A 57671-nucleotide genomic window follows, 5' to 3' on the forward strand; every position below is an offset into this window, starting at 1 on the left:
TTCAGGCTTGATTCTTCTAGTGACAGCACCATTTATCCCTGTTTTTATGGCGATTATTGGCGGAATGACGCAGCGGAAATCAGAAGAAAAGTTAGAAAGCATGAAAGCTTTTTCGGGGCGTTTTCTTGATACATTGCAGGGAATTGAAAGCTTAAAGGTATACGGGAAATCAAAGAAATATAAAGAACTCATTCGTCAAAGTAGCTTACGTTTTCGTGATACGACAATGGAAATATTAAAGGTGGCTTTCACCTCTTCGTTAATGTTGGAATTTATTTCGATGCTTAGTATTGGACTCGTTGCACTAGAATTAGGGTTACGTTTAATTGTGTTTCAGCAAATTGATTTTTTTACAGCCTTTTTTATTTTACTACTCGTTCCAGAATTTTTTAATTTATTGAAGGAGCTAGGAAGTGCGTTTCATGCTGGGAGAAGTAGTAGTGGTGCAGCAGAAAAAATCGAAGAAGAGCTTCAAAAAAAGGAGCAACGAATGGAATGGGGACATGAGCGATTCAATGAGAGGATTTCCTCCTTTCAGTTACAGAATGTCCATTTTCATTATCGTTCAGAGGGCTTTAAATTAAATGGCATAAACACTCGGTTGCCTCGACATGGACAAGTGGCGTTAGTTGGAAAAAGTGGAGCTGGTAAAACGACATTATTACATATCATGTCTGGTTTGTTACAGCCTACTGAAGGTGGATTGTATGTCAACGGTCTTCCGTTAACGTCGTATAAAGAGAGTGAATGGTTTAACCAAATTAGTTATGTCACACAGCATCCTTATTTATTTGCAGGTACGATTGCTGAAAATATAACGATGGGATTAGATGTAACGGAAGAGGAATTAAGAGACGCTGCTGAAAAGGCGGGTATTCTTGATTTAATTACCTCTTTTCCTGACGAGTTTCAAACGATGATTGGTGAAGGTGGAAGAGGGTTATCAGGCGGTGAAAAGCAACGTATTGCGATAAGTCGTGCCTTTTTAAAAAGGCCAGCCATCGTTTTATTTGATGAGCCGACTTCTGGTCTAGATTTAGTGACTGAGCAGGTGCTTCATGCTTCGATTGAACAGCTTGCTGAGCAAGCGCTTGTCATAACTGTTGCTCATCGCTTGCAAACGATTAAGAGAGCGAATTATATTCTTTTTCTAGAAAATGGAGCACTGTTAGCTGAGGGAAAGCATGAGCAATTATTAAAGCAATCTGAACGTTACGCGCAAATGCTCTCAGAGAATCGGGAGGTGGAATAGAGCATGAATGATCTTCTACCTATTGTGCGGTTAATGATGCGGGAAAAGAAAGACGTTATTTTATCAGTCGTTTTTGGCTTTTTGGCCGGTGTGACGGCTGTCGGCTTATTTGCTGCAAATGGCTACTTAATTTCCCAAGCTGCCTTAGAGCCTCCTATGTATGTATTAATAGCTATGGTAGCGGTCGTGAAAATCGGTAGTTTCACTCGGGCTTTAAGTCGTTATGCCGAACGGTATTACTCTCATCGAGCAACCTTTACAATGCTTAGTGATATGCGTGTTTATTTCTATGAAAAAATAGAAAAGATAGGTGCTTCTTTATTTCGAACGTACCGCAGTGGTGATTTGTTAGCGCGAATTGTTGGTGATGTGGAAAGCTTGCAAAACTTTTTTTTACGCGTTCTCTATCCACCAATTATTATGGTGTTAGTCTTTTTTAGTACGATATTCTTTGTTTCATTTTCTTCAATAGTCATTGCTGCGTGCATATTAATTGGATTGTTCTTGACAGGTTTTGTCATCCCAGCTTGGTTTGCTAAAAGGCAGAAGAAGATCAGTAGCGATATTCGTCAAGAAAGGGCACAACTTTCTACTGATGTAGCAGAATGGTTCTATGGATTTCGAGAATTGAAAATTCATCAGCAACTAGAAGGCAAAGAACAGCAATTGGGAGATCAGTCAAAAGTGTATGTTCTAAAGCAAAAACAAGAAGGAGTGCAATCCGCTTCTAATCAAGCTTTTAATGTGGCAGCCGCACATCTTATTTCATGGTCTGTCCTTGCTATTGGAGCTTACTTCGTTACAACTGGACAGCTAGATGGTGTTTTATTAGCGATGCTTGTGATGATTAGCTTTATTGTCTTTGAGCATTCGGTACCTATGGCTATTTTCCCGATTCATTATGATGAAAGCGAACAAGCTGCCAAACGGTTGGAGGCGGTGACAGCAGAAGGTGACAGAAAAGAGAGAGTTACTACTCAACTGAATATGAGTGAATGCGCACCATCGCTATCATTCCGTCGTGCATCATTCGGATTTGCCAATGAATTTCGAAAGACACTGGAGGATATTACAATTGACTTCCCATCAGAATCGAAAACAGCGATTGTTGGACCAAGTGGATCTGGAAAGTCTACGCTCATGCATATATTATTAAAATGGTATGAGACAGAAGGTGAAATCCATGTTAACGGTGTGCCAATTGAGCAAATTGATCAAGAGTCTATTTGGGCACAGGCAAATGTTGTTTATCAAAGAAGTCAGTTCTTTTATGGTACGGTAAGAGACAACCTTCTTTTATTTGAGGAAGAGTGGACGGAGGAACAGTTAGAGCAACTGTTAAAGGATGTTCAGTTATCACACTTCAAATTGGATGATGCAGTGATGGAAGGTGGAGAAAATTTATCAGGAGGGGAAAAGCAGCGATTAGCTTTGGCAAGGGCTGGTGCTAAAGGTGGGCGATTATGGCTCCTTGATGAACCGACTTCATCCGTTGATATGGAAACAGAGAAGAAGCTCTATCATTGGCTTCATCAGCAAGCTAAGGAGGATACGCTCATTCTCATAAGTCATCGGCTTTCAGGGCTTGAACAAATGGATCAAATTGTTGTGATGGATGAAGGCAAGGTTGTTGAAGTCGGGACGTATGCAGAGCTAATGGAGAGAAAGGGTTTCTTCTACAAACTTAAAGAAATTGAAAGTAGTTTGATTTGAATATGTAGAAGGGATGATGAAGTAATATATAGAATAGATTATAGTGAAAGTAGAGTTTAGTTGAGATGAGAAAGGTGAGATGAGTATGGGACAAGTGAAAGTATTTGGGTTAAAAGATGTATTAAATTCGCGGAAGAAGCTAGTATCGAGTATCATTCATTCTTGTATGGTTGATGCTTTAGAGTTTCCAGAAGAGAAAAAATTTCAACGATTTTTCTTAATGGATGAGGAAGATTTCTTCTTTTCAAATGATCGAAGTGAGAACTATATGGTAATTGAAATTAGTATGTTTGAAGGACGCTCGATCGCAACGAAAAAGAAGTTGATTCAGTTGTTGTATGAGAGACTTACGAGTAAATGTAAGATGAGGAAAGAAGATATTGAATTAACGATCTTTGAAACACCGAAGCATCATTGGGGGATTCGCGGCTTACCTGGTGACGAGCTAGCCCTAAATTATAACGTTGACCTTTAGGTTTGTTTGTGAATAGGTATCTTAAAAGGATTCGCGCGGGCAATAGGGAAGTTGAGCGCCTTAAATGGCTACGGGTAATAATTTACGATACACACAAACGCTGTCGATCGCCATATATGATTCCGTGCAAGCAGATCGAATGGTGGATGCTCATTTCATGCTTGGTTGGAGGGAGGGAAGGATCATGGCTAAAACAGCTTTAATTGTTGGGGCGACTGGATTGGTGGGGCGAGAGCTATTAAAGATGCTATTGAAGCAAGGAAATTATGATAAAGTTGTTGCGATCGTACGTAGACCTTTAAAAATAGCAGATCAGAAGCTGACAGAAATCGTGACCGATTTTGATAAGCTTGATGAATCAGTGATTGATTTTCACGTAGACGATGTGTTTAGCTGCTTAGGAACAACGATTAAGAAGGCACAATCAAAAGACGTCATGTATCGAATTGATGTGACGTATCCCTTACGAGTAGCAAAGCTATCTCGAAAAGCAGGTGCGAAGAAACTTCTTTTTGTAAGTGCAATGGGTGCGAATGCGAAATCCTCAATCTTTTACACCAGAATAAAAGGAGAGCTTGAGGGTGAGGTGCAAAAGCTAGGTTATGACTCCATTGCGATCTTTCGCCCTTCCTTACTGCTTGGAGAGCGTGCAGAATTTCGCTTTGGTGAAAAAACAGCCGAAGTGATGTTTAGAGCTTTATCCTTTCTTTTTGTCGGACCTTTACGAAAGGTCAAAGGGATTGAAGCCAAAACCATTGCTTTGGCAATGTATGATGTAGCACAAGCTGAAGAGAAAGGTATAGCCATTTATCAGAATGATGAAATTGAAAAAATAGGTTCTCTATCAATAAATAATGCCTAAAAAGCCAAATAACGTTGAGGTTGATACAAATGAGAGAAATTCCATTTGTATCAACCTTTTATTCGTCATGTGAGATACAAAGCAAAATAAATCATAATGCGTACCCTTCAATAAAATTTAGTGCACATTGAGAATGATGAGCAGCAAGTCTTTTTGCAAATTTCTGATCCGGGTATCCCCTATGAAGCAGCTTTAAACCACCAGAAGTTAATGAAATGTGGTGATGGAATCGATAGAATAGCATCCTGTTCGGATCGAGAGTATCATTCTTTAGAAAACGGTAAAAATTCCTGAAACGGAAATCTAAAAAACTGTGTTCGTGCTCAATGTCAAAAAAGCCAGCACCTTCGATATCGATCAAATATGGTTCTAGTTTGTCATTAACCAATACGTGGTCAGGGCCTAGTTCACCATGTATAAATCCATAACGGCTTCTAGGTTCAATTCTTGATTCAAGCTCATATAAAGTATCGAGAAGTTTGCTATGGTTAGCCTGAATGCTGTCCATATGTTGGGAAGCATAGAATAGCTGTCTTTTTGCATTCTCCGTCTTCAATTGATGGCAAGGTTTCGAATTGATACCTCTATGATTAGCTTTACCATACGTGCTACTTTCGTTAGCATGCATGTTAGTTAACATATTCCCCAACCTCTGAAACAGTTTATCTTGAACCGTTGAGTCAGAATGATGGAAGTAGTCTTCTGCTGTATGTCCGTTTACGTATTCAACAAGAGCATAATCAAACGAATAACGACTCCTTTCCTTATTGAGATTATAGAGAGAGGGGGTTCGTATTCCTCGTTGCGTTAAATACATATTATTTAGCTCAAATAAATCACTGCCGAAGGATTGTTCAGTTATATTTTCAATTTCTTTTTCTTCTTTGAAATAATTCTTAGTAAGATCCCACACATATAGAACACAAGAAAATCCATTGCTGCATTGAATCCTGTAGACGACCTTTTGTGCACCACCATGTATTTGTGTAACATTAGAAACCAAATGACTGGTGCCAAAGACATTTTTAATATAGTCCTGTAAATCAATTAGATTGAGGGGACAAATGACTTTCAAGAAATAACACTCCTTTTTTTAAGTTTTGCCGGCAACCATACTATATAAAAAATCTGGCAAAAAAAATAGACTGTTTCTTGGAAATTTGTTATGATGTTGTAAGAGTTCTATATAAAAATAGCGATTAAAAAACCCCCCGTTGGATTCCAATGGGGGGTTCTTTGGTGCGGTCATTTCATTATAGGGTGTGGGTGTCGTATATACTAAGCGAGCCTTTATTATAATTTAAACGAGCTTTTCAATGAGACGATTAGGTTGAAAACAGGTTTCTCTTTTGTTGAATCTTTAGGATCAACGTTAAAGTAGCCATGTCTGAAAAATTGGAACTTCTCTTGTACTTGAATGGCTTTCATTGTTGGTTCAACATATCCGTTAAGCACTTGCATAGAATGAGGATTAATTTGATCAAGGAAGGTCTTTTCCTCGCCCTCTTCCTCATTTGAGTCTTCCTTTAATAGAAGTGGCTCATATAAGCGGAATTCGGCTGGAATGGCTTGGGATGCTTCTACCCAATGAATCGTGCCCTTCACCTTTCTACCTGTGAAGCCCGTTCCGCTTTTGGTTTCAGGGTCATACGTACAGTGAATTTCGATTACATTTCCTTCTGGGTCCTTAATCACTTCTTCACATTTAATGAAATAAGCATGCTTCAGCCTAACCTCGTTGCCTGGGTACAAGCGAAAATACTTCTTCGGTGGATTTTCCATAAAGTCTTCCTGCTCAATATAAATCTCGCGTGAAAAAGGAATTTGTCGCTTACCCATATCCGGATTTTCTGGGTTGATTTCTGCATCAAGCCATTCGGTTTGCCCTTCAGGGTAATTCGTAATAACGACTTTTAATGGGCGAATGATTCCCATTGTTCGTGGTGCTTTCATCTTTAAATCTTCACGAACAAAGTAGTCTAGCATTTGCGAATCGACTTCACCTGCTCCTTTGGATACGCCTGTTTCCTTAACGAATTCACGAATCGCTTCAGGTGTATAACCACGACGTCTTAAGCCTGATATCGTAGGCATACGAGGATCATCCCAGCCGTCAACGATCTTTTCATCTACAAGCTGCTTCAATTTACGTTTACTCATCACAGTATTTGTAATGTTCAAACGACCAAATTCAGTTTGCTCGGGTACATGTTCCATTTCACACTCAGCGACGACCCAATTGTAAAGAGGACGTTGATCCTCAAATTCCGTTGTACATAACGAATGAGTAACACCTTCGATGGCATCCTCAAGAGGGTGAGCGAAGGCATACATCGGATAAATACACCATGTATCACCAGTGTTATGATGTGTCGCATGAGCAATACGATAAATAACAGGGTCACGCATGTTGATGTTTGGTGAACTCATGTCAATTTTGGCACGTAATACTTTTTCACCATTGGCAAATTCACCGTTACGCATGCGCTCGAAGAGGTCAAGGTTTTCCGCAATGGCACGATTTCGATACGGACTATCTTTTCCTGTTTCTGTTAATGTCCCACGATATTGGCGAATCTCTTCTTGAGATAAGTCATCAACATATGCTTTTCCTTTATTAATAAGTAAGACAGCTCGATCATACATTTCTTGAAAGTAATCAGATGCAAAAAAGAGACCATCCCAATCATAGCCAAGCCATTCAACATCTTCCTTGATCGCATTGACATATTCTGTGTCCTCTTTCAATGGATTGGTGTCATCAAAGCGGAGATTCGTCTTACCGTTAAAATCATCCGCTAGACCGAAATTGATGACGATTGACTTTGCATGCCCAATATGTAAATAGCCATTTGGCTCTGGAGGGAAGCGAGTGACGACATGGTCTCTCTTCTTTGTCTCTAAGTCATTCTTTATGATGTTTCGTATGAAATTGGAATTCGTATGGTCCATTTGTATCATCCTATCTTATAAATTCTCTGTGTATCATTTTTCCAGATTGTCGGTTACTAGACAATATTGTATCACAAGTCATTCTGTGAGCAAATGTACGATTGATTTGCAGTGCTAATGATACATCTGGCGATACTCAGTCGGAGTCATTCCTTCGTGTTCGAGAAAGCGTTTGTTGAAATAACTAATACTTGTATAGCCTGATTGTTCGGCAATTTCTTTAACGGTCACTTGTTTATCCTTAAGTAATAATTGTTTACTGCGTTGTAATCGACATAACGTAATGAATGCCATCGGAGTCATTTGTGTAGCTCGCTTAAATAAGCGGCAAAAATAATAATGACTTACTTTTGCTTTATTGGCCCAATAGTCCAATTCAAAAGGCTCACAGGCTTTGTCTTGCATCTGTGGTAAAAGACTGTGAATACGATCATCTAGCTCCGTATTTTCAGTTACATGTCTTGGCTGCACGTTTGTGATGAACTCGATGAGGAAGGCATAGGTTGCTATTGAAATGGGTGATAGCTGTCGCAAGCAATATTGATCAGCTTTATTTAGAAGCTGTTCATGAGCAGCTTCTAAATGGGTGATTTGTTGAGCTTTCCATAAGATAAACCGTTGAAAGCCTTTTTCGGATAGAAATGGTTGTAGATGATCTCCATAAAAATGTACCCATCTCACATCCCAAGGGTCATCTTCACTACTATAGTAGCATTGCTGCTGCATGGGGAAATATAAAAAGGCATCTCCCCTTTTAACTAAAAAGCGTTCCTGATCAATTTCTACGTAACCAGTACCTGAAAGAATAAAATGAATACTAAAGTTATTTAATGTACCTACATCTCTTTTGACATAATGATCGGGTTCACCTGAGTAATGTCCAATTGATTCAGGTAAAATGAGATATTCGTGTTTTGTCAATGTCGGGAAGAGTGCTTGTCTTTGCATAAGATACCCTCCTTGTTGCTATGATTTAGTGAATGTAAAAATACCGAAGCTTGTTAAGCTACTTAACGTGTTGAAAGTTGATTTAGAGAATAGTAGGAGACAATATTGTTTCATTTGATGTCAATAAGCTTATATTTTTATTTTATTCTTTATTTATTATACTAGCAATATAGTGTTAATTTGAAGGAGGATGACGATGGAAAAGGTTCGTTGGGGAGTTATTGGAAGTGCAAATATTGCGAAGAAGTCTGTTATTCCAGGTATTCAGCAATCTGAAACAGGAGAAGTTGTGGCGATTGCTAGTCGAAATAAGGAAAAGGCTGAGGAAGCTGCAAAGGAATTATCTATACCAATTGCATATGGCAGCTATGAGGAATTACTTAATGATTCTACGATAGAAGCGGTCTATATTCCATTGCCGAATCATCTACACAAAGAATGGACAATTCGCGCTGCTGAAGCAGGTAAGCATGTTTTATGTGAAAAGCCTGCAGCATTAAATACAGAAGAAGTGAAAGAAATGGAAGCGGCGTGTGAAAAAGCAGGAGTTGTATTTGCCGAAGCGTTTATGTATCGATACCACCCTCGTTATGCAATGATTCGCGAAGTAATGGAATCAGGAAGAATTGGAGAAATCCGAGGAATACATGGAACATTTACATTTAATAATGCCGAGGATTCGAGCAATGTGCGCTATAAGAAAGCATGGGGTGGAGGATCTTTATATGATGTAGGTGTTTATCCAATTAGTGCAGCTCGTATGCTGCTAAGACAGGAACCACAAGCAGCAACGGTTCATGCTTTTTACTCTGATGAGCATGATGGTGTTGATATGATGGTTTCAGGTTTGTTGGAATTTAAGCACGGTGTCGCCATGACGTTTGATTGTGGGATGTGGGCAGCATTTCGAAATACACTTGAAATTGTGGGGACTGAAGGGCGAATCGAAGTTCCTTCGGCGTTTGTTGGCCATCAATCGGAGGAAGATCATTTTTATGTGATTACGAATGATGGTAAATCAGAAGTCGAAGTACCGAAGCTGAATCAATATGCATTGCAAGCAGATGCTTTAGGGAGAACGATTCGTAGTATTGAGCCTCTTCCTTATCCAGTTACAGATGCTGTCTTAAATATGAAAGTGCTTGATGCATGCTTAACGTCAGCCCAACAACGCCAGCGAGTTGAAATCAAGTAGGAGGGCTTTAATATGAAAACAATCAAGATTGAAGGGATAGAGAAACGATTATCTGTATTGGTTCAAGGGTCTGATTATTTTCGGCCAAGCAATTATGACAAAGTTTGTGAAGTGTTAGATCGATATTTTTCAATTGGTGGGAATACGATTGATACGGCTCATGTTTATTGCGGTGGAGAAAGTGAGGTGGCCATTGGCCAGTGGATGAAGGAGCGAGGGAATCGCGAGGATGTGATCATTTTAACGAAGGGAGCACACCATGATGAGAGTGGTCCTAGAGTTAATCCAGAAGCGATTACAAAAGACTTGTTTGAAAGCTTAGATCGTCTTGGAACGGACTACGTTGATTTGTATGCTCTGCATCGCGATGATTTGAGTGTTCCCGTTAGTGAAATTGTTGATGTATTAAATGAGCATATTGAGGCTGGAAGAATCAAAGCGATCGGTGGCTCAAACTGGACGGTCCAACGTATTCAAGAAGCGAATGAGTATGCCCAATCAAACGGATTGATTGGATTTACGTTTAGTAGTCCGAACTTAAGCTTGGCAAAGCCAAATGAGCCATTTTGGTCAGGATGTGTTTCAGCAGAAGCAGAGGATTGCAAATGGCATGAACGTAATCAAATTCCGATTCTTTCATGGTCTTCACAAGCAAGAGGTTTTTTTACAGGACGCTTTTCACCTGAGGATCGTAGCAATGAGGATCTTGTTCGTGTCTTTTATAGTGATGCTAATTGGGAACGTTTACGACGTGCAGAAGAATTAGCTGCGGAAAAAGGTGTGACGGCTATTCAAATAGCACTTGCCTATGTATTAAATCAACCATTTCCAACAGCTGCCTTGATTGGGGCACAAAATGAAACGGAATTGAATTCGTGCTTAGAAGGCTCAAAAATTAAATTAACAAATGATGAGGTACGTTGGTTAGAGAATGGAGATGTAATTTAAGAGAAAGGAACTGTGGAAGTTTGGTTTTTTATCTTTTTTCAGTGACCTCTTTAAGAGGAGTGTCTCAAAAAGGTATGAAAGTAACCTTTTGAGACACTCCTTTTTCTGAAAGGGTAAGCATTTAATCAAGGTAGTTTAAGTGGAAGAAAAGACAGCTGCGAAGCTTTTCTTAGAAAAAAGTAAGGTCTTGTGGAAACGGTTTTGGTTTCTTACAAGTGCTTTTCATTTTGTAATGAGTTTCGTTTTCTGATGAGATATGAAACCCATGCATCGCTTCTAATACATGATACGCTAATTCACCACTCGCTCGGTGAGGCTGACCAGTTAAAATGGCATTGGCCATATCAGCGACCCCAATCCCCCTACTGTTTTCCACTAACTGATGAGTGTGTGCAATTTCTTTAAAATCCTGTTCATCACGTTTTCTCACTTTAACGACACCACTGAATGTATTAGGATCAGGTACGAGCATCGTTCCTTCACTTCCGTAAATTTCGATAGGAGGTAAGGTCGAGCCTCCGAATGCGTCGAAGCTTGTTGTTAAAGTCGCCATCGCCCCACTTGCAAAATCAATAACCCCAGAAAGGTGAGTAGGCGTCATGACAGTGACCTTTTCTCCTGCTTTTGGTTCACTTAAGATCGTTCGTACTGGATAACTAATACGAGCAGAGCCGGCTATTTTTTTCATCGGTCCGAGAAGGGCGGTGAGAGCTGTTAAATAATAGGGTCCCATATCAAACATAGGACCGCCACCTTCATCGTAATAAAAGGCAGGATCAGGGTGCCAGTGCTCGTGACCACGACCAATCATAAAGGCTGATGCGCCAATGGGAGTGCCAATTTCTCCTCTTTCAATCACTTGAATCGCTGTTTGGATTCCGGCACCTAAAAAGGTGTCAGGAGCAGAGCCAACGAGAAGGCCCTTTTCCTTGGCCTTTTGCAAAATGGCGTTCGCCTCATCTGTTCTTACAGTAAAAGGCTTTTCAGTATAGACGTGTTTTCCAGCATTAAGAGCTTTGAGACAGACGTCTGCATGTGCTTTCGGGATCGTTAAGTTAATAATAAGCTCTACCGAAGGATCATCTAAGATTTCATCCACGGTGTAAGCCTTTTCGATTCCAAATTTATTTGCCTGCGCTTGAGCTCTTTCAAGGCTTATATCAGCACAAGCAACGAGTTCAATATGATTCAAGGTGTGGCAATTTTTAAAATAAATCGAGCTAATATTGCCACATCCGATAATGCCTACTTTAATTGTGTTCATTTTTACCTCCGAATGGTTCATTATAGTTGGCTATCACCCATGCCTGTATAGGCAGTGTTCATCTGTTCTTGTTTTCCACTATATAAAGCTTTTCCTTCTGCAGCCCATAAGAATCCTCTTCTCATCATAAGAGAAACTTCAGGCATAGCGATAACATTAGCTACGTGACCTAATGAATTATAGAAGACACGGCCGACACCCCAGCGCTTCGTCCAAACGACAGGCATGTCAACTGACTTATTTAAGGAATGGGGACCTTCAATGACAGGGAATCGAGTCGTTGCCAGCACTTCTACTGCCGGATCAACATGCAAGTAATATTGTTCGCTACATACTTCAAAATCTGAAAGTCCTTCTAAAATGGGACTAGATGTGCTTTTAATATGAACTGTGTAATCAACGCCATCATTCCCAGGGTGAGCAACCCAATTACCTCCTGTCATGAATTGCCAATCAACATTCGTACGGAAGGAGTCACACATTCCGCCGTGACAGCCTGCTAAGCCAACACCTGCTTGGACAGCTTTAGAAATGTTAGCTACGTATTTGCCTTCAATTTCTCCCATCGTCCAATGAGGAACAATTAAGTCTAGCGATTCTAGTTTCTCCGGATCGTTGTAAGAATCTAATGTATCAGATAGTTCAACATCAAAATTCTCTTCTTCTAAAATGGTTTTAAATAGATTAGCAACTTGCTCTGGTTCATGACCATCCCAGCCACCCCAGACGATTAATGCTTTTTTGTTCATATGATCACTCCTAAATGAAAGTTTATAAATCTGAAACTTGAACCCATTGGCGTTTCTCAATCGATAAATCAACAGCATCTAATACTTGCTGACATTTGACGCCATCTTCAAAGTTTGGAACAGGCTGACGATTCTCTGCAAAGGCTTCTAGCAATTCGGTTACAGCATGAATAAATGTATGCTCATAGCCGATCGTATGCCCTGCTGGCCACCAAACGTCTGAATAAGCGTGAGCCTCATCGGTTGCGAGAACACGACGGAACCCTTGAACATCTTCTTCATCATTCTCAAAGTACACTTGAAGTTCATTTAAGCGTTCAAAGTCAAAGATAACGCTTCCTTTACTTCCGTTGATTTCGAAAGAATTTGTACTACGATGCCCTGTCGCAAAGCGAGTTGCTTCAAAGCTACCGAGAGCTCCGTTTGCAAACCGAGCCATAAATAATGTGGCATCATCAACAGTAACCTCGCCTTTTGGTGAGTTCTCGTCTCCTGATGCAGATAAACCAGTCATTTCTGTTGGTAGTGGGCGCTCCTTAATGAACGTTTCGTTCATACCAATGACTTCTGAGATGTCCCCGATTAAGTAGTGAGCCATATCGATTAAATGTGCCCCTAAATCACCATGTGCTCCAGAGCCGGCGATCTCCTTTTGTAATCGCCATACAAGAGGGAAATTAGGGTCTGTGATCCAATCTTGGAGGAACCAAGCGCGAAAGTGATGAATCTTTCCTAAACGTCCTTCATCTATCAGCTTTTTAGCTAGCATAACAGCAGGAGTAAATCGATAGTTGAAGTTCACCATATGCTTTACACCTGTTTCTTTGACAACGGCAAGCATTTCACGTGCATCTTCGAGTGTAAGCGCTAATGGTTTTTCGCAAAAGACATGCTTTCCGGCCCTTGCTGCAGCGATTGCAATTTCTTTATGAGCATCGCTCGGTGCATTAATATCTATGACATCAATATCGTCTCGACTAATAAGATCGTTCCAGTCAGTCGTGTACTCTTGCCAACCAAATTGTGTAGCAGCTTCAGAGACACCTTGCGGGTTACGTCCACAAATTACTTTCATTTCTGGACGAATGTGCTTAGGAAAAAACATCGGAAGGTCACGATAGGCATGACTGTGCGCCTTCCCCATAAATTTATAACCTACCATCCCGATATTAATTGATTTCATGCTTCTCAATCCTTTCACTTATTTTTTAATATGAGTTGAGGCACGCTCTTTGATTGTGACTGGTAATCTTTCATGAATGTCATTCGTATGTCGCTTCGTCAGCTTCGTTAATACATGATGGGCAGCTAGCTTTCCCATATCGAATAATGGAACCTTCACAGAGCTAAGTGGTGGGTGAACCATACGAGTGAGATCAGAATCATCATAGCCCATTAGTGCATAGTCACGTCCTACTTCATAACCCAATTCACTTAAGCCTTGCATTAATCCAATTGCCATTCGATCATTCGAAGCAAATATGGCATCAATTTCTGTCATAATGGGAGCTATTTCTTGAGCTCTATTCATTCCACTAGTCCGGCTATAGTTACCTTGGAATATCCAACGGTCATTTATATGAATTCCTGCTTCCATTAAGGCAGATTCATAACCACGCTTCCGTTCTTGGCTGTTTGAGTACGTGCTAGGTCCGTTAAGAAAGGCAATGTTCTGATAGCCTTTTTTTATGAGAAATGTCACGGCTTGTTTGCTTCCTTCATAATGTTCGGCATCAATGGAGTAAAAGGGTTCATTTTGAAATGTTTGATTAACGAGACAATATGGAACGCTTGCTTGGTGAAGCTTTGATAATGATTCACGTTCAGATTTGGTATCTTTTGAGCCGAGAATGATACAGCCATCGACCTTTTGTGAGTGAAAAAGCTGCGTATAGTCGAGCTGCTCGTCAGGTGATTGAAATAAAAGGAGTAAGCCATAGTTTTGTTCAGCTAGCTTAATACCAATTCCGCTCAGAATCTCAGAAAAATAATACGTTGATAGAATACGAACCTTTGGTAAATAAGGTACAATGACACCGATGTTTCCACTTTTTCCTTTGGCAAAATTTTGTGCAATGGCATTTGGATAATAGTCTAGCTCTTTTGCTGCTTGGAGGACTTTTTGTTTTGTTTCTTCGCGTAATGGAGCAACGTTATTAAAAACGCGTGATACTGTAGCTTCAGAAACGCCAGCTCGTTGCGCGACATCTTTTCGTGTTGCTAACGGAACCACCACCTTACTTTATATAATGTACACGCGTTCATTTTGCTTCTTTTTCTATTCTTTGTCAATAGCTTTTATGAAAAAATGTGTAGAAGGATACAAATTTTATTTGTACATACACCTGTCATTTTATGTTAATGTATATTTTAATCAAGTTTTTAGGAGGTTATGATGAATAAACAGCTCATACAATTTCAACAAACAATGGATGAGGTTAAGGGATTGAAGGAGAAGTCTACGGAGTTCTTACTACAACCGATTGCTAAGGATAAATGGTCGACGAGAGAAGTGGTTGCTCATATGTATTATTGGGATGAGTATATTTTAAAGCAAATGGCGCCTAATATAGCTGATGGTGAGCGGTTACTAGCATTTCCAGATCATGATGAGCATAATGAGAAAGGGCTTGAGCTTGTCAAAGATTACACTGCTCGGCAGATCATCGATCTATTTCTTGAAACAAGGGAGAAGCTTGTTCGCGAACTAGAAAGGGTCGATGATCATATTCGTTTTATGATTGGAGCAGGAAAAAGGCGGTTCTCTATCGAAAGCTTTGTTACGATCTTTGTTAGACACGATGCTCATCATTTAAAGCAAATTCAGGAATTAGAAAAGAAGTGATGAGTAGACCTTCATATTTAGAAAGGTAAGAGCTTAATCAAGTTGATCCGTTACACGTTGAGTCTGAAAGAATTCCACTTTCAGGCTCAAGAAGAAGGAGGGATATAGGTGGAAAGCGGCGGTTGGAATGTTGTTATTGTTGATGATGAGTGTCTAGTAAGAGCAGGGCTCAAACATATAATTAATTGGCAACAGGAGGGCTTTTCAATCGTGGGTGAAGCTTCAAATGGGAAGGAAGCATTGGAGCTTCTTAGCAGGAAAACCGTTCATATCGTGATCACAGATACGGTCATGCCTATTATGAATGGGAAAAGCTTAATTAAATCAATCAAAAAGCTATTCCCTCAAATACAAATTATTTTATTAAGTGAATTTGGCGAGTTTGACTATGTGTATGAGGCAAGTCATTATGGAGTGGTTGATGTTTTATTAAAAAATAGAATTAATATGAATAAGCTACTAGACTCATTAGAAAAAGCGAAATACATTATACGAAAGGAGAGAAAATGTTATTTAAATCACTTATTTAAGACGGTCGTATTTGAAAATGATTTAAGAAACAAAACGGCATTAGCATCATATTTTAAAGATAGTCACTATTTTCTTTTAGGACTCAAAAATGAAAGCGCTACCAATAATGAAAGTTACATCGACTATCAATGTGATCATATTTTAGAAGTATTACAGAGTGAGCAAGAAAGAATACCCTGGTTTCTAGTAGAAGAAGGGAAAAAAGCGATCTTCTTTATTAATGTAAATATAAAACGCTTATCTAGTATTAAGCATTCTATTTCTCACTTAAGTAAGGTTAATAGCCATCAACGTACCTATTATGTTTTGTCAGATACGTATGAGAGCTTACAAGAATTATGCTTTGTAGGAATGAATGATCTTCGTAAGCTCTTTACGTATACATTTTTCTATCCTGACCAAACATTCCTTACAATGAAAGATTTACCTTCACAAGTATATAGAAATCGATATTTTGATTTAGACTTATTTATACAACAATTAAGAAATCAACAGTATAATCAAGCACTTTCCTATTTACAAACTCATATCACATATCTATCCACCGAATATAGCCAGAAGGAATACGAATTTAAACGATTTGTCCAGACGATGATCATGACCCTTTCCTCATTCATCATAGATAAGAGATCTGATATTGATCAAATGAAGTGGTCTTATATCAAATATATAGACGGTTCTCCTAATATAAGAAGAGTATTATTGGTGTGGAATCGTTTTGTAGAAAAAGTAAAAGACAGTTTTTCTCAATCTCATGAGCACTCCGATCAAACGAGCATATCTCGAATAAAATCATATATGAAAGAGCATTACACTGAACCGATTTCTTTAAATGATGTCGCAAGTCATTTTCATTTTAATCCTTCCTATTTCTCAAAATACTTTACGACTCATAGTGAAGAAAGCTTCATAGAATATTTGAATAAACTCCGAATTGAACAGGCCAAAAAACTATTAGTAAGTGATTCAGTACTTATATCTGACATTTGTCGTGCGGTAGGCTTTACTGACCACAGTTACTTTTGCAAAGTATTTAAAAAGGTGACGAAACAATCTCCAAGTAAATATCGTGAAAATTCTATGAAGCTAGAAAAAATGATAAAAACAAAAAATAGTACAAATATATAAAAAAAATAAACTGTATAGACAAAAATGAGACGAATCAATCGAAAGATAATTCTAACTGTGAATGATAGGGAGATGCTATCATTATCAATAATGAAATCGGTTTCAAAATAAGGAGAGGAGGAAAAGTTTTCTACTCGCTAAAACTAGTTTGATGTTCTCAACTCGATATAAGGAGGAAGAGGTTATGAGGAAACCGTTATCGATACTTGGCATTAGTGTATTGTTTATCATTAGTTCATTTATACCGGCATGGTCAGCTGACTCCTTTCAGGCAACTGCAGCAACAAATGTCGACCAATCGATCCAACTAGATCCTAGCTATCAGCATGAGCCATTTGACGGCTGGGGGACCGCTCTTGTTTGGTTTGCGAATGTGATTGGTGGTTGGCCTGATGAGGCAAAGGAAGAGCTTGCCGACTTACTATTTGCAGAAGAAGGACTTCATTTGAACATCGGAAGGTACAATATTGGTGGTGGAGATTCACCAGAAACAGAGCCATATATGCGTTTAGGTGGAGCTGTGCCTGGTTATTGGAATCGACCTGCTGAATTCGGGCCACCGGAAGATGCAGATGAGAGCTGGGAGGAGCAAGAGAATTGGTGGGATCCTTCAAATCCAACGCATTGGGATTGGCAAGCTGATGAAAACCAGCTGTGGTGGGTGAAAGCGGCAATGGAAAGAGGTGCTGACACGTTTGAAGCTTTCTCTAATTCACCCCCTTATTTTATGACACAAAGCGGCTACACCTCAGGTAACTTCCATTCATGGGACGATAATATTAAGCCTGATCAAATTGAAAATTTCGCGAAATATTTAGTTCGTGTTGTCGAATATTTAGAAGAGAACGAAGGGGTTCAATTTAAGACACTATCACCGATCAATGAGCCTAATAACGGTTATTGGGGTGCAGGAAATCGGCAAGAAGGAGCCAACTGGGCTCCAGAAACACAAGCGGCTATGATTAATGCTGTTTATGAACAATTAAGTGATTCTGCAGTTGATACAGTCGTATCAGCAATGGATGAAACGAATCCGAGCCGTTTTCGCTATAATTGGGAGCACTATGATGAAACGACACGAGCGAATATTGGACAATTAAATGTACACACATATTGGCCAGCGCAACGGACTAGTGTGAGAGATATCGCAAAGGGCGTCAGCACACGATTGTGGATGTCAGAGGTTGATTTAGGTCCTAGTGGCATTCCGCAAAACCATGAAGATATTCGACCAGCCTTAGCCTTATCTGAGCGTATTCAGACCGATATACAGGAGCTAGAGCCAAAAGCATGGGTATTATGGCAAGCGATTGAAGATGAAGTGAACATGAACGCTGAGCACGAGAATATGAATTGGGGGTTAATTCATGTTGACTTTGACCCAGATGATTTTGAACAATTAGACTATCATATTAATAAAAAGTATTATGCAATGGGGCAATATAGTAAGTTTATCCGTCCAGGATATCAATTTATCAATTCAAACAATCGTGATGCTCTTGCGGCAATTGATCGTGAGCAGGATCAAGCTGTCGTCGTCTATACGAACCATTCAGCAGAGAATGAGAAGGTGGAAATTGATCTAAGTGCTTTTGGAACGATTACTGAAAATGCAAAGGCAGAAGTATATGTGACATCGCCTTCAGACAATTTAGCTAAAAAAGAAGAAAGGAACGTTCATGACGATTCACTTACAATGAATGTGCAACCACAATCAATTACGACCTTTGTGATATCAGGTGTATCGGGCGTTAATATAGATAACGCCTTTTTAAAGGAAGAACAACCGTATCATTTCATCAATAAAAATAGTGGGAAAGCATTGGATATCGGAACAGATAACGAATCCATTGTGCAAAAAACAAAGGAAAACGAAGAAGAGAGCCAACATTGGCTGCTTCAAAAGGCAACGAACGGATTCAGCCATACCGAATACTATTATATCGTTCATCAATCGTCAGGGAAGGTACTGACTGTGAACGATGGTGCGATATTGGATGAAAAAGATGAAGGTGATGATCGCCAAAAGTGGCTTCTTTCTACATTTGGAAATGGTGAATACACTTTATTGAATGCTGAAACGAGAACAATCTTAGAAGTTGGTGGACAATCAACGAATGAAGATGCACCTGTTGGAGTGTGGAATCCAAATGCAGGAAATCATCAAATTTGGCAGTTAGAAAGAACGGGCATAACAGAGATGGAAGCTGTTGAAATTGTGACGATTCCTGGTGTCAAGCCAGAGCTACCTGCAGAAATTTCGATCACTTATGGTGATGGAGCGCCTGTTATGCGTCATGTTGAATGGGAAGAAATGGATGCGTCATTTTACGCAGAGGAGAATGAATTTACTGTAGAAGGGAAGATAGAGGGTACAGATGTTGCTGTACTTGCGACTGTCATCGTAAGTCATGTCGTAAATATTGAACCAGTTCTTTTAAAGGCTGTTGTCGGGCATGCGCCGTCTTTACCGAGTAGGGTTCCTGTATTATTGGAGAATGGTGCAAAAGGTCAAGTGAATGTTTCATGGAATGAAATCAATTCAGAGCTATATCATGAAATAGGGAAATTCACTATTTCTGGAGCGTTAGCAGGGACAGAGGTAGAAGTGAAAGGATACGTACAAGTAGGAGAACCAGCACTAGAAAATGTTGCGTTGAATCCTAGAGATGTCAATCTTGAGTTTCCACAAGCATCGGCTTCTTTCACAGGTCAGTGGGATAATATTCGGTATATTCATGATGATGATTATTCGACTGATAGATGGACGAATTGGGATCCCAATTCTTGGCGTGAGGAAGATTGGGTAGAGATCGACTTTGGGGAAGAGGAAACGATTTCTCATATTGACTTCTTTTTCTATGATGATGAAGATGGCACGAGACCTCCTTCGTCCTTGCACGTGGAATATTGGACAGGAAGTGATTGGGAAAGAGTTAAGCAAGGTGAACTGGAGTTAGATGAAACGGTTCGAACAACAGAAGCATCATTAACCTTTGAGCCAATAACAACAACAAAAATGCGAGTTGTTATGCAAGCGATGGAAAATGCTTGTATCGCAATTGTGGAATTAGTTGTATTAGGAGAAAGTAAAACGATCTCTCAATTAGGAACGGATGCTACGTTAGAAGCGATCGTGGTTAATGGTGAATCGCTTCAAGGATTTGATCCACTTACATTTGATTACACGTATGAATGGTTTTCAGACAATCATGAGTTTCCTGAAGTTGAAGTCGTGACAAGTCATTTATTTGCTAATTATGAGCTCGACTATTCATCATCAGAGAATGGTAAAATTATAATGACTGTTTTAGCAGAGGACAGTGAAACGAATCAAGTATATTCACTATTGTTAATACCACCACCTGAAGGAGAGGAGCCACCACCTGGAGGAGAAGAGCCACCACCTGGAGGAGAAGAGCCACCGCCTGAAGGAGAGGAGCCACCACCTGAAGGAGAGGAGCCGCCACCTGGGGGAGAGGAGCCGCCACCTGGGGGAGAAGAGCCACCACCTGGGGGAGAAGAGCCACCGCCTGAAGGAGAGGAGCCACCACCTGAAGGAGAAGAGCCGCCACCTGGGGGAGAGGAGCCGCCACCTGGGGGAGAAGAGCCGCCACCTGGGGGAGAAGAGCCACCACCTGGGGGAGAAGAGCCACCACCTGGGGGAGAAGAGCCACCACCGGGCGACGATCAGCAAAAGGGAGAGGGAGAAGGCCTCCCCGATACCGCTACGAATGTCTATCAAATCATGTTGATTGGATTTATTCTGCTTATAGTAGGACTCTTGTCGGTGTCCATTAGTCGAAAATTAATAGACAAGAGTGATTTTTAAATCAAGAAGAGGCTGGGACATAACTAGCTTCAAATAGTGAAAAAGGTTAATTTGAGTGTACTCAAATTAACCTTTCAGACCTTAGACAAAACGGCTTTGAGAAATGACTCTCAAAGCCGTTTTTGCATTTTTTTTATGGTTTTTCGGTGCTGGCACTGTCGGTTGGGTGTTCCTCCAGTGCCATGTCGCCAGTTTTTTTAGGTTCATGGCAGCAAAAACAAGCATCGCCTGCATTGAATTTTTTTCGAGCCCCTTCAGGTTCGTCCAACGCATCCTGCCAAATGTGGCGCAAGACCAGCTTCTTATGGTCTTTGTTTTTGGTACATTGAGAAAGCACGGGACCATTCTGACACACACTCGGATTGGAGCTGTACTCACGGTATCCTTCTCTGTTCGTTGTTCGGTAATGAAGAAGTTGGTCTTGCGGACAGATGTAACAATCGTAGTATTCATCATACACAAACTCGTGCTTTCGGAAGTAGCCCGGAGGCGTCATTGGTCGTTTGTAAGGCATGACCGCTCTTGTTTCTTCTTCTTGAAGCTTCTTCGCAATACTTGGTGTCTTGTAGCCAGCATCGACGGCTACGACTTGTGGCTTGGTGACCTTCTCTTTTACTTGATCAAATAACTCGTGAAACACTTGGCTATCATGAACATTGGCAGGAGTAACAATGGTTCCAAGAACAAATCCATTCGAATCACAGGCCGTATGAAAGCTGTACGCAAACATTTTCTCTCGTTCACTTTTCACATAATACCCACTTTCAGGGTCTGTTGTGCTCTCCTTCACCTCTCTCGAAGTGTCCTTCGCCCGAGGAGGTAGGGGCTTTTTTCCGTTTTGTACTCGTTCTACATTGATTTCTTTTTCTAGTTGTTTTTGATACGCTCGAGTTTCTGAGTGAACTACCTTCTTACCAAACTTTCGCTTATTGGCATTCGCTTTTACATGCGTGGAATCAATGAACGCCACATCTGGGTTCACAAACCCTTTTTCCATTGCATTCCGAAGGATGCGGTAGAAAACCTGTTCGAACACATCACTTTCGCGGAATCGGCGGGCATAGTTTTTCCCGAACGTAGAGAAGTGGGGGATTTTATCATCGAAGCCAAACCCTAAAAACCAACGATAGGCGACGTTTGTTTCTATTTCTTTGATCGTTTGACGCATTGAACGAATACCAAATATGTATTGAATAAACACCATTTTTACTAACACGACAGGATCAATACTAGGACGACCTTTATCAGAAGAATACAGATCTTTCACTAGATCGTAAATGAAGTCAAAGTCAATCGCATGATCTAGTTTCCGAACAAGATGGTCTTCCCGGACTAGTTTCTCAATCCAGACCATCTCCATTTGCATTCGCTTATCTCCCAACTTTTTTGACATCATTATTTATTCACCCCTGTCCTTTTTTCACTTATATTATAAAAGAAAAACTGAACACCTGTCTTTATTTGAAGAGAAGCACCCTCTTTTTTCCACTAGAAATAGCGGACGGGATGGGAGGGCCGACTCCTGCAGGAGGTGAAGGGCAGGTTGAAATCCACCGGCGCAGCCGGTTAGTTCAACGCCCGCCTGCGGAAAGCGTGCCCCCCATCCCGGTAGCGTAGTCGAAGAGCCGAATCCTGACTACTAAACAAACCAGCCTGTCGACAAAGTCGACAGGCTGAAAGGTTAATTTGAGTGTACTCAAATTAACCTTTTTCTATTTATCAGAGGAGGGTTTTGTCCCAGCCTCTGCTTTTGTCTATAAGTTACTTAAGGCTTCAAACTTCGTCCGTGATACAGTTGTCTGAATGTTTTTTTCAGACAATAAAAGCAATTGGAACACCACGTTTATTATAGGACAACTTCATGAAGTACTTGTTTCTCTTTGTGATTCAGCATGTTTTTATGAATCACATCTGTAATGGCTTTGTTCATATGATTCAAAAGATCATTCGTCTCCTCTTTATCACCAACTACATAAATATTTTGCCAGCCTGCGTGCTTAGCCAATCGATCTAGTGTGGATGCTAGACTCTTATACCAACGATAACGATTTGCTTCAAACCGTTCGCGGAACTTTTCTTGTTGTGTGCTTTTTCCTCCACTTCCAACGGTTGCACGAGATTCATGAGGGCCTAAGTACTCTCGCCAATCTTCTGTATCTAAGTCTAGCTGGAAATGATGTGATTGTTTTAAAGATCCGAGTTCGGCATCAAGAACCTTGACTTGTTCTTTTTGTGTGAGGATCACGCCTGTTTTTGGGAATGTTTGATGTAATTCTCTTAATTGACTTGTGTTTGCTACTTCCTTCCACTCAAACTCTGTTTGAACAGGCATTTGAAACTTCTCTGCAAACCATACTGATTGGTCTGCTGTCGCAAATATAATAACACTTCTTGCTAGACTTTGTTCGTTTTCCTTCATATATCTTTCTATTTTTTTTCTTACAATGGAGTAATTTCTTTTTTCCTCCTCGTTATCTACTTCATTCAAATAACTTTCGAAATTCCGTAGACCATTTTTAAGGTGGATTTTCCATTCTCCCCCTTGCTGGTCAGGGTCAGAGCGATCTGTGTTTAAGTACATAGTTAAGATTTTGTTGGATTTTTCTAAATAGATCTTTTCTAGTTTTTCGATCTCTTTTTGAATATCCATATTCGCACTTCTCCTCCTCTTAATCATTTCGAGTATACTGTACTGTAACCGAAACATGGTAAAATGAAACATAGATATAAAGGATGGTAACGTCTCTATATTAAAATAAGGGAAGACTTGTAAATGGATATAACTGTAACAACTAGAAATAACACTGGAACGAAAGAGACTTAAAAGCTTGATTGTCGTTGAATTCAGGTACATTTTGAAAGGGGTTACATGATTAGTGAAGAAGCTATTATTTGTCTATGTTGCACTTATCGGGGTTTTTATGATTTATGTTTATCATTTTCACTTTAAAGAAGCCACGCCTAATCCATGGGATACTCAAGGATTACAAGGGGATATTAATGAAACCTATATTATGGTTACGTTTCAGTCAGGGATGGATTACTGGAAGAGTAGCTTAAAAGGGTTTGAAGATGCGGCTCAAGCGTTAAATGTATCAGTTGAGTATCGAGGTGCTGCGCAATATGACATTCAAGAGCAAATTACTGTATTAGAACAAGCCATCGCTAAAAATCCAGCAGGTATAGCCATCTCGGCAATTGATCCTTTTGATTTAACTGAAACGATTGATAAGGCCGTTGATGCAGGTATACCGGTAGTCCTATTTGACTCGGGTGCTGCAGAAAGTAAGGCGGACTCTTTTTTGGGCACGAATAATTATAATGCAGGTGTAACGGCTGCGCATGAGATGTCTAAGTTATTAAATGAAAAGGGAGAGGTAGCTGTCATTACTCTCCCTAATCAACTCAATCATCAAGAACGAACGAAAGGGTTTCAAGATACATTAGAGAAAGAATATCCAAATATGAAAGTTATTTCGATTGAGGATGGACAAGGCGACAGTCTCTTTTCGCGAAATGTTACACATGAATTAATGGAAGAGTACCCAAATATCTCAGGGATTTTTGCAACGGAGGCGAATGGTGGGGTCGGGGTAGGAGATGCTATTCGTTTAGAGAAGAGGGTTGATGATGTACAAATTATTAGCTTTGATACAGATAAGGGCACGTTGGATTTAGTAGATGAAGGAATTATTTCAGCAACGCTGGCACAAGGAACATGGAATATGGGTTACTGGTCGCTAGTGTACTTGTTTCATCTGCAACATGACCTGACAGAGCCACAAATTTTGCAAACGAGAGATACCGCTCCATTACCACTCTATGTCGATACAGGGATCACAATTGTAACAGATGAAAATGTTGACTACTACTACGCAGATTAGGTGAAAATCATGTTGCAAAAACTGTCTGAAATGAATAATTTACCGATCCGATATAAGCTCGTTATTCACTTTTTACTTATTAGTATTTTGCCGTCATTGTTGTTAGGAGCTTTAATAAGTTGGGCGGTTGATCGAATTATCGATCAACAGGTTAATGATAATACGTTACAACTCATTGATAAAGTGAATAGTACGGTTGAATCACATATTGAAAATGTTCAAAACATGACCTATTTTATTTCCTTTGATCCGAACATCCAATCATTTCTTGATGGAGAATTGAACCAAAAGGAAATGACACCTGATGAGGAATATGAAATATCTAAATTTTTGCAGAATTTTACGACGTTGCATCCAGAAATAGCAGGGATATTAGTCGTAAATAGCGAAGGCGATTATTTAAGCAATGAGCTCTATACAAGATCTGCCTTTCAATTAACTCATGAAAGCTGGTATCGCCAAGCAGTTGAGAATAATGGAATTGCGAAAACAATTGGTAAACCAGAAGGGAGAAGAATTACTTCGCATGTTAATTATCGAGAAGATGAAATCGTTACAGTCGTTCGCGCTATCATGGATGCGGAAACGAACAGGGAGAAAGGAGTTATTTTGATTGACCTTAAGCTTCGTGTGATTGAGGAAGCGGTTCGTGATGTTCGTTTAGGGAAGTCTGGTTATTTAATGGTGATTGACCAAGAAGGAGAGACGGTCTATTCACCAACACAGTCCAACTTAGACAATTTAGATATCTCGACAACATTCAGTCAAAATTACGGAATTTCCTTAGGAAATCTTAACGGTGAAGAATATCAGTTTATTTATCAAAAATCGACTTTTACTGATTGGAACACAGTCGGTGTATTTTCAAGCGATCAATCTGTTGCTGAAGTACAGCAAATTCTTTTTTATGTCATTACATTTGTATTCTTTGTATGCTTTGTCGGGATTACGGCATCCTATTTTCTTTCTCATACGATTTCACGCCCCATTAATCAATTAATGCGTGCGATGCAAAAAGCTGAATCAGGAGATTTAACGAGCCGTTATAAGGCGGGGGGGATGGATGAAGTTGGGCGTCTAGGGAGAAGCTTTAATACGATGATCGAACAGATTCATAAATTAATATCCTTAACAGAGCGTCAAGAAAGAAAGAAGCGAGAAGCAGAGCTTCATAGCTTGCAAGCGAATATCAAGCCACACTTTCTCTATAATACACTAGATACAATTCAATGGATGGCGCGTAAGAAAGATGCACCAGATGTGGCTGATTTAGTGGGATCACTTTCGAAGCTTTTTCGCATTGGGTTGAGCAAGGGAGGGACGATTATACGATTGGAGGATGAAATGGAACATATTAAAAACTATCTCCAAATCCAATCGGTTCGGTATAAAAATAAACTAAATTATTCATTAACAGTCTCACCGGATTTAAAGCATCTATCGATATTGAAAATCGTTTTGCAGCCGATCGTTGAAAATGCAATCTATCATGGGATTAAAGAAAGGCGAGGGCCAGGGCTGATAACAATTGAAGCAAAGGTCGAACATGAAATGCTCATTATTCAAATTGGTGATAATGGGAAGGGGATGACAGAGGAAACATTGCTACAGCTAAGAGAGAGTCTTAATTCCTTTTTAGGAAGTACTGAGGATGAAATGGAAAGTCGTTTAACAACAGGGTATGGTGTCGTCAATGTTCATGCACGGTTACGTTTAACGTTTGGTGATCAGTACGGGGTTAAGATTGAGAGTGAATTGGATAAAGGGACGATTGTGACGATCTATCATCCAGTTCTAGAAAATCACCAAGCGCTACAATCGGCAATGAAGGGGGAGAAATAATGAAGCGTTGGAAGGTTTTAATAGCCGATGATGAAATGATTATTCGTGAAGGCATTCGAGAGTCTGTTGATTGGGATCAATTAAATTTAGACGTTGTAGCGGAGGCAGAAGATGGAGAGGAAGCATTTGAATTTGCTGTTGAACATCAGGTTGACATTTTGTTAGCAGATTTGAATATGCCCATCATGAATGGTTTGACACTGATTAAGCATTTGAGTGAGGAGCTTCCGAATTGTAAAGTCATTATTATTACGGGTCACGATGAATTTTCTTATGCGCAAGAGGCTCTTCGATTAAGTGTAGTTGATTATATTATTAAGCCGGTGGATACAAAGGAGCTATATCGCGTTTTGGACGAGATTTGTCTAAAACTACGTCATTTTGAGGATCGAGAACAAGAAATAGAGCAGCATTCCAAACAACTCGAACGCAATGTCCCACTACTACGAGAAAGATTTTGTCTACAGTGGATAAGGGGTGAATTATTAGATCATGACATAAGGGAGCAGCTTCAATTTTTGCAGCTGCCTCAGTCAGCGCCTAAATGGGGAGGAGTCTTCCGTTGGCCAGAGATGGAAGTCAATCAAGCTCTACTAACTGAGCAAGAAAAACAATCGATCTTATTTGCACTTGAAGAACAAGTGAAGGATGGAGTATCTAATGAAGAGGCCATTGTTGTTCGTGAGTCGATTACAGGCTGTATTTATGTATGTATATGGAATGATTTAGATGAAGAAAGGTTTGTTACGATTGAACAGCAGGTGGAGGAGAAACTAAAAATTCGCATTGTTCATAGGTTGGAGCCGTTTCACGGTGATGTAGGTGATCTTCCATCTTTTATTAAGCGTTGTAAAGAAGCACTATATGATCAAAATGAAGTCTCACAGATTGTTAGAGGCGCCGAGCGGTATATGAGTACCCACTTTCATGAGTCTAGATTAACACTTGAGACTGTAGCTCGCGAGCTACATGTGTCATCTGCTTATTTAAGTCGGTTATTTAAACAGCAAGTCGGAGTTTCGTTTGTGCATGCATTAACGAAATTAAGAATGAAAAAAGCGATGCAGCTTCTACATTCAACAGACTTAACGATTAACGAAATTTCTCAGCAGGTCGGCTATGAAACGCAGCATTATTTTAGTACGGCCTTTAAAAAGGTAGTTGGTGTTACACCAAATGGCTATCGAAAGGGAAAAGTTGCGTCATCAAACAAATCTTAACTTTTGGGTTAGACCATAAAACTCTGCTAAGTGTATTCGTTACTTCTTCTGAGAGAAAGCGAAAAAACGATACTTGAACCTTACGTAGGGTTATGTTTTATAGTGTACTTAACAAAGAATAAGTGAAAGGAAAAATAAATGGAAAATACAATTGTTAAGACACTAATTTATGACAATCAAGTTCGTTTGTTTTTTGTTGATAATACAAAATTATTGAATGAAATTCTTAGCCTTAACAAAGAAACAAACAAAATTCATAAACTTACATTAGGAAAAACCATTTCAGTAGTGAGCATAATGACAGGATCTTTAAAAGGGGATCAAAGAATAAGTCTCCAAATGACAATGAGTGACCCAAAATTTAAAGTTTTTGCTGATGCAGATGCAGAAGGAAATGTCCGTGGATATCTCAATGGTGAATTTCTGAAAGCCCCTGCTGATTATATTAATCAAATATCTCTTGATCGCCTTATTGGTCATAAAGGAACTATTCGTGTGATCAAAGGATCGGCTATGAATCAATTTACTGGCATAACCGATATGCCATACCGAAATATTGCTGATGATATTTCACATTATTTTAATCAGAGTGAGCAAATTCAAACATATATAGAAGCCAATATTATATTTGGAAATGACAATTTTTTTCAATTCAGTAGTGCTATATTTGCTCAATTGCTTCCTGGTGCTATGCCTGATCTTATTGATAAAGTAGAACATACGGTTAATACAAATCGAGAATTTTTTACTAGTTTGAATAAATATAGTAAGAATCAGATTGAAGAAAAGCTAAGTGAGCTATTTAAGGATGTAAATGTGATTGGATATAGTCCTATCCAATTTTTCTGTGGATGCTCCAAAGAAATGTTCCACGGGATGCTTTATTCTTTAAGTGAGAGTGAATTAAAACAAGCCATTAATAATCAAGAGTCTATTGATACAGTTTGTAAAATTTGTGGAAGGACATATCGATTCAATGATAATGAAATACAAGGACTCTTGAAGTAGATGTTCAGACATTTTATAGAGGTGCATTTTGTATGAAAGAATTTTGGAAAGTAGGAGAGATCGCATCATTAACAGGCTTAACGATAAGAACTTTAAGATATTATGATCAGATTGATTTGTTTACTCCTTCTCGATATACAGATTCAGGGCATCGGCTTTACACAAAATCGGATTTGTCCAAGCTACATCAGATTTTAGCTTTAAAACAAATTGGGCTATCCTTAGATGATATTAAGTCTGTCATTACGAACAAGGAAAGAGGTTTTGCTACAAACATTATTGAGACCCAAATAACACGTATAAAAAAAGATATACAAGTGCAACAAAATCTATTATGTGAATTAGAAAGTGCTTTAAAAACAATTCATAGTAAAAAAATAATGTCCGTAGAGGAATTAACAAAGCTATTAGGGGCAATGAAAATGCATCAAGAAAAATACTTTACAAAAGAGCAATTAGACAGGATGAAAAATTATTATGATCAATCTGATGAAGAAACTTTAAAAGAAGCAGAACTAGAATTTAGAATGGTTTTAGAAAAAATACATTTACAAAAAGAAAATGGAACTCCACCTAATAGTAGTAAAGTACAAGCATTGGCAAAAAAGTGGTCTGACATTGTTTACTCATTTACAGAGTATGACCAAAATTTAGAAAAACAAACGGAAAAATTCCATGCAGAAAACCCTAATAATGGTTTGCAGTTTGGGATGGATGCTGAATTATATCAGTATATACAGGAAGCATTAGAATGAGTTATTACATTCGTCATTTATCATCGAATTAATGAATAAACGATAAATATTAGTACTATGCTTAACATTTAGAAATTAAATATTGTAGATATGAGAGTGTGGATTGCTAGTTGAGACTATTTATTCTGTTAATTCTCATGCGTGACCGAACTGTAAAACCTCTTTTCTACATGCCTTTCAAATGGTCAAAACTATATGTAAAGGACAAATTTAAATAAGCATTCATCTGAAAAAGTTCATGATGGATGCTTATTTGAGTTTTACGAAGTGAAGTAGGAGTCAATCACATCTTGATAAAAATGAATTTCAAGCGGACGAGATGGCCGATTCCAGCAGGAGGATAGGGCAAGCTGAAATCCACTGGCATAGCCAGTTAGTTCAACGCCCGCCTGCAGGAGCGTGCCCCCATTCCGGTAGCGGTCGGCTTTCCTCTATCTTTTGGAAAAAATGTAGTTTAATTGACCTTAATCTCAAAAGTTGAGTGTAATAATAAATTGTTTCGAACATGTATAAGGTTAAAAATTTATAAAAATTTAAAAGATATTGCAAAGAAAGTTGAAGCGCTTTCATTTAGAATGACGTTATAAGCAAGACAAAACAACATCATTTTAAGGGGGAAATAGAAATGAAAAAATGGTTAGTTGTCTTTATTCTTTCGATTGGTATGATAGCGCTTGCAGCTTGTGGTGGAGATGAAGCTAGCGGAGATGGAACTGGTACAGTTGGAATTTCGATGCCTACACAATCATCTGAGAGATGGATTGCTGATGGTAATAATATGGTTGAGCAATTTGAGGAGCTAGGTTATGACACAAACTTGCAATATGCAGAAGACGTCATTGAAAATCAAATAGACCAAATTGAGAATATGATTACACGTGGAGTAGATGCGTTAGTGATTGCCTCGATTGATGGTGAATCACTAACAGAAGTACTAGATTTAGCTGCGGATATGGATATACCCGTTATCGCGTATGATCGATTAATTCGTAATTCTGAGCATGTTAGTTACTATGCAACTTTTGATAACTTCCAGGTCGGTGTATTAAAAGGTAGATACATTGAAGAATATTTAGGACTTGATGAAGGGGAAGGTCCATTCAATATTGAATTGTTTGCGGGATCTCCTGATGATAATAACGCGTATTTCTTCTTTGATGGTGCATTATCTGTTTTACAGCATTATATTGATAATGGCCAATTAGTTGTTCAAAGTGATCAAACAGACTTCCAGCAAGTTGCAACATTAAGATGGGATGGATCACTAGCACAAGAGCGTATGGATAATCTATTAAGTGGTTTTTATACAGACGAAACATTAGATGCTGTTCTCTCACCATATGATGGGATTAGTATTGGAATTATTTCTTCATTAAAAGGTGTAGGCTACGGTTCAGCAGATTTACCGATGCCTGTCGTAACTGGGCAAGATGCAGAGCGTCCATCGATCGAATCGATCATTGCTGGAGAGCAAACACAAACGATTTTCAAAGATACTCGTGAGTTAGCTGGGAAGGCAGTTGAAATGGTTAATGCTGTTCTTCAAGATGGAGAGGCAGAAGTGAACGATACTGAAACGTATGATAATGGTGTTCAAGTCGTTCCTTCGTATTTATTAGAGCCTGTTTCTGTTGACATTGATAACTATAGAGAAGTGTTAGTTGGAAGTGGATACTATGATGAGAGTGACTTTGAAGAAGAATAAAATCATCATCATATAATCTTTGAAAAGGTTTTGTAAGCGATTTAGTGATAGTGATGATAGCTATCACTAAATCGTTATTTACATCTAAGGAAGAAGGTGATCGAACATGGCTAATACCATTTTAGAAATGAAAAATATAACGAAAACCTTTCCAGGTGTCAAGGCGCTAGATCATGTCAATTTCAAAGTTGAAACAGGAGAAATACATGCTCTAGTAGGTGAGAATGGTGCAGGGAAGTCGACTTTGATGAAAGTATTAAGTGGCGTCTATCCACATGGGACATACGATGGTGATATTTTATTTGAAGGAAAAGTATGTCAATTTAAAGATATAAAAGAAAGTGAAGAACTAGGGATCGTGATTATTCATCAGGAATTAGCACTCATTCCAGAGCTGTCGATTGCTGAAAATATTTTCTTAGGAAATGAGCAAGCGAATAAAGGGGTCATTAATTGGAATCAAACTATTAATGAAGCAGCTAAACTATTGGCGAAGGTTGGTTTAACAGATGAACCACGAAAGCTTGCAATGGACATTGGAGTTGGGAAGCAGCAGCTAGTGGAGATCGCAAAGGCGCTATCTAAGAAGGTAAAGCTTCTTATATTGGATGAGCCTACAGCTGCATTAAATGAAGAAGATAGTGAGAATTTATTAAATTTATTATTAGAGTTTAAAAAGCAAGGGATGACATCGATTATTATTTCACATAAATTAAATGAAATCTCGTATGTTGCTGACAACTTGACTGTGTTAAGAGATGGTCAATCGATTGAAACGTTGTCTTTAACGAGTGGAGAGGTAACGGAGGATCGAATTATTAAAGGAATGGTTGGACGTGACCTTGAAAATCGCTTTCCTCCGAGAGAGCCTATCATTGGTGAAACGATCTTTGAAGTGAAGAATTGGAATGTCGATGACCCTCTACATGCAGGTCGAAAGCTCATTAAAAATGCGAACTTGCATCTGAAACGAGGAGAAATTGTTGGTATTGCCGGGCTGATGGGGGCAGGAAGAACAGAATTAGCTATGAGTATTTTCGGTAAATCCTATGGAAAGAACATTACAGGGCAATTAATAAAAGAAGGAAAAGAAATTTCCGTACAGTCGATTAAAGATGCCATTGACCAAGGATTAGCTTATGTTACAGAAGATCGAAAGACGTATGGGTTAATTTTAATTGATGATATTAAACATAACATTTCATTAACGAGTCTTGAAAAGCTATCAAAGCATCAAATCGTAGATAAAAATCAAGAAATACGTGAAGCTGAAGGATTTAGAAAGAAGATGAATATTCGTACCCCTAGTATCGATCAAAAGACAGGGAATTTAAGTGGCGGAAATCAACAAAAGGTCGTTTTAAGCAAATGGATTTTGTCTCAGCCTGATATTTTAATATTAGATGAGCCAACCCGTGGTATTGATGTCGGAGCTAAATATGAGATTTATAGTGTTATTAATGAACTAGCGGCACAAGGGAAAGCCGTTTTGGTGATCTCCTCTGAGCTTCCTGAGCTACTCGGGTTAAGTGATCGCATTTATGCGTTAAGTGAAGGGTATATTACGGGAGAAGTACCTAGAGAAGAAGCAAACCAAGAGACATTAATGAAATATATGACGAGAACAGGGGGCGATGGACATGAAGTTGGGTGATATCCTGAAAAGTAATATGCGATCATATGGCATGATCGTGGCGCTCATGTTTATTATTCTATTATTTAGTATTTTATCAGATGGGATTTTGTTACGGCCACTTAATGTGACAAACCTTATTTTACAAAATAGTTATATTCTTGTGCTAGCTATTGGGATGGTTATGGTTATTATAGCGGGTCATATTGACTTATCAGTTGGTTCAGTTTGTGCCTTTGTAGGAGCAATAGCTGCAATTTTTATGATTGAAATGCAAATGCCAACAGTTGTTGCAATCTTCCTATGTTTACTATTAGGTGCGCTCATTGGTGCTTGGCATGGTTTCTTTATCGCTTATTTAAAGATGCCTTCTTTTATCGTAACATTAGCTGGTATGCTTTTGTTCAGAGGGTTAACAATGGTCGTATTAGGGGGGCAATCACTCTCCCCTTATCCAGCAGAGTTCCGTTTAATTAGTTCAGGCTTTATTCCGGATATCCCATTTCTCGGTTTATCCTCCTATCATGTTTTGACGATTATAGTTGGTGCTTTGCTCTCACTGCTTGTTATTTTCAGTGAGTTAAAAGAACGTCGTGTTCAACTGAAAAACAAATTCTCGGTATTACCAACAGGCTTCTTCATTGCCAAGCTTGTTGCAATGGTAGCGGTTATTAATGTTTTCACATTTGTCTTAGCATCTTATCGAGGAATTCCAAATATTCTAGTAATCTTGTTTGTGTTAATTGTAGTATTCTCATTTATTATGAATAAAACGGTCATGGGACGGCACATTTATGCAACAGGTGGTAACCAAAAAGCTGCCGAATTATCAGGGGTTAAAACAAAACGAGTGACGTTCTGGGTATTCGTCAATATGGGCTTCTTATCTGCAATCGCTGGTTTAATTTATGCGGCTCGATTGAATGCAGCAACTCCAAGAGCTGGTACGATGTTTGAGCTAGATGCGATTGCCGCAGCATTCATTGGTGGTGCTTCAATGGCTGGTGGTGTCGGTACCATTGTCGGTGCTGTCGTCGGGGGTCTCGTCATGGGTGTTATGAACAACGGAATGTCTTTAATCGGTATTACGATTGATTGGCAACAAGCAATTAAAGGTTTAGTATTACTTGCAGCAGTTGGATTTGATATTTATAATCGAAATAAGTCAAAATAAAGTAGTAAATACTCTTATTACGATGTGTGATCATTGTAATAAGAGTATTTTTGTTATGGCTATAACAAAGCCAATAATGAGGTGAACGTCTATGAAATTTGGAATGAGAAAGCCTAGCTTGAAGAAGAGAATTCGTGCTAGGACAAGTATAAAAAGGCAAGTCGTTCATCGTGCTGGTATGAAAATGCCACGTGGATATAGCTGGATTCGGAGCCCGAAGAAACATGCATATAATAAAGTATATAGGCGTACTACATTTGATCTATTTAAGCTATTGAAGAAGCTTTTTAAATGAAAAAATAGAGGGCGTAAATCCTCCACAAGTACCTTTGAATACAAGAAACCCATTCATATCAAGCTTTTCAAAATTGGAAACGGTTACGTACATTGCTGAAAGGGCACCGAAAAAGTTGAACAAAACTTTTTCGGTGCCCTTATTAAGTAGTTGTATGAATCTTTTTATTCTTTTACTAACTTCTCAACTCTGCTACTCGTCTCCTCAATGATTGTTTGGAGCTCTTCATTTCGTAAAGATTGATTTTCGACTGTTGCCGATATTTCTTCAATTGATGCCGTTGTTTGTTCTAAAACAGAAGCAAATTCATTGACGGCTTTTTCGATTTCTTCAGAATCGCCTCCGACTTGTGTAGCAGTAGCCGAAAGTGCTTGAAACTGATCGAGTAAAGAGTTGATCGCTTTATCAATATGATGAAAGGATTCTTTCGTCTCATTAGTTGTTAGAATATTAGTTTGCATTTCACTTGAGATTGCAGTCATTTGAGACTGTGTTTGTTCATTCGTTGTATCAATTTGATTTAAGTTAATAGAAATATCTTTGGCTGCTCGTTCAGTCGTTTCAGCTAGCTTACGAATTTCTTCTGCTACAACAGAAAAACCTTTTCCGCTTTCGCCAGCTCTTGCTGCTTCAATAGAGGCATTAAGTGCTAGTAAGTTTGTCTGAGCTGTTATTTCTTGAATTGATTCAATCGATTGAACAGAATGGCTAATAATTTGACTGAGATTACTCATATCAAGAGACATTTGTTCAACTAATTTCTGAAATTGTTCCATTTGTTCAGCTAGAAGCGTAACTTGTTTTGTACCATCAACAGAATGATTTCCTGCCTTTTCAGATTCGGCTCTTAGCTCGACTACGAATTTAAGCATATTTCTCATCGCTTCATTCGTACGTTCTACAGATGAGGAAATGTTGGCAGCTGATTCAGTTTGTACTTGTGTTCCAGTCGCCACCTCTTGAACAGCGGTATTTGTTTCTTGAAATGATTTCACATTGGTAGATGCTTGTTCTTGAATAACACCCATCTGTTTGGCAATGGATATACTTTCTGTTTCAAGACGTTTTTTGTCTTCATTTATTTGATCCAACGAAGCATTAACTTGCTCTTGCATCAATTCAGCTGTTTTGCTTGTATTCTCAGCTATGATAATAATCAACAATAACGTAATAAAAATAATAAAATAAATGATTAAAAAGCCTACTAACTCATCGATGGGAAATTGTCTATTTATGTAGTTGTATATAAAAAAGCAAATGGTTACGACTGTAGAGTTTGCAAGATAAAATGCTTTACTTAAATAAAAGCCTGATAAAACGATAAGAAAGAAATAAAAATCTGATAAATCACCAGGTGTGATTAAAGTAATGAGAAATAATAGACTAGTTAATGACATAAAGATGAGATAGGGTAATAACTTTGGAACCTTGTTTTTAAAATGTAGGATACTAAGTATACTAGCAAAGAAAATACCTAATAAATTGTCAATGAACCGACCGTCAAATAAAAAGGTTAAAATAATGCCAATTGCAACAACTAAATATAACACATAAAGCATAAATTGGTTCTTTTTCCTAATTGTTTGTGTTAAAAAGTCTGTTTGCATATGAAACCTCCTAGTGTGTAATTAGGACTAAGTATATAGTAATAATCTAAGTGAAACAATATACTTTTTATACATAGAAGGTTGTAAAATATTACATTTGCTTAATAATGAAACATATGAAGACTCACTATGTTATCTCATTGACAAACCTCTTCGTAATTTCTAGTGGCCTCGTAATAGCCGATCCGACAACGGCTGAATATGCACCTACTTTGAATAATTGTTTTAATTGTTTGGGTGTTTGAATTCCTCCCTCTGCAATGATAGGAATGGAAAGCTTATAAGCTAAGTCCTTTACAAGTGAGATATCTGGTAATATTCGTCCTTTTGTAGCATTTGTATAGCCACTTAACGTTGTGGAAATGCAATCAAATCCGATTTCGCTTGCAAATAGGCCTTCTTCAAATGTAGAACAATCAGCCATGAATAATTGATTTGGATAACGTCTACGAATAGAAGGGAAGAATTCGTTAATTGTCTGTCCGTTAGGCCTCATTCGGTTTGTCGCATCTAAGGCAATCATATCAACACCTTCCTCATGTAGAAGGTCAATTTCTTTTTCTGTAGGTGTGATAAAGACATCTGATGTTGGATAGTTAGCTTTTATAATTCCAATGACGGGTAGCTCGACTGATTTTTTTATTTCACGAATATCGACAATACTGTTCGCTCTGATCGCCTTTGCACCACCGAGCATAGCAGCATAAGCCATACGTCCCATTATTCTTGATCCGTACATTGGTTCATCAGGTAGAGCTTGGCAAGAAACGATTAGCTGTCCTTTAATGGTATTTAACATAGTATCTCTCCTGTTCAAGTAAGAAAAGCGACTGCGCGGTTTTTCTTACAGTATCAAATGAAAAAATCTTTAGAGGTTTAATCAAGGAGGGGATAGGCGAACTCGCGGGTGACGTCGACTCCGTACGTTACACATATTTTTGAAAGAACCCCACTTTCAAAAGTACTCAAGTCATAATAACGACTACGTACGACGTAATGCAGAAAAAACGCATAGCGTTTTTTCTTATCCAATAATAACGGTGACATTTGGGTGGTTATGGAGAATAGATGCTGGGAAGTCCTCACATATTTCTCCTTCAAGCAATCTTTTAATGGCAGGCCGTTTCTTTTCACCTGATGCAAGCAGCAAAATTTCTTTGCTTTCCATAATCGTTTGAATCCCCATTGTTATGGCTTGATGTGGAACGTCATCTTCACGTTCAAAGAAGCGTGCGTTCGCCTTGCGTGTAGAAGGCTTTAAATCAACGATATGAGTTTGAGTGGAGAAAGGTGTTCCTGGTTCATTAAAGCCGATGTGGCCATTCAATCCAAGACCTAGCAATTGTACATCAATACCGCCATTTTCTTTTATAAGTTGTTCATACCGTATACATTCTTGTTCAGCATTGTCTGTGCCTCCGTCTGGAATGTGAATATGACTTTCTCGTATGTTAATATGCCTAAAAAGATGCTCATCCATATAATAATGATAGCTGTTTCGATCTGTTGGCTTGAGTCCGATGTATTCATCTAAGTTAAACGTTGTGACATTCGAAAAGGAGAGCTGTTCTTGAGTGTAGCCTTTTATAAGTAGCTCATATAACCTTTCTGGAGTTGAGCCTGTTGCAAGTCCAAGTACTGGCTCGTTGACATGCAACAACTTTGCTTTTATGATTTCGTATGCATACGTACTCATTTCTTCATAGTTGTGCAAATGTACGGTTTTCATGTTAGTACTCCTCTCGTTTGTAGGCAATTGATCCACGGCAAATGGTATATATAAGATTAAAATGTTCGTCAACTAATAGGAAGTCAGCATCCTTTCCTTCTGATATACTCCCTTTATGATCAAAAAGACCTAGCTGTTTGGCAGGGTTTATTGCAGCCATCTTCGCCACGTCATCGATCGTTGCAGTTGTCATTTGTTGCATGTTTTTCGCAGCATCAATCATTTTTAAAACACTTCCAGCTAATGTTCCATTTGATAATAACGCTTTTTCTCCGTCTGTGGTCACGATTTGTCCTCCTAGTGAGTAGGTCCCGGGAGGCATTCCTTTAGCTTCAACCGAGTCGGTTATGAGGATGAGCCGATCTGGACCGACCTGTTGATAAATGAGATTAACCATATCTGGCGAAACATGTAGACCGTCGACAATCAATTCACACACTAACTCTTCTAATAATAATCCAGCACCAACGGCCCCGACATCACGGTGATGTATAGCAGTCATGGCATTACAAAGGTGAGTAAGTTGACTTACGCCTTTTTTGACACTATGTTTTATTTCTGCCATTGAAGCATTCGTATGTCCGGCAGAAACAATTACTCCAGACTTTACTAAAAAAGAAATGAAATCCTCCTGTTTATCCATTTCTGGAGCTAGGGTAATGACTCTAATTCGTCCATTGGATACGTTTTGCCAATGTTTAAATTGTTCAATTGAAGGAGGAATGACATACTCGGACGGTTGTGCTCCAGCCTTTTCGATGTTAATGAAGGGACCTTCTAAATGAATACCTAATAGCTCTGCTCCCTGATTCTTGATAGGATAGTTGGCGACCGTATTCAACGCTTGGTCAATAGCTTCTTTAGATTGTGTGATAGTGGTTGCTAAAAAGCTGGTCGTTCCTTCTGCTGGTAAGCTCTCAGCTATCGTTCGTAAAGCAGCCTCTTCGCCATCCATCACATCAGCTCCCGCAGCACCGTGAATATGAGTATCAATAAATCCAGGAATGATATGGTGCCCATTGCCATCTATCGCATATTCACCCTCTCCTAAATGAGGATCACCTTGTCCTATTTCCATTATGGTCTTATTGTTTGTACGAATATATCCGTTAATGACCTCTGTTTCACAATGAATGTTTACATTGTAGAAAACAATGCCGTTTGTCTGTTTCATCCTATCACCTCTTTTATCATGAAACTAAGTATCCTAATAAAGCTTCTTTGCTGTGTTTTCTGAAATTTGATGCTTCATCGCTACTGATTGCTCATAATTTTCTAAAGTGACTCCTGTACAAATAAGGTCAATAAGATATAATTGCGCAACTTTTGTAATAAGGGAACCACTATCTAATGGACTTTCTTTTGCTGATGTAAGTAAGACTTGATTGGCAAGCTTTGTTAATGGTGACTTTAAATAGTTCGTGATGGCAATGATCGTTGCACCTTGTGCTTTGGCAATTTGTATTGTATCAACGATATCCTTCGTACTACCCGTTACACTAATGGCGATCACAACCGTTTCTTTTGTCATACTTGATGCTCTCATGACTTGAGTGTGAGGATCGGTAACGGCCTGAATATGTTTTCCAATTCGAAGTAAACGGTTTTCCATGTCATTAGCTGCAATACCAGAGGAACCAATTCCAAAAATAACGACATCGTGAGCTTGTGCGATTGTTTTTACAGCAGCTTCTAGTGCTAGAGTGTCTATGAGGTCATAGGAATTATGAATGGCTTGAACCATATAGTTGCGAATTTTCTCTATATACGTGCTATTTTCTTCATTCGGAGTTCTTTTTGATGAAACCTCTTGAGCAAGAGCAAATTTGAAATCTTGAAATCCTTTGAAGTGAAGTTTTCTAAAAAAGCGTAATAACGTTGCTTCAGCTACATCGCATGCTTCAGAAAGCTCAGTTAAGGAATAGTATAGGACTTGATCAATGTGAGAAGTGATATAGTCATATATTTTCGTTTCAGATTTTGTAAGGCTGTGCTTATGCTGTTCCATCATAATAGAAGGCTTATATCGATTTGATTTGCTATCCAACTGAAATCCTCCCTTTGATTAAATGTGCATATGTTAACTGTATCAATTTGATTGTAAATTGTCAATTTAAAATTAATTATTGAAAGTTAATTGTCAAAATAGGTGGAAATGTCTTTAACAAGTTGGTAGAGTGCAATATTTGGAGTGTGAGCTAAGAGATATGAATGTTTCTTGTTGACATGAAACGCGTTCCATACGATACAATATGAAGGGATAAGAAGAATAGAAAAGGAAAAAGGCGTTATAATAGAAATAGACTATATAGAGAAAGTTGGTTTGGAAATGGGAGAGAAGAGCGTTATTTTTTTTGATATTGATGGTACATTATTAAGAGAGGATAAGACATTACCACCTTCTACTAAAAAAGCAATATTTGCATTGAAGGAGGAAGGGCATGAAGTGGCTATTGCAACAGGGAGAGCACCTTTTATGTTTGAGGATATTCGTAAGGAACTCGATATTCAAACATATGTGAGCTATAACGGACAGTATGTCGTCCTAAATGGAGACGTCCTTTACACGAATCCACTTCATACGGAAGCGTTGGTCCGTCTGACGGAGGAAGCAGTTAGTCAAGAACACCCGGTTGTGTTTATGGATCATGAGGATATGAAAGCGAATGTCCCACCAGAGCATTCATTTATTACTGAAAGTATTGATTCATTAAAAATAGCTCATTTTCCAGCACATGACCCTCATTATTATAAAGATCGTAACCTATATCAATCTCTTCTGTTCTGTCCAGAAGGCTCAGAGGAGCGATATGAGCGTAATTATCCAGAGTTTGATTTTATTCGTTGGCATCCTCTTTCGGTCGATATTTTGCCTAAAGGTGGATCAAAAGCAATTGGAATTGAGAAGATTGTTGAAAAACTAGGCTACTCAAAGGAAAGGCAATACGCTTTCGGAGATGGGTTAAATGATATCGAGATGCTTTCAGAGGTTTACAATAGTGTGGCGATGGGTAATGCCGTAGATAAAGTTCAATCAGCTGCGAAGTATGTAACGAAATCAGTTGAAGAAGATGGCATTTATCACGGCTTGAAGCTAGTTGGGTTATTAAAATAAATATTGAAATATCTCATTCACCTAAAGGGTAGTAAAGCTCTTTAGGTGTTTTTATTGAGTGCTCGATAGTATAACAAGGAAGGCGTGCGTGTAAGAAAGCTACACTCAAACGATTTGAATTTGTTACAGGAGAAAGAGGATTTCTGTAGAATGGTTCTATACAAGGGAGTGGGAGTATGAACGTATCTTTTATTGGTTTAGGGATTATGGGATTACCGATGGCAAAGCATTTATATAGAGCTGGTTGTTTGTATAAAGTATATAATCGCACGAAAGCAAAGGCGGACTATTTCCTTGAAAGAGGGCTGGAGGTAAGTCATACACCGAAGGAAGCCGCTGTAGGAGCCAATTATATCATTACGATTGTCTCTAATTCGAGTGATGTCGAAGAGGTCATCCTTGGAGAAAATGGTGTCATTCATTCTGCCAGCAGTGGTTCAACTATCATTGATATGTCATCAATCAATCCTGAGGTTTCAAAACAAATTAGTTTAAGGTTGAGTGAAAAGGGAATCCATTTCATAGATGCACCAGTAAGCGGAGGCGAGCAAGGAGCGATAGCTGGAAAATTGGCGATAATGGTTGGTGGAAGGAAAGAGGTTGTTAAGGATGCTGAGAAGGTTCTGAAAGTAATGGGTTCTCCTGTTCATGTCGGATCGGTTGGCTCTGGTGGCTATGCAAAGCTAGCTAATCAAATTATGGTAGCGCTACACCTTCAAGCGATGTCTGAAGCTTTTACACTCGCAAAAAAAGCCAATCTTGATGCCGAGCAGCTGTATCATGCAGTAAGGAATGGGTTGGCAGGTAGTCACGTCCTCGATCAAAAGATAAGCAATGTTGTAGAAGGAGAATATGACCCAGGATTTAAAGTGGCCCTTCATCTAAAAGATTTAAACAATGTTTTGGATGCTGCTAATGAGTTAGATGTTCATTTACCTATTACAAATGAAATTCAGCGCTTTATGAATGAAATGAATAGGGAAGGCATGGGTGAGCTTGACCATTCAAGCTTGTACACCTATTTACAAAAGAATCAGTAGCAATATGAAGGAGCTGTTGTCATACTCACGTATGTCAATATAAATTAAATGGAAATGAAGGAGGAATTTATTCATATGGCTTTCACACTAGAAATTGGTCAAAAAGCACCGGAATTTTCACTACCTGCAACAGATGGGAAGACGTACTCACTTAATGATTTTAATGATGCAAAGGTTCTAGTAATTTTCTTTACGGCTAACCATTGTCCGTTTGTTACTGGCTCTGATGAAGTGACACGAAAGACGGTTCAACGGTTTGAGGATCAAGGGGTTAAATTTGTAGGAATTAATTCAAATAGCCCTAACACGTATGCAGAAGATTCATGGGATGGAATGGTTAAAAGAATGGAAGAGCAGCAATTTCCATGGACGTATTGCCATGATGAATCACAGGATGTCGCAAGAGCTTATGGGGCTTTGCGAACACCTCACTTTTTCGTGTTTGACCAAAATCGTGAGCTTATTTACACAGGAAGAGCCATTGATAACCCACGTGAGTCGGAGAAGATGAAGGTGAATGATCTTGACCGTGCTTTAGAGGAGCATTTAACAGGGAAGGAAATTAGTATACCTTTAACGAATCCAATTGGTTGTAATGTAAAATGGGATGGAAAAGATGAGCATTGGATGCCAGCTGATGCTTGTGATTTAGTGCAATCATAATATGGATCATTCATATGCTTGAAAAGGGAGTGCCCCTTTTCAAGCATTTTTTTTTGAGAAATTCTTCGGACGTTCTCTTTTCAGCAAAGAGCATGGTACATATATGGAAAGCCAGTTATACATCTTGTGAAGAAAAAAGATTTCTTTGTTACCTTTTTCACATGTTATAATTCAAGTTATGCAAATAGTTTTATAGAAATATAAAGGAGTGGATAGATTTGATGAAGAAGGGGCTAATGGCTTTTGCTTTGACGCTGTTTGTTGTTGGTTGTGCTCCAAATAGTGCTGAACAAATTCAAGAAGGTACGGTTGAAGAAGTAAAGAATGAATTAGTATTGGCGCTAGGTTCGGAGCCAGATACGGGCTTTGATCCAACAACTGGCTGGGGACGTTACGGTTCACCCTTGTTTCAAAGTACATTATTTAAAAGGGATAATAACTTAGAAGTTGATTATGATTTGGCTACTGACTATGAATTGAGTTCGGATGGTCTTGTTTGGACAGTGGTAATTCGTGATGACGCAGTCTTTTCTGATGGCGAACCTTTAACAGCATCAGATGTTAAATTTACTTATGAAACAGCTAAAGAAAGTGGTTCTATATTAGACTTAACGATGATCGATGAAATACGTGTTGAAGATGATTTGACCATTCAGTTTCATTTAGTTGAGCCTCAATCAACCTTTATCCATACATTAATTTCGATTGGAATTGTACCTGAGCACGCATATGACGATGATTATGCTCAATCACCGATTGGATCGGGGCCGTTTGTTTTTAAGCAATGGGATCAAGGACAGCAATTAATAGTGGAAGCTAACCCTTATTATTATGGTCCGAGTTCTGAAATCGAACAGATTACGTTTGTCTTTTTAAGTGAAGATTCTGCATTTGCTGCTGTACAAGCTGGAGAGGTTGATGTTGCTAGTGTTCCGGCTGTATTTGGTTTACAAGAAGTAGCTGGAATGAGAGTTGAATCGATGCAAAGTGTTGATAATCGTGGGATCATGTTTCCTTTCGTTGCTAGAGGAGAAACAACGGAAGATGGTTATCCGATCGGAAATGACGTAACGAGCGACCTTGCTATTCGTCAAGCCATCAATATGGCAGTAGATCGTCAAGCACTAGTTGACGGAGTATTGGAGGGCTTTGGTACACCTGGTTATTCGGTAGTTGATGGTCTCCCTTGGTGGAATCCAGATACTATGATCGAGGATGGTGATTTAGAAGGAGCTATTCAATTACTTGAGGAGAATGACTGGTTTGATGAAAATGAAGATGGAGTACGTGAAAAGGAAGGATTACGCGCTGAATTTCGTCTGCTTTATCCATCTAATGATGTAACGAGACAATCGTTAGCGTTAGCGGTAGCTGACATGTTGAAGCCAATTGGTATTCAAATCGACGTAGAAGGAAAGAGTTGGGATGAAATCATTCAATTGATGCATTCTGAGGCAGTTATGTTCGGCTGGGGAAGCCATGATCCGCTTGAAATGGTTCATGTTTATAGTGTGCAATATGCGGGAGTTGACTGGTTTAATCCTGGTTATTATGCGAATGAGACGGTTGAACATTATTTTAATCAAGCTTTAACGGCTCTAACTGAAGAGGAAGCCATTGATTACTGGCAGCAAGCGCAATGGGATGGTAAAACGGGTTTTAGTACATTGGGGGATGCACCTTGGGCGTGGCTTGTTAATTTGGAGCATGTTTATTTTGTTCATGAGCGTTTGGATATCGGAGAACAGCCGATTCAACCACATGGTCATGGTTGGCCGATTACGAATAATATTGCTGAATGGACTTGGAATGAGTAAAAGATGAATGTAAAAGTTGATTCATTAATACGTTTTATTACAAAAAAGGTCGTTAGATTCTGTACGTTATTAATAGCCTTGTGTGTCATTACTTTTCTATTAATGACATACTCACCGATTGATCCGATTCAGGCATATATTGGGGCAGATATGATGAGAGTAGGACCAGAGCAACGTGAACAAATTGCCGCGTATTGGGGGTTGAACGAACCGCCAATACAGCAATTTCTTCATTGGGGCTCTGCTGTGATCCAAGGTGATCTTGGTACATCAATGATTTATCGGAAGCCTGTGACGGAGGTTATTGCCGAGAAGTTTCTTTATTCGGTTGTTTTAATGTTTATTGCTTGGGTTTTATCTGGAGTCATTGGATTTGTTATAGGAATTGTTGCAGCAATGAAGAAGGATACATGGGTGGATTGTGCCATTAAATGGTATTGCTATACGCTTGCCTCGACACCAACCTTTTGGATGGGCTTGTTGCTATTAATGGTTTTTGCTGTTTGGTTAAGTTGGTTTCCGGTAGGATTAGGAGTACCGGCAGGGAGATTAGCAGAAGATATTACATTATTAGATAAAGTGAAGCACCTTATGCTACCAGCAATAACATTAAGTATTATTGGTGTAGCCAATATTGCCTTGCATACTAGAGAAAAATTAATTGATGTCTTATCGAGTGATTATGTCTTATTTGCACGTGCTCAAGGAGAAAGTGGCTGGAGGCTTCTTCGGCGTCATGGCTTAAAAAATATTGCACTACCAGCCATTTCGTTACAATTTGCCGCTTTTGGTGAGTTATTTGGTGGGGCTGTATTAGCGGAACAGGTATTTTCGTATCCTGGATTAGGACAGGCTACAGTGGAAGCTGGGTTGCGAGGAGATGTACCGTTATTATTAGGTATCGTACTTTTTAGTGCAACTTTTGTGTTCCTCGGAAATCTAATTGCAGATTTCATTTATCGGATGATTGATCCGAAAGTGAAGGAGGAGCGTTTATGAATAAGGTGCTTAATTTCAATCGCCGTAAAAAAATGCTCATTTCAATCATGGTTTCGAGCTTCCTGTTGCTGGTGATCTTAATAGGTAGTGTAGCGTTAAGTGATGAGCGTATTGTTACGCAACTAGAGGTGCGTAACCTTGCACCATCTTGGAGTCACCCATTTGGGACAGATTGGTTAGGAAGGGACATGTTTACCCGTACGATAAAGGGTCTAGCTCTAAGTATGGGAGTAGGAGTCATCGCTTCCGGTATTAGTGTCATTATTGCAGTTATCCTCGGCTTAATGGCGGCAACTTTAGGTAAAATGGTTGATAGTTTTATTTCGTGGTTAATTGATTTATTTTTAAGTGTTCCCCATTTAATATTTCTAATCTTAATTGCCTTTATTTTTGGTGGAGGAATACAAGGCGTTATTATTGGAATTGCACTAACACATTGGGCTGCTTTGGCAAGAGTCATTCGAGCAGAAGTGATGCAATTAAGGTCGGCTGATTATATACAGATTTCTTATAAACTAGGAAAATCAACGTATTATATAGCGTGGAAGCACCTTTTGCCACATTTGCTACCACAAATGCTCATCGGGTTCTTTCTTTGTTTCCCTCATGCGATTTTACATGAGGCAGCGATTACCTTTTTAGGTTTAGGGTTATCACCTCATCAGCCTGCTATTGGAATTATTTTGTCTGAATCGATGCGATACTTATCAACGGGGATGTGGTGGTTAGCCTTTTTTCCAGGATTATGCTTACTTCTTTTAGTAAGGCTGTTTGACATAATCGGTGGTCATTTGCGAACATTGCTAAATCCATATCACACGCATGAATGAGGGAGGGGAATTTAGTTGACGCTGCTTGAAATTGAAGATTTATCTATATCATTTAAACAATATACTTCGCGTTTCAAACAAGACGAGCTTGAGGTTATTCATCAGTTACATGTCATGGTCGAAGAGGGGGAAATCGTCGCCATTGTCGGCTCCAGTGGATCTGGTAAAAGTCTTTTAGCGCACGCTTTGTTAGGGATCTTACCTAATCATGCAACGGTAAAAGGACGGATGTATTATAATGGGCATAATTTAACGAAACAGAGGATTGAAAGATTACGAGGGTGTGAAATTGCTTTTGTCCCACAATCTGTAACGTATTTAGATCCCACGATGAAAGTTGGCAAGCAAGTACGCAATGCTGTGAGAAACGGAAATAAAAATAAGGCTCAGGAAAAAGTGTTTCATGACTTTCAATTGGATAAACATGTTGCTGACATGTACCCGTATGAGCTTTCAGGTGGAATGGCACGACGGATTTTGCTAGCGATTGCAAAGGTTAGTGGAGCAAAGCTTTTCGTTGCTGATGAACCGACTCCTGGCCTTGATGCTGAGGTGATGAAAGACACATTGGCTTCTTTTCGAAAATTAGCTGATGATGGTGCTGCTGTTATGATGATTACTCACGATATCGAAATGGCAACTCGTATTGCGAATAAGGTTGCTGTGTTTTATGCTGGTACGACTGTTGAAATCGCTCCTATCGAAGCATTTAAAGGAAACGGAGAGCAATTAAAGCATCCTTATTCACAAGCATTGTGGAAGGCATTACCTCAAAATCAATTCCAAACGATTGATGGACATCAGCCGTTATTAAGTGAGTCTATAAAGGGCTGTGCGTTTTCGCCTCGCTGTAATTGGGCCACTCATATTTGTCATAAAAAGAAACCGGAAGTACGATACGTTGAAAACGGAATGGTAAGGTGTCATCATGCAACTTAAAGCAGAACAACTCGGCTTTTATTATAAAAAAAATAAGTGGATTTTCCGACAGTTAACATTCTCCTTAAATCATGGGGAGGTTGTTGGGGTAACAGCTCCTAGTGGCACAGGGAAAACGACTTTTGCTCGTATTTTAGCTGGTTATGAATATGCCAAGGAAGGAAAAGTGTTGCTAGATGGCAAAGCTATTCAAACCAACTCCTATTATCCGGTGCAACTCATTCATCAACACCCTGAACGTTCTGTCAATCCGAAGTGGAAGATGGAGCAAATTTTAAAAGAAGGTTGGGACCCTAGTGAAGAATGGTTTGATCTAATGGGGATTCAACACAAGTGGCTTAAGAGATATCCGAATGAGTTATCAGGGGGAGAACTACAACGCTTTTGTGTATTAAGAGCACTCGGTCCACAAACACAATTTTTAATTGCTGACGAAATGACAGCTATGCTTGATACGGTGACACAGGTGCAAATTTGGGATGCTTTGTTACGTATAGCAAAAGAAAGAGGAATTGGCTTACTGGTCATTAGTCATGAAATAGCTTTAATGAAACGGGTTTGTGATCGAATGGAGCAACTACAAATGTAATGAGAATGGCATTGAAAAAGTTTGGTTTTTCCCTTTTTGATGTAATCGTAAAGAAATTATATTTGTTTAACGGTGTATTAAAAAGAAGGTCTCCGACTGTAATGAGACCTTCTTAGCTATTAGTTCAATTCAATTATTGATTGTTCAAGAAAGTCGATAATATTCGTTATGTTTTCACTATCAAAGCGAATTGTTACGATCTTTTCTTGAGCAATGATATCAACAGAGTCGAAAATAGAACTTCCTGATATATCAACACCATATAAACGTTCCTCTCGTTCGTTTTCACCTTGGTAATAATGGAGACGGCTATCGTCAATACTCTCTAGTAATTCCTCTGATAATCCTTCAATTGGTTGAAATGACTCCATATCCTTCATCAAATCAAAGTGGTGTAAATCAATTATATAAATATCTGGTTCTTCTGTGGCAAATACAATTTGTCTTCTTTGCAAAGCAGCCATGTCTAGCTCATTTCGAGTTTCAGAGGGTGCATATTCAAATTTAACGACAGTTCTTTCCCATTCAGGAAAATGTTCTAGTAGTGAGTCTTCTAATGGGGAAACATCTTCTGTATGGTATTCACCTATTAATAGTACCTCTAGGTCAGGTGCTGGGAGATTAGCTAATCTAGCTTCTTCAATACGATAGTCGATAATGCTGTACAAAATAGATCCGATGATTAAGGCGAGAACGATGCCAAAAAAGGTTTGGAACTTATAATGATATAAAAAATGATCAAGCTTTTCTCGAAAGCCAGTAGGTTGGTTCGTCGCATCTGGATCAATCCCGTTTAAATCGTTCTTAATCGTAGTATAAGCAAGGGTGATTTGATCCATATTAACTAACTTTTCTTCTGATTTGGAGTCTTGAAGCTGCTCCTGTGACTTTGAAATACGGATCCAAATCATGTATTTATCTTCTAGTTCATCTATTGAAACGTTTTCAGGAACTTCCATGATTTTATAAGCTTGTTCGAGTTTCATTCGTTTATTCGCATCCTTTTAATAAAAGTATAATTTGATTTAAGGTCAGAAAACCACTTGTTATTGCTAAAAGTAACATTCGATTAAGTAGGCGTCAAGACATTCAAGCAATTGTACAAAGTTTGTAATACATTTTATAATCCTTCCTACCGATAATTCTAAAAATATTATTCCTATAAATCAGCCTCCAAGATCAAATCAGTTCATGTTAGTATAAAAGAAGGAAAACAGAATGGATAGGAGAAAAAGAATATGTCAAGAGAGTTAGTCATTGGTTTGGATTTAGGAACAACAAGTGTGAAAGCGGTTTTATTCACAGTGAATGGGAAGCTTATTGCAGAAATGGAGAAATTGATTGAATCTAAGTATTTAAATGATAACTGGGTGGAGCAAGACCCTGAACAAATTGCCATGTTTTCAGAACAAGCTATGAGTGAAATATTGCATAAAGCAAACGTTCATGAGGGGGAGGTGTTGACGGTTGGTTTTTCCTGTGCGATGCACTCACTTATATGCCTGGATGAACAGATGAACCCACTGACGAATGCGATCATATGGGCCGATGGAAGAAGTAGTGAGCAGGCGGAAGATATCATGAAAACGAATGGTGCAAATATTTTTGCAAAAACAGGTACACCAATTCACCCGATGACCCCTTTCATGAAATTATTGTGGATGAAGAAAACGAATTATGTTCCTTACGTAAAGTCTTCCTATTTTATGTCGATTAAAGAATTTTTGCTATATAGATGGTTTGGAGAAAGAGTTGTTGACTACGCAATGGCTTCAGCTACTGGCCTCTTTAATATACATACGTATGATTGGGATGATGATTTATTAACGTTAGTTGGTGTAAAAAGAGAACAGCTGTCAACAATTGTGGAACCAACAAAAGTGATTACGCAATGGTCAGATACTAAAATCCCATTGTTAGAAGGTGTTCCGTGTGTCATTGGCTCTGCGGATGGTCAACTAGCTAACTTAGGAAGCGGTGCGATTTCACCTGGTGAAGTGGCTATTTCTGTTGGGACAAGTGGTGCAATTCGACAATTCATAGATGGTGTGAAAATAAATAAGCGACTAGAAACATTCACGTATGCCTTTGATAAACGAACTGCAATTATTGGTGGACCGACTAATAATGGAGGAATTGTTTTACAATGGTTAAAGGAGTTGCTTGAATATGATGGAAGTATGGAGGAGTTGATCCACGAAGCGAGTAAGGCTGAAGTAGGGTCAGATGGATTATTGTTTTTTCCATACGTTAATGGGGAGAGAGCTCCATTATGGAATCAGAAAGCAAAAGGGAATTTCTTTGGATTAAGTATGACTCATAAACAGCATCATCTCGTTCGTGCCGTTCTTGAAGGAATCACTTTAAATTTATATCAAATTGAGCAATCGCTTGTAGAAATGGCGGGAGAGTCGAAAAAAATTTATGTGAATGGAGGCTTGTCACGATCGTCCTTTTGGATTCAAATGGTAGCCGATGTTTTTGGGAAGAACATTTATGTATTAGATACGCATCATAGCGCTGCATGGGGAGGGGCTTGGACAGCTTTAGTCGGTATTGGTAGAGTGAACTCCTTTAAAGAGATTAAAGAGACGATTCAGTTGAAGGAAGTCGTTGTGCCAGACCTTGAACGGCATCAAGCGTATCAAAAGGCTTTTGAGCGCTTTTGTGTGATTGGAAAAGATTTAGGCAAGCATTTCATTTAGAGGATGATCGTCTGAGAGGTGAGTCGGGAACATAACAAAAGTGTTTAGCTGAGAATCCGAACATTCAGGAGCGGTTTATGGGCACAGCTGTGTATTTGTTCGGCTTCTCATTTATGAAAATACTTTTGTCTCAGCCTCCTATTTTTTTCAGAGTATAGAGTTTACAATTGGCAATGAAGTCTAATTAAGGTACTCAGAGAAGGGAATTGCACGGTTTACTTATGCAAGCAAAGTACTTGCATAAACAAGTATTTTGCTAGTATGCTACGTTTGAGGTGTTGAAAAGATGAATACATATCGATTAGAAGATGCGTTAGGATTTCTTGTCTCAATGGCAGGGAGATCTTTGTCTAATAGTGTGCAACGTACGTTTACTGAAAATGGGTTTGATGCGACAACAGAGCATTGGACGGTTTTAGTTCAGCTATGGAATCGAGATGGATTGACACAATTAGAGTTAGCTGAACGGACAGGAAGAGATCAGGCAAGCATGTCTAGGCTGATTCGAAATATGTTAAATCGACAACTGATTGATCGGAAGAAGGATCCGAGAGATGGCCGTTGCAAACGAATTTATTTAACGACAAAGGGGAAGGAACAGCAGGTTAATTTAATGAATTTAGTCCAGCGAACGTTAGAGGAGGCGACAGCTGGAATACCTGAAGAAGATGTAGTAACAACAAAACGAGTGCTTAAGGAAATTTCCTTTAGAAATACTGCTACGAATAAAGTGTTTCAGGAGCTTGATGGAAAGAAGGGAGTAAATGAATAAGCAACTGATCAAAACAGCGATTTTATCGGTATCACTCCTTACAGTGATGGCTGGAGCTGCTATTTCACCAGCATTAGGTGATATTGCTCTTGCCTTTCCGAATTCAAATGAGACGACGATTAAACTGATTTTAACCTTGCCTTCAGTCATGATTATCCCTTTTATTTTTGTCTCAAGTCATCTGACTAGACGCTTTTCAAAAAAATCTATTTTACTGATTGGGATGGTTTTCTATCTCATTGGTGGTCTAGGTGGTGGGCTCGTTCCAACGATTGAGTTATTATTATTGTTTCGAGCGATTTTAGGAATTGGGGTCGGTCTAATGATGCCTCTGTCGACCTCGTTAGTAGCTGATTTCTTTGATGGACAAGAACGGACCACTACTATGGGACAGGTAAGTGCCGTTAATAATCTTGGTGGTGTGGTTTTGTTTTTATTATCAGGAGTTCTGGCAGCGATTAGTTGGAGAATGGCGTTTAGCGTGTATACATTAGTTGTTGTCTCCGTGATCATTGTCTGGTTGTTTTTGCCGAAACAACAGCTCATTGATCGAGGAAGTAAGGTGAAATTAGAGCCGTTACCAAAAAGTGTCTACTTCACAGGTGCTTCTATGTTCTTTATTATACTAGTATTCTTTGCATTACCATCTAATATGGCTTTATTTATGCAGCAAGAAGGCATCGGCAATTCACAAAATGCGGGGATGGTTATTTCGGCTGGAACAGCAGCCGGTTTCGTTGCCGGTCTTATATTAGCCCAAATAAAGAGAATATTTCAGCGTTTTTTCTATACGGTTATGCTACTGTTAATGGCTATTGGTTTTTTGATTATAGCTTTTGCGCCAAATGCGTTCATCATTGGTTGTGGTGTTGGATTGATGGGGTTTGGATTTGGATCATTGATGCCGACCGTATTTGATCATGTGACGCGTATAGTTCCACGTGTTCAAGTTGTGCAGGCAATGGCGGTTGTGACAAGTATGCTTTTTCTAGGTCAATTTTTGTCTCCGATTATATTAGATAGTATTGGTATATTAGTTGGGGATGAATCGATACGATTTACGTATTTTTTATTAGCGGGGAGTTTGTTTTTGGTCAGTACTGTATTTTTTATTCATGCTAGTAGTAGACGAAGCACAATTAATGGAAGTAATCAAGATATGAAAGGTAGTTAAGAGGTTAGAGTTTAGAAATTTAACGGAAATCATCTTTAGTGGATGATTTCTTTTATTTTATAGGCATTGTACGTTCCCGTTTTCCTGGTTGTTTAATAATTATAATTGTAATAAATTATCGGGAAAGAGGGGTGTAGTGAATGAGTTGTGGTTGTCACAATTGCACAAAGCATTGTGTAAGGAAAACTTCAGAATGTAAGTTTATGCAGGATAGAATTACGACGGGATGGAGCATACCTCAAGGTATTTCACAAGATGTTTATATAATAACCGGATTAGAAAATGTACATGTGTCTGGTTTTATTGGTTACGATTCTGGAGAATTAGATTTTGTTACAGTTAGATTCTTTGATGGGAATTTGTTAGTAGGTGGTCCTTTGACAGTATTTGAAGGGAGTAGTGTTGCGTTTACATCTACTGGTTTTAATAGAATTGAAGTTAGTGTGCCATCAGGCAATCCAGATGATATAGCTTCTGGCTTAATCTGTTTAACTCCGCGATATCAAGTGAATTGTGAAACGGAAGATTGAAAAATAATGCAATAAATGAGAATGGTGAATATGAGAGGAGAATATGAAATGGCAAATATGGGATTTGATGATAATTGCTGCATAAGAGGGCCTAGAGGACCTAGGGGACCAGCGGGACCAGCGGGACCAGAAGGACCAGCGGGACCAGAAGGACCAGAAGGACCAGAAGGACCAGCGGGACCAGAAGGACCAGAAGGACCAGCGGGACCAGAAGGACCAGAAGGACCAGCGGGACCAGAAGGACCAGCGGGACCAGAAGGACCAGAAGGGCCAGCGGGACCAGCGGGACCAGAAGGACCAGCGGGACCAGCGGGACCAGAAGGACCAGAAGGACCAGAAGGACCAGAAGGACCAGCGGGACCAGCGGGACCAGAAGGACCAGAAGGACCAGAAGGACCAGAAGGACCAGAAGGACCAGCGGGACCAGAAGGACCAGAAGGACCAGCGGGACCAGAAGGACCAGAAGGACCAGCGGGACCAGCGGGACCAGAAGGACCAGAAGGACCAGCGGGACCAGAAGGACCAGCGGGACCAGCGGGACCAGAAGGACCAGAAGGGCCAGCGGGACCAGAAGGACCAGCGGGACCAGCGGGACCAGAAGGACCAGAAGGGCCAAATGTGACTGAGACATCAGGTTTTGCAGCTAATACGCAAGGAACGGCTATTACTGTTATTCTTGGAGGGACATTAATTCCTTTACCGAACGCTCAAAATTTAAGGAATATTACTGTTAATGCGGCAAATACCGTATTTACAGTCAATTTAGAAGGTAGGTACTTTATCACTTATAACTTAAATGCTACAGCGGCTTTGTTGTCAAGTAGTCGTTTAGTTGTGAATGAAAGCCCAGTAGCTGCAAGTGCTCGTAGCCCATTGTTAACTGTAAGTAGTTATAGCGCAGATATCATTTTGAATCTAAATGCAGGGGATACAGTCTCTCTTGAATTGTTTGGATTGGCAACAGTTACAACGCTTCAAGGTGGGCAAGGAGCTTCACTTACGATTATTCGATTAGATGATGATTTAATATAAGATAGGAAAAACAGGTTCTACTAGCTAGGATCTGTTTTATTTTTGATTGGGAAAAAATGGTCTGGCTGCTTCCTAGCCTTTTTCTCAAAGGTACACAGCTGATTTAGGTCTTGATGGTTACGAGGACTACACAAGCGTCCATTTATGTCAAGTGTTGTTTCGTAAATAACTTTAATATCTTTACATATCTGAACGGAATAACAAATTTCAATACAATCTTTTTTTATACATTTAATAAAAGACAGACAATGAAATTCTGTTACTTTACATAGAATATTTGTCCCTTTTGGGGCGCAAAGTTGAACCGTTGTTACATGGTCAATTGGAAATGTACAAGAATGTAAAATGGTTCCTGTCGCATTTAAAAGTTCAATTGTTATAAAAAATTTGTTACGTATTAATACATCTTGAAGATAAATTGCTTTCCCGTTAGGCAAACGGGATAGAGTGGATTTTCTTCCTTCTATACAATTTACCTCTTTACAAATTAATACATCCGTGTCAAGGTGAATGGGTTCTCCTTTTTTATTTGAAAGAAAGCAACGAGAAGTCTTTATATCACTGAAACATGTTTCTTTACCAATTTGATAATTGATAGACATATTAAGTTCACCGCAACAAATTCCTTCGTTACTGTTACTATTACAAAGTACGGAAATGCGTTCTAAAGATCCAGCAGTTGCATTAAATGTTTGCCCAGGCGTAAGTGTTGTTAGTTCTTTGTCATCGATCATAACGACTAAATCGCATGCAGATTCAGAGGAAGCCTGTATGCTGAAAGAAACTGTGCTTATTACATTTATTGCTTTCCAAATAATCGTGGGAGAATTTTCGTTACAATTAACTTTAAATTTGATGCACATATGATCTTTTACTTTCTTGGTTGGGGTTAAGGGCAATTTGATGACTTTCTTTTTGGTGATTTCGTCCATATAATGAATCCAATCATAAACCTTTTCAGCACGAATACAATGCGAATGTTGGTTCTCAGAAATTTGAAGCATGACGACTCCACTCCCTGTTTAAGTTAAATACATTTACATCATATGGGCAGGTGCCTATTCTGGTGATAAAAAAATGAAGGAGATAAATGTCTATAAATGGTTTAAGGAAGTAATCTTCGTTAGTAGTTTGAGAAGTAAATAGAGTATAAAACAAATTAAGAGGAAAAGAGGCCGAGACAAAAGTGCTTTAATAAAGAATACGAATAAATATATAGTGGTGCACATGTGTACATTTCATGCTACATTCTTATATTGTTCCTTCTTTTCAATTTAACACTTTTATGATGTCCCAGCCTCTGTATTCATGAGGCCACTGAAAAAGTGCTCGTTTACTTCGGACTTGAAAGGGAGCTTTGCCCCTCGCTCCCGGGATGGGGGGCACGCTTTCCGCAGGCGGGCGTTGAACTAACCGTCTGCGCCGGTGGATTTCAACCTGCCCTTCCCTCCTGCAGGAGTCGGCCCTCCCATCCCGTCCGCTTTGTTGTGAGGTAAGATAGACATCCCCTACTCTTCAACGATAAAAAGAAAATAAGAGAAATCGTCTAAAAAGACCTTTGAGAAATGAGACTCAAAGGCCTTTTATCTACAGTTTGAAGTTTCATTTTATCAAACACTTCCCTGTCATTTTATTTTATCATTTAGGTAGTACATAGATGCAGGTGAATCAAATGAAGAAACAATAACACTCAGTCCATATATGGGTATTTAACAGCCTACTCTGAAAAAGACAATATGTTATTTGCAAAAACAAATAACATGAACCTTGTTTCCAAACTACATCCTATCATTACACATGGAACACGAAAAAATGATGAATTCGAATTTAATTAATAAAGATGCCGGGATGTATGTATGTTTGTAAAGCTGGACATATGGCTACATGATGAACGAAAAGGGAAAGGTACGAATCCACGAGTCCGATACTTATTTGATGTTGAAAAGTGCCAAATCTGTCCATTTCAAGAAGGGTGTTATAGAAAAGGAGCAAAAACAAAATCGTATTATGTGACGATTAAATCAGAGGAACATTCTGATCAAGAAGCTTTTCAACAAACAGAAGAGTTTAAAGAAATGGCAAAGTCACGTTATAAAATAGAAGCAAAAAATAGACACGGGTTAAAAATTGCATCATCCTCGGGTCTGTTTGGTATGCAAATTCAAGCTGCTACCACGATATTTGCGGTGAATCCCAAGAGAATAATAAAGCTTTTGAATGAAAAAGAGTAACAAGTAGCAAAAGAAAAGGCAATTCTCATCCGAAAATGGAGGGAATTTGCCTTTTCTTTTTAATTAAAATCTTATTAGCACGAAAAACAGAAGTTTTTCAGTGGCTTCGTATTCATTAGACTGTAGATTTATTCAGGATAGTAATAATCCGCTGTACCAAACTCTACAAAGCCTTCAATTTCAAGATCAAGTACCCAATAGTACATTTCTTCTTCAGAGACATCAAAATCTTCATGAGAAACGCTTTGCGATTCGATGGATTCAATTAACTCAAGTTCTTCTTCCGTTAGCTCATAGTCATAGTATTCATCGTAATAGCTTTCGTCGTAATCCCAATCTAATTCATAATCTTCATCCCACTCTGCTTCCCAGTCAAACTCTTCGTCATAGTACATGTCTTCAAAAAGATCAGCATAAATGTCATCAAGACGTGATTCAATTTGCATTTCTAGGTCATAGAAATATTGTTCCATGTCGGCTTCGCTTAGCTCATCCCGATCTGCATCGTAGAAAGAAAATGCAGCTTGATCCCCATATAGGTAGTCACTGTTTACAGTTGAGGAACCTGTAAAGGAGACACCGTCTTCTTCAAATGAGAATGTAGACGTTGTGACGCTCTGTACAATTTGCCCTCTTTCGATGAGGAAACCGATGTTAAAGTCAAATGTTATTTCACCACTAATATCTTCTTGAAATTCTTCGATATTTGAAATGGCCGTATCAACGGAAGTGTCGATTTCTTCCTCAAGAGCTTCGAGTACATCTTCATCTTCTTTAGCCTCTTCAAATGCATACAAGATGGATTGAAGCAGGAGTTGATCATCTAAGTTAACATAAATCCAACCATCTTCTTCTGTGATCATTTCCTGTTCATTCTGCTGATCTAGGTACTCAATCATCTTTTCGAAAACAAATTCAAGAACATAACGTTCATTATCTTCTAATTGTGTAAACAGTCGATCGCGATCTAAGTCTAACGTATCAGAGAATTGTTTACCAGTAAGCAATGAGTCAATCGTTGGCTCTAATAAATCGTTTAATTCTCTTGAGAAGAAGTCACCAACATCTTCTCCATCTGTAATAAGCTCTAATTCCTCTTGAACTTCTTCAATGTTTGGTAAAATATTATAAGAAATCACATCAATGGCATCTGGAATAAATTGCGCATATGGGTCTAAATCAATCGCCATAACGTCCTCTTCTCCAGAGAAATACATAGATATTGGAATGTGTAAAGAAATATCTTCACCTGAAATATCACCTGAAATTCCATAAGTTCCAGACACTTCCATAACATCTAACTCTTTGTCATAGATAATAGAGCTTGTTCCTGAAAGACTATTAAATAGCTCTTCAACGAGATTAAATGCAAATTCATCCATTTCCCCTATGTAAGGATCACTCAATACTTCATCGAAGTCAAAGTCGTAGCTTAAATCAAACTCACTTTCGACTTGAACACGATCTTCATTCAGCAAGTTTTGTAGACCGTTGGCTAGCTTTACTTCTGGTGATGACAAGAATGAATAAACAATAAGACCGCCAATTAAAAAGATGGCAACAACGCCAATACCAATCCCCAAACCAAACTTAGCTTTTTTTTCTCTCATTATACAATCACACCTTTTCTTGGTAATCAAAATACGTTTGTTATTGTCTCATAAAAATCGTAGGAAGTGAGAATCATTT

General features: G+C 38.9%; 47 protein-coding genes and 2 pseudogenes (1 of these 49 only partly in view). 32 read left to right on the forward strand and 17 right to left on the reverse strand.

Annotated features, from left to right (window positions below; genetic code table 11):
- The 4 genes from cydD to ACERJO_RS06005 form a co-directional block, all read left to right on the forward strand.
- Nucleotides 1–1252: the 3' portion of a thiol reductant ABC exporter subunit CydD gene (cydD, locus tag ACERJO_RS05990; protein ID WP_247105743.1), read on the forward strand. The gene continues 464 nt to the left of window position 1, outside the view; only the last 1252 of its 1716 coding nucleotides appear in the window; its start codon lies beyond the left edge, outside the window; its stop codon occupies nucleotides 1250–1252.
- Nucleotides 1253–1255: 3 nt separating this feature from the next.
- Complete coding sequence (gene cydC, locus ACERJO_RS05995) at nucleotides 1256–2965, forward strand: thiol reductant ABC exporter subunit CydC (protein WP_247105742.1); 1710 nt, start codon at nucleotides 1256–1258, stop codon at nucleotides 2963–2965.
- 85 nt (nucleotides 2966–3050) lie between these two features.
- Entirely contained in the window at nucleotides 3051–3440 is a 390-nt protein-coding gene (locus ACERJO_RS06000; RefSeq protein ID WP_247105741.1) for a tautomerase family protein, read from the forward strand.
- 184 nt (nucleotides 3441–3624) lie between these two features.
- On the forward strand, nucleotides 3625–4302 hold the full coding sequence (locus ACERJO_RS06005) for an oxidoreductase (RefSeq protein ID WP_373646899.1): 678 nt from the start codon (nucleotides 3625–3627) through the stop codon (nucleotides 4300–4302).
- A gap of 91 nt (nucleotides 4303–4393) precedes the next feature.
- Here ACERJO_RS06005 and ACERJO_RS06010 read toward each other — a convergent pair whose 3' ends face one another.
- The 3 genes from ACERJO_RS06010 to ACERJO_RS06020 form a co-directional block, all read right to left on the reverse strand.
- Nucleotides 4394–5332: a phosphotransferase gene (locus ACERJO_RS06010; protein ID WP_373646986.1), complete on the reverse strand. Its 939-nt coding sequence runs from the start codon at nucleotides 5330–5332 to the stop codon at nucleotides 4394–4396.
- A 263-nt stretch (nucleotides 5333–5595) separates the two neighbouring features.
- On the reverse strand, nucleotides 5596–7254 hold the full coding sequence (locus tag ACERJO_RS06015; protein WP_373646900.1) for a glutamine--tRNA ligase/YqeY domain fusion protein: 1659 nt from the start codon (nucleotides 7252–7254) through the stop codon (nucleotides 5596–5598).
- A 114-nt stretch (nucleotides 7255–7368) separates the two neighbouring features.
- Nucleotides 7369–8202, reverse strand: coding sequence for an AraC family transcriptional regulator (locus tag ACERJO_RS06020; RefSeq protein WP_247105738.1), 834 nt, complete (start codon nucleotides 8200–8202; stop codon nucleotides 7369–7371).
- 190 nt (nucleotides 8203–8392) lie between these two features.
- On the opposite strand from ACERJO_RS06020, the gene ACERJO_RS06025 reads away from it, so the two are divergent.
- Together ACERJO_RS06025 and ACERJO_RS06030 are read left to right on the forward strand one after the other, a co-directional pair.
- Nucleotides 8393–9397, forward strand: a complete 1005-nt coding sequence (locus ACERJO_RS06025; RefSeq protein WP_373646901.1) for a Gfo/Idh/MocA family protein — start codon at nucleotides 8393–8395, stop codon at nucleotides 9395–9397.
- Between the two features lie 12 nt (nucleotides 9398–9409).
- On the forward strand, nucleotides 9410–10345 hold the full coding sequence (locus ACERJO_RS06030) for an aldo/keto reductase (protein WP_373646902.1): 936 nt from the start codon (nucleotides 9410–9412) through the stop codon (nucleotides 10343–10345).
- Nucleotides 10346–10514: 169 nt separating this feature from the next.
- On the opposite strand, the gene ACERJO_RS06035 is transcribed toward ACERJO_RS06030, so the two are convergent.
- From ACERJO_RS06035 to ACERJO_RS06050, 4 genes are read right to left on the reverse strand one after another with little or no spacing between them, the layout of a single operon-like run.
- On the reverse strand, nucleotides 10515–11609 hold the full coding sequence (locus ACERJO_RS06035; protein WP_247105735.1) for a Gfo/Idh/MocA family protein: 1095 nt from the start codon (nucleotides 11607–11609) through the stop codon (nucleotides 10515–10517).
- 20 nt (nucleotides 11610–11629) lie between these two features.
- Nucleotides 11630–12358, reverse strand: coding sequence for a ThuA domain-containing protein (locus tag ACERJO_RS06040; RefSeq protein ID WP_247105734.1), 729 nt, complete (start codon nucleotides 12356–12358; stop codon nucleotides 11630–11632).
- A 22-nt stretch (nucleotides 12359–12380) separates the two neighbouring features.
- Nucleotides 12381–13541 (reverse strand): Gfo/Idh/MocA family protein, encoded by a 1161-nt coding sequence (locus ACERJO_RS06045; protein WP_373646903.1) that lies wholly within the window; start codon nucleotides 13539–13541, stop codon nucleotides 12381–12383.
- A gap of 18 nt (nucleotides 13542–13559) precedes the next feature.
- A complete protein-coding gene (locus ACERJO_RS06050; RefSeq protein ID WP_247105859.1) occupies nucleotides 13560–14591 on the reverse strand; it encodes a LacI family DNA-binding transcriptional regulator in 1032 nt (343 codons plus the stop codon).
- A 162-nt stretch (nucleotides 14592–14753) separates the two neighbouring features.
- On the opposite strand from ACERJO_RS06050, the gene ACERJO_RS06055 reads away from it, so the two are divergent.
- The 3 genes from ACERJO_RS06055 to ACERJO_RS06065 all read left to right on the forward strand — a co-directional run bounded on the left by ACERJO_RS06055 (nucleotide 14754) and on the right by ACERJO_RS06065 (nucleotide 20694).
- Entirely contained in the window at nucleotides 14754–15203 is a 450-nt protein-coding gene (locus ACERJO_RS06055) for a DinB family protein (RefSeq protein ID WP_373646904.1), read from the forward strand.
- 108 nt (nucleotides 15204–15311) lie between these two features.
- Entirely contained in the window at nucleotides 15312–16862 is a 1551-nt protein-coding gene (locus tag ACERJO_RS06060; protein ID WP_247105731.1) for a response regulator transcription factor, read from the forward strand.
- Between the two features lie 184 nt (nucleotides 16863–17046).
- Nucleotides 17047–20694 (forward strand): glycoside hydrolase, encoded by a 3648-nt coding sequence (locus ACERJO_RS06065; RefSeq protein WP_373646905.1) that lies wholly within the window; start codon nucleotides 17047–17049, stop codon nucleotides 20692–20694.
- 61 nt (nucleotides 20695–20755) lie between these two features.
- On the opposite strand, the pseudogene ACERJO_RS06070 reads toward ACERJO_RS06065, so the two are convergent.
- Nucleotides 20756–22090 (reverse strand): annotated as a pseudogene (locus tag ACERJO_RS06070) (IS1182 family transposase).
- Nucleotides 22091–22540: 450 nt separating this feature from the next.
- Nucleotides 22541–23344, reverse strand: a complete 804-nt coding sequence (locus ACERJO_RS06075) for a VLRF1 family aeRF1-type release factor (RefSeq protein ID WP_373646906.1) — start codon at nucleotides 23342–23344, stop codon at nucleotides 22541–22543.
- A 226-nt stretch (nucleotides 23345–23570) separates the two neighbouring features.
- Here ACERJO_RS06075 and ACERJO_RS06080 point away from each other — a divergent pair, with 226 nt between their 5' ends.
- From ACERJO_RS06080 to ACERJO_RS06120, 9 genes are all read left to right on the forward strand, one after another.
- Nucleotides 23571–24578: a substrate-binding domain-containing protein gene (locus tag ACERJO_RS06080; RefSeq protein ID WP_247105870.1), complete on the forward strand. Its 1008-nt coding sequence runs from the start codon at nucleotides 23571–23573 to the stop codon at nucleotides 24576–24578.
- Nucleotides 24579–24587: 9 nt separating this feature from the next.
- On the forward strand, nucleotides 24588–26420 hold the full coding sequence (locus ACERJO_RS06085; RefSeq protein ID WP_247105871.1) for a cache domain-containing sensor histidine kinase: 1833 nt from the start codon (nucleotides 24588–24590) through the stop codon (nucleotides 26418–26420).
- Nucleotides 26420–27640, forward strand: a complete 1221-nt coding sequence (locus tag ACERJO_RS06090; protein WP_373646908.1) for a response regulator transcription factor — start codon at nucleotides 26420–26422, stop codon at nucleotides 27638–27640. Before ACERJO_RS06085 ends, ACERJO_RS06090 begins: the two co-directional genes overlap by 1 nt.
- Before the next feature lie 138 nt (nucleotides 27641–27778).
- A complete protein-coding gene (locus ACERJO_RS06095) occupies nucleotides 27779–28648 on the forward strand; it encodes an Hsp33 family molecular chaperone HslO (RefSeq protein WP_373646909.1) in 870 nt (289 codons plus the stop codon).
- 32 nt (nucleotides 28649–28680) lie between these two features.
- Nucleotides 28681–29403: a MerR family transcriptional regulator gene (locus ACERJO_RS06100; RefSeq protein ID WP_373646911.1), complete on the forward strand. Its 723-nt coding sequence runs from the start codon at nucleotides 28681–28683 to the stop codon at nucleotides 29401–29403.
- A 625-nt stretch (nucleotides 29404–30028) separates the two neighbouring features.
- Nucleotides 30029–31108 (forward strand): multiple monosaccharide ABC transporter substrate-binding protein, encoded by a 1080-nt coding sequence (gene chvE / locus ACERJO_RS06105; protein ID WP_247105874.1) that lies wholly within the window; start codon nucleotides 30029–30031, stop codon nucleotides 31106–31108.
- Between the two features lie 106 nt (nucleotides 31109–31214).
- Complete coding sequence (gene mmsA / locus ACERJO_RS06110; protein ID WP_373646913.1) at nucleotides 31215–32762, forward strand: multiple monosaccharide ABC transporter ATP-binding protein; 1548 nt, start codon at nucleotides 31215–31217, stop codon at nucleotides 32760–32762.
- Entirely contained in the window at nucleotides 32749–33915 is a 1167-nt protein-coding gene (gene mmsB, locus ACERJO_RS06115; RefSeq protein ID WP_247105876.1) for a multiple monosaccharide ABC transporter permease, read from the forward strand. Before mmsA ends, mmsB begins: the two co-directional genes overlap by 14 nt.
- Before the next feature lie 91 nt (nucleotides 33916–34006).
- The gene (locus ACERJO_RS06120) at nucleotides 34007–34210 is read left to right on the forward strand and encodes a hypothetical protein (RefSeq protein WP_373646915.1); all 204 of its coding nucleotides are present in this window, start codon (nucleotides 34007–34009) and stop codon (nucleotides 34208–34210) included.
- Between the two features lie 164 nt (nucleotides 34211–34374).
- On the opposite strand, the gene ACERJO_RS06125 is transcribed toward ACERJO_RS06120, so the two are convergent.
- The 5 genes from ACERJO_RS06125 to ACERJO_RS06145 all read right to left on the reverse strand — a co-directional run bounded on the left by ACERJO_RS06125 (nucleotide 34375) and on the right by ACERJO_RS06145 (nucleotide 39593).
- On the reverse strand, nucleotides 34375–35817 hold the full coding sequence (locus tag ACERJO_RS06125; protein ID WP_247105878.1) for a methyl-accepting chemotaxis protein: 1443 nt from the start codon (nucleotides 35815–35817) through the stop codon (nucleotides 34375–34377).
- Nucleotides 35818–35944: 127 nt separating this feature from the next.
- The gene (locus tag ACERJO_RS06130) at nucleotides 35945–36616 is read right to left on the reverse strand and encodes an N-acetylmannosamine-6-phosphate 2-epimerase (protein WP_373646917.1); all 672 of its coding nucleotides are present in this window, start codon (nucleotides 36614–36616) and stop codon (nucleotides 35945–35947) included.
- Between the two features lie 225 nt (nucleotides 36617–36841).
- Nucleotides 36842–37546, reverse strand: coding sequence for a glucosamine-6-phosphate deaminase (gene nagB, locus ACERJO_RS06135; protein ID WP_247105880.1), 705 nt, complete (start codon nucleotides 37544–37546; stop codon nucleotides 36842–36844).
- Between the two features lies 1 nt (nucleotide 37547).
- Nucleotides 37548–38720, reverse strand: a complete 1173-nt coding sequence (nagA, locus tag ACERJO_RS06140) for an N-acetylglucosamine-6-phosphate deacetylase (protein ID WP_373646919.1) — start codon at nucleotides 38718–38720, stop codon at nucleotides 37548–37550.
- 33 nt (nucleotides 38721–38753) lie between these two features.
- Nucleotides 38754–39593 carry a MurR/RpiR family transcriptional regulator gene (locus ACERJO_RS06145; protein ID WP_373646921.1) on the reverse strand — a complete coding sequence of 280 codons (840 nt, stop codon included), beginning with the start codon at nucleotides 39591–39593 and terminating at the stop codon, nucleotides 38754–38756.
- A 282-nt stretch (nucleotides 39594–39875) separates the two neighbouring features.
- Between ACERJO_RS06145 and ACERJO_RS06150 the strand changes: the two genes are divergently transcribed.
- The 8 genes from ACERJO_RS06150 (at nucleotide 39876) to ACERJO_RS06185 (ending at nucleotide 47538) form a co-directional block, all read left to right on the forward strand.
- Nucleotides 39876–40661, forward strand: coding sequence for a Cof-type HAD-IIB family hydrolase (locus ACERJO_RS06150; protein WP_247105883.1), 786 nt, complete (start codon nucleotides 39876–39878; stop codon nucleotides 40659–40661).
- A gap of 176 nt (nucleotides 40662–40837) precedes the next feature.
- Nucleotides 40838–41701: an NAD(P)-binding domain-containing protein gene (locus ACERJO_RS06155; RefSeq protein WP_247105884.1), complete on the forward strand. Its 864-nt coding sequence runs from the start codon at nucleotides 40838–40840 to the stop codon at nucleotides 41699–41701.
- Between the two features lie 75 nt (nucleotides 41702–41776).
- Nucleotides 41777–42364 carry a thioredoxin family protein gene (locus ACERJO_RS06160; RefSeq protein ID WP_247106009.1) on the forward strand — a complete coding sequence of 196 codons (588 nt, stop codon included), beginning with the start codon at nucleotides 41777–41779 and terminating at the stop codon, nucleotides 42362–42364.
- A gap of 221 nt (nucleotides 42365–42585) precedes the next feature.
- Complete coding sequence (locus ACERJO_RS06165) at nucleotides 42586–44181, forward strand: ABC transporter substrate-binding protein (protein WP_247105885.1); 1596 nt, start codon at nucleotides 42586–42588, stop codon at nucleotides 44179–44181.
- A gap of 3 nt (nucleotides 44182–44184) precedes the next feature.
- Complete coding sequence (locus ACERJO_RS06170; RefSeq protein ID WP_373646923.1) at nucleotides 44185–45180, forward strand: ABC transporter permease; 996 nt, start codon at nucleotides 44185–44187, stop codon at nucleotides 45178–45180.
- Nucleotides 45177–46010 (forward strand): ABC transporter permease, encoded by an 834-nt coding sequence (locus ACERJO_RS06175; protein WP_247105887.1) that lies wholly within the window; start codon nucleotides 45177–45179, stop codon nucleotides 46008–46010. The genes ACERJO_RS06170 and ACERJO_RS06175 overlap by 4 nt, the downstream gene beginning before the upstream one ends.
- Nucleotides 46011–46025: 15 nt before the next feature.
- Nucleotides 46026–46949, forward strand: a complete 924-nt coding sequence (locus tag ACERJO_RS06180; protein ID WP_247105888.1) for an ABC transporter ATP-binding protein — start codon at nucleotides 46026–46028, stop codon at nucleotides 46947–46949.
- Entirely contained in the window at nucleotides 46939–47538 is a 600-nt protein-coding gene (locus ACERJO_RS06185) for an ABC transporter ATP-binding protein (RefSeq protein WP_247105889.1), read from the forward strand. The genes ACERJO_RS06180 and ACERJO_RS06185 overlap by 11 nt, the downstream gene beginning before the upstream one ends.
- Before the next feature lie 119 nt (nucleotides 47539–47657).
- Here ACERJO_RS06185 and ACERJO_RS06190 read toward each other — a convergent pair whose 3' ends face one another.
- Entirely contained in the window at nucleotides 47658–48524 is an 867-nt protein-coding gene (locus tag ACERJO_RS06190) for a hypothetical protein (RefSeq protein ID WP_247105890.1), read from the reverse strand.
- A gap of 252 nt (nucleotides 48525–48776) precedes the next feature.
- On the opposite strand from ACERJO_RS06190, the gene ACERJO_RS06195 reads away from it, so the two are divergent.
- The 5 genes from ACERJO_RS06195 to ACERJO_RS06215 all read left to right on the forward strand — a co-directional run bounded on the left by ACERJO_RS06195 (nucleotide 48777) and on the right by ACERJO_RS06215 (nucleotide 53751).
- Nucleotides 48777–50243, forward strand: coding sequence for a gluconokinase (locus tag ACERJO_RS06195; protein WP_373646925.1), 1467 nt, complete (start codon nucleotides 48777–48779; stop codon nucleotides 50241–50243).
- A gap of 286 nt (nucleotides 50244–50529) precedes the next feature.
- A complete protein-coding gene (locus ACERJO_RS06200) occupies nucleotides 50530–51015 on the forward strand; it encodes a MarR family winged helix-turn-helix transcriptional regulator (RefSeq protein ID WP_247105892.1) in 486 nt (161 codons plus the stop codon).
- Nucleotides 51008–52189: an MFS transporter gene (locus ACERJO_RS06205; RefSeq protein WP_373646926.1), complete on the forward strand. Its 1182-nt coding sequence runs from the start codon at nucleotides 51008–51010 to the stop codon at nucleotides 52187–52189. Before ACERJO_RS06200 ends, ACERJO_RS06205 begins: the two co-directional genes overlap by 8 nt.
- A 140-nt stretch (nucleotides 52190–52329) precedes the next feature.
- The gene (locus ACERJO_RS06210; protein WP_373646927.1) at nucleotides 52330–52719 is read left to right on the forward strand and encodes an S-Ena type endospore appendage; all 390 of its coding nucleotides are present in this window, start codon (nucleotides 52330–52332) and stop codon (nucleotides 52717–52719) included.
- A 48-nt stretch (nucleotides 52720–52767) separates the two neighbouring features.
- Nucleotides 52768–53751 (forward strand): BclA C-terminal domain-containing protein, encoded by a 984-nt coding sequence (locus ACERJO_RS06215; RefSeq protein ID WP_373646928.1) that lies wholly within the window; start codon nucleotides 52768–52770, stop codon nucleotides 53749–53751.
- 20 nt (nucleotides 53752–53771) lie between these two features.
- Here ACERJO_RS06215 and ACERJO_RS06220 read toward each other — a convergent pair whose 3' ends face one another.
- On the reverse strand, nucleotides 53772–54755 hold the full coding sequence (locus ACERJO_RS06220; RefSeq protein WP_247105896.1) for a BMQ_0737 family morphogenetic spore coat protein: 984 nt from the start codon (nucleotides 54753–54755) through the stop codon (nucleotides 53772–53774).
- A gap of 708 nt (nucleotides 54756–55463) precedes the next feature.
- On the opposite strand from ACERJO_RS06220, the pseudogene ACERJO_RS06225 reads away from it, so the two are divergent.
- Nucleotides 55464–55982 (forward strand): annotated as a pseudogene (locus ACERJO_RS06225) (transposase); the annotation flags it as partial.
- A 128-nt stretch (nucleotides 55983–56110) separates the two neighbouring features.
- Here the strand turns inward: ACERJO_RS06225 and ACERJO_RS06230 are convergent.
- Complete coding sequence (locus tag ACERJO_RS06230; protein ID WP_373646929.1) at nucleotides 56111–57592, reverse strand: hypothetical protein; 1482 nt, start codon at nucleotides 57590–57592, stop codon at nucleotides 56111–56113.
- Nucleotides 57593–57671 lie beyond the last annotated feature (79 nt).

The organism is Halalkalibacter sp. AB-rgal2 (genome assembly GCF_041821005.1).
Taxonomy (GTDB): Bacteria; Bacillota; Bacilli; order Bacillales; family Bacillaceae_D; genus Halalkalibacter.

Coding starts and splice junctions, on each gene's coding strand:
- ACERJO_RS06130 (WP_373646917.1), bottom strand. CDS start 36,616: ATGTTAAATACCATTAAAGGACAGCTAATCGTTTCTTGCCAAGCTCTA.
- ACERJO_RS06025 (WP_373646901.1), top strand. CDS start 8,393: ATGACGATGGAAAAGGTTCGTTGGGGAGTTATTGGAAGTGCAAATATT.
- ACERJO_RS06215 (WP_373646928.1), top strand. CDS start 52,768: ATGGCAAATATGGGATTTGATGATAATTGCTGCATAAGAGGGCCTAGA.
- ACERJO_RS06090 (WP_373646908.1), top strand. CDS start 26,420: ATGAAGCGTTGGAAGGTTTTAATAGCCGATGATGAAATGATTATTCGT.
- ACERJO_RS06155 (WP_247105884.1), top strand. CDS start 40,838: ATGAACGTATCTTTTATTGGTTTAGGGATTATGGGATTACCGATGGCA.
- ACERJO_RS06210 (WP_373646927.1), top strand. CDS start 52,330: ATGAGTTGTGGTTGTCACAATTGCACAAAGCATTGTGTAAGGAAAACT.
- ACERJO_RS06190 (WP_247105890.1), bottom strand. CDS start 48,524: ATGAAACTCGAACAAGCTTATAAAATCATGGAAGTTCCTGAAAACGTT.
- ACERJO_RS06230 (WP_373646929.1), bottom strand. CDS start 57,592: ATGAGAGAAAAAAAAGCTAAGTTTGGTTTGGGGATTGGTATTGGCGTT.
- ACERJO_RS06170 (WP_373646923.1), top strand. CDS start 44,185: ATGAATGTAAAAGTTGATTCATTAATACGTTTTATTACAAAAAAGGTC.
- ACERJO_RS06020 (WP_247105738.1), bottom strand. CDS start 8,202: ATGCAAAGACAAGCACTCTTCCCGACATTGACAAAACACGAATATCTC.
- nagA (WP_373646919.1), bottom strand. CDS start 38,720: ATGAAACAGACAAACGGCATTGTTTTCTACAATGTAAACATTCATTGT.
- ACERJO_RS06205 (WP_373646926.1), top strand. CDS start 51,008: ATGAATAAGCAACTGATCAAAACAGCGATTTTATCGGTATCACTCCTT.
- ACERJO_RS06000 (WP_247105741.1), top strand. CDS start 3,051: ATGGGACAAGTGAAAGTATTTGGGTTAAAAGATGTATTAAATTCGCGG.
- ACERJO_RS06175 (WP_247105887.1), top strand. CDS start 45,177: ATGAATAAGGTGCTTAATTTCAATCGCCGTAAAAAAATGCTCATTTCA.
- ACERJO_RS06185 (WP_247105889.1), top strand. CDS start 46,939: ATGCAACTTAAAGCAGAACAACTCGGCTTTTATTATAAAAAAAATAAG.
- ACERJO_RS06220 (WP_247105896.1), bottom strand. CDS start 54,755: ATGCTTCAAATTTCTGAGAACCAACATTCGCATTGTATTCGTGCTGAA.
- mmsA (WP_373646913.1), top strand. CDS start 31,215: ATGGCTAATACCATTTTAGAAATGAAAAATATAACGAAAACCTTTCCA.
- ACERJO_RS06035 (WP_247105735.1), bottom strand. CDS start 11,609: ATGAACACAATTAAAGTAGGCATTATCGGATGTGGCAATATTAGCTCG.
- ACERJO_RS06015 (WP_373646900.1), bottom strand. CDS start 7,254: ATGGACCATACGAATTCCAATTTCATACGAAACATCATAAAGAATGAC.
- ACERJO_RS06100 (WP_373646911.1), top strand. CDS start 28,681: ATGAAAGAATTTTGGAAAGTAGGAGAGATCGCATCATTAACAGGCTTA.
- ACERJO_RS06160 (WP_247106009.1), top strand. CDS start 41,777: ATGGCTTTCACACTAGAAATTGGTCAAAAAGCACCGGAATTTTCACTA.
- ACERJO_RS06055 (WP_373646904.1), top strand. CDS start 14,754: ATGAATAAACAGCTCATACAATTTCAACAAACAATGGATGAGGTTAAG.
- ACERJO_RS06195 (WP_373646925.1), top strand. CDS start 48,777: ATGTCAAGAGAGTTAGTCATTGGTTTGGATTTAGGAACAACAAGTGTG.
- ACERJO_RS06120 (WP_373646915.1), top strand. CDS start 34,007: ATGAAATTTGGAATGAGAAAGCCTAGCTTGAAGAAGAGAATTCGTGCT.
- cydC (WP_247105742.1), top strand. CDS start 1,256: ATGAATGATCTTCTACCTATTGTGCGGTTAATGATGCGGGAAAAGAAA.
- ACERJO_RS06125 (WP_247105878.1), bottom strand. CDS start 35,817: ATGCAAACAGACTTTTTAACACAAACAATTAGGAAAAAGAACCAATTT.
- ACERJO_RS06200 (WP_247105892.1), top strand. CDS start 50,530: ATGAATACATATCGATTAGAAGATGCGTTAGGATTTCTTGTCTCAATG.
- ACERJO_RS06030 (WP_373646902.1), top strand. CDS start 9,410: ATGAAAACAATCAAGATTGAAGGGATAGAGAAACGATTATCTGTATTG.
- chvE (WP_247105874.1), top strand. CDS start 30,029: ATGAAAAAATGGTTAGTTGTCTTTATTCTTTCGATTGGTATGATAGCG.
- ACERJO_RS06075 (WP_373646906.1), bottom strand. CDS start 23,344: ATGGATATTCAAAAAGAGATCGAAAAACTAGAAAAGATCTATTTAGAA.
- ACERJO_RS06045 (WP_373646903.1), bottom strand. CDS start 13,541: ATGAAATCAATTAATATCGGGATGGTAGGTTATAAATTTATGGGGAAG.
- nagB (WP_247105880.1), bottom strand. CDS start 37,546: ATGAAAACCGTACATTTGCACAACTATGAAGAAATGAGTACGTATGCA.
- ACERJO_RS06085 (WP_247105871.1), top strand. CDS start 24,588: ATGTTGCAAAAACTGTCTGAAATGAATAATTTACCGATCCGATATAAG.
- ACERJO_RS06150 (WP_247105883.1), top strand. CDS start 39,876: ATGGGAGAGAAGAGCGTTATTTTTTTTGATATTGATGGTACATTATTA.
- ACERJO_RS06040 (WP_247105734.1), bottom strand. CDS start 12,358: ATGAACAAAAAAGCATTAATCGTCTGGGGTGGCTGGGATGGTCATGAA.
- mmsB (WP_247105876.1), top strand. CDS start 32,749: ATGAAGTTGGGTGATATCCTGAAAAGTAATATGCGATCATATGGCATG.
- ACERJO_RS06065 (WP_373646905.1), top strand. CDS start 17,047: ATGAGGAAACCGTTATCGATACTTGGCATTAGTGTATTGTTTATCATT.
- ACERJO_RS06095 (WP_373646909.1), top strand. CDS start 27,779: ATGGAAAATACAATTGTTAAGACACTAATTTATGACAATCAAGTTCGT.
- ACERJO_RS06005 (WP_373646899.1), top strand. CDS start 3,625: ATGGCTAAAACAGCTTTAATTGTTGGGGCGACTGGATTGGTGGGGCGA.
- ACERJO_RS06165 (WP_247105885.1), top strand. CDS start 42,586: ATGAAGAAGGGGCTAATGGCTTTTGCTTTGACGCTGTTTGTTGTTGGT.